The sequence below is a fragment of the Colwellia sp. MB3u-55 genome, from assembly GCF_014076785.1.
In the GTDB taxonomy this organism is placed as follows: Bacteria; Pseudomonadota; Gammaproteobacteria; order Enterobacterales; family Alteromonadaceae; genus Colwellia_A.
The window spans coordinates 57672-115342 of sequence record NZ_JACGUS010000103.1 but is presented as its reverse complement, the minus strand read 5'-3'; the positions used below and the strand labels follow the sequence as shown (position 1 = coordinate 115342).

Here is a 57671-nt window from a genome sequence, read left to right as displayed (position 1 = left end):
CCGAGCGCTTAAGCATTAATTATTAAGAAAACTGAGGAAAACATATGAGTTTATCTGTAAATGACATCAAAGCTTTAGTCAGCGCTTGCCATAAGACACCTTACGAAGTTTTAGGGTTAAATGCTGACCAAAACACTTGTTATTTACGGATCACTTGCTACTTTCCTCACCTTAACGATATTGACGCTGTTGAGATAATGGCCATAGCCCCTAATAAAAAATCAGCGCAACTTAATAGTAATGCACAGATAAAATCATTAGGTAAGTTGGTGAAAATTCATCACAGTGGACTTTACTCACTGAAGCTACGTCGTAAAAAATTATTCACTTATAAACTTAAGCTAACCTATGCAAACGCATCATGGTTAATTGACGATCCCTATCAGTTTTCAGCTACCTTAGGGGAGCTTGATATTTACCTGCTGCAACAAGGTAATCATCAAAAACCTTACGAGAAATTAGGCGCTCATCAGCAAAATAAAACCCTTAATGGCCAAAAAATTCAGGGTGTTTCGTTTGCTGTTTGGGCACCTAATGCCAGTCATGTTTCTTTGCTTGGTGACTTTAATCACTGGGATGAACGTAGCCATGCCATGCAAAATATCACCTTGGGCGATGTCGCTAGTGGCTATTGGAATATATTTATCCCACAAGCGTCAGTTGGGCAACAATATAAGTATGCGATTAAAGACAAAAACGGCAACATGTTACCATTTAAAGCCGACCCTTATGGCAACCAAGCCCAATACCGTCCTGACACAGCATCAATTATCAGTGCAAAAGATAATTACCTTTGGCAAGACCAAGATTGGTTAGCTAAACGTGAAAAACATAACAGTAGAAACGCTGCAATTTCAATTTACGAAGTCCATTTAGGCTCTTGGCGCCGAGATAAAAATAACGAATTTTTAAATTACCGTCAGATAGCTGACCAGCTTATTCCTTACACTTTATCAATGGGCTTTACCCATATTCAGCTGATGCCAGTCAGTGAATTTCCATTTGATGGTTCATGGGGATATCAACCCGTTGGCTTGTTTGCACCAACAGCTCGGTTTGGTAATGAAGCTGACTTTCAGTATTTTGTTGATACCTGTCATCAAGCCAATTTAGGCTTATTGATTGATTGGGTACCGGGACATTTTCCAAGTGATAATCACGGTTTAGCGACCTTCGATGGTACTCATCTTTTTGAGCATGAAGACCCCAGACAGGGATATCACCCCGACTGGAATACCCTTATTTATAATTACGAGCGTGTTGAAGTTGCCAATTTTTTGCGAGCAAATGCCCTGCATTGGTTAGATAAATACCATGTTGACGGTATTCGCGTTGACGCAGTTGCCTCAATGCTTTATCTCGACTACAGCCGCAAAGAAAATGAATGGATCCCTAACATCCACGGAGGCAGAGAAAACTTAGCCGCTGTCGACTTTTTAAAACGCTTTAACGAAGAACTCTATCAACAATATCCTGGTACATTTTCTGTTGCAGAAGAGTCTACGTCATGGCCGGGTGTTTCTCGCGCGACCCATGATGGCGGTTTAGGCTTTGGTTATAAATGGAATATGGGCTGGATGAACGACAGTTTACAATACATGCAGCGTGAATCTGTGCATCGTTGCCATCACCATAACGAACTTAGCTTTAGCCTAGTTTATGCCTTTGATGAAAACTTTATTCTACCACTTAGTCATGACGAAGTTGTTCATGGTAAAGGCTCTATTTTACAAAAGATGCCTGGCGATGATGCTTGGCAACAGTTTGCCAATATACGCGCTTATTACAGTTTTATGTGGGCACATCCCGGTAAAAAACTCCTCTTTATGGGCTGTGAATTTGCCCAAGGTAAAGAATGGGATCATGACCACGAACTTGATTGGCATCAACTTGACGTTCACTGGCACAGTGGCGTACAGCGACTGATTAAAGCGTTAAATAAGGTTTATTGCAACACGCCAGCACTCTATGAAAAAGATTGCCAAAGCGAGGGTTTTCGTTGGTTAGATCATCAAAACAGCGAACAATCAATTTACAGCTTTATTCGTTTTGGCAATGACGCCCAAGAGAATGCGGTTGTCGTGGTATGTAACTTTACCTCACAAACCCATCATAACGTTAAGTTAGGGGTACCAAAATCGGGAGAGTACGTCGAATTACTTAACTCGGACGCTGAAATTTATGGCGGCAGTAACACCTTGAACCTAGGTATTTTACCGAGTGTTGAATTGGCCTGGCAAGGTCAGCAACACTATATAGACATTACTGTACCGCCGTTAGCGACAGCGATGTTTATCCTCAAAGATGTACGTTTACCACTTGAGGGTAAATAATGACAACTTGCGCAATTAACACTGCATACAAAGTAACTTCGGGGCGTTCGTATCCGATGGGTGCTTCACTGGCTAAAAATGGTCTGGGCTGTAACTTTGCCCTATTTTCTGCACATGCAACAAAAGTAGAACTTTGTCTATTTTCAGGTGACGGTAAATATGAACTACAGCGTATTGAATTACCTGAGTTTACCGATGATGTTTGGCATGGTTTCGTTGAAGGGATCGCAGAAGGTTGTTTATATGGCTACCGCGTACATGGTCCTTTTGAACCTCATAATGGCCATCGTTTTAATGCTAATAAATTATTGTTAGACCCCTATGCTAAAAAATTGCACGGTAGCTTTATCCGCAGCGACCTTAATTTTAGTTATGATCTAAAAAGCACCCAAAAAGATTTAACCGTTGATAATCGTGATAATTCGGCGACTATGCCAAAGTGTGTGGTTGTTTCACCATTACTGTTTAGTCAAACGCATCCACAAGTTCGTCGCCGTGACACCATTCTTTATGAATTACATGTTAAAGGCTTTACCCAACAAAATCCCGATGTACCCATTGAGCTACGCGGAACATTCGCGGGTCTTGCTAATAAAAAGGTTTGCCAGTATTTAAAGTCTTTAGGGGTAACCAGTATTGAACTGCTGCCCGTGCAACAGTTTATTAATGAGGACTTTGTCCAAGACAAAGGGTTAACTAATTACTGGGGCTATAACACCATTTCATTTTTTGTTCCGCACGCCGCTTACTGCCATTCAGGTGAGGTTGGCGAGTTTCGTTCTATGGTTGAAACTTACCATGAAGCAGGTATCGAAGTTATTCTTGATGTGGTTTATAACCATACGGCAGAAGGTGATGAACTTGGTCAAACGCTGAGCTTTAAAGGCATAGACAATGCTAGTTATTATCGTTTACACCCCGCAGACAAACGCTATTATGAGAATTTTTCAGGGTGCGGCAATACCATTAATGTGCAGCACCCTCGTGTTATTCAACTGATCACTGACAGTTTGCGCTACTGGGTTGAAATCATGGGCGTTGACGGTTTTCGTTTCGACTTAGCGCCAGTACTAGGGCGCGATGCACCTGATTTTAAAGCCAACAATCACTTTTTTACCAGTATAAGACAAGATCCTATCTTATCAAGAGTTAAACTTATTGCCGAACCTTGGGATGTCGGTCATGGCGGCTATCAACTAGGCCGTTTTCCCAATAGCTGGTTAGAGCTAAACGATCGTTTTCGTGACTCTTGTCGACGCTTCTGGCGAGGTGAACAAGGCTTAGTTGCAGAGTTTGCTAAACGTTTGCACGGCTCAAGTGACATTTTTGAACAGCCCAGTCGTCGACCTAGTGCCAGTGTAAATTTTATTACTTCACATGATGGTTTTACCTTAACCGATTTAGTGAGCTTCAATAACAAGCAAAACAAGGCGAACGGCGAACAAAACCATGACGGCCATAACAGTAACTTTAGTCATAATTTAGGGACTGAAGGGCCAACCGACAATTGTAGAATTAGTCTGTTACGCCGCCAGCAAAAACGCAATTTACTGACCACCCTCTTTATTGCTCAAGGCACGCCGATGTTACTCAGTGGCGATGAACTCAATAATAGCCAGCGCGGTAACAATAATGCTTACTGCCAAGATAATGAAATATCGTGGCTAGATTGGCAAAGCCCACAAGCACAGCAAGAATCAGATTTTGTTAAAAAATTAATTGCACTGCGAAAAGCACATCCGCTATTAAACAGAACACATTATCAACACGGTGTAAAAGTAAGTGAACATACCGGTTTAGCTGATATCAGTTGGTTAAATTGTCACGGTAAAGCGATGACTAAAGACAATTGGCATGATCAATCCATCAAGTGCTTTGCAATGATGTTAGCCAATACCGAGCGCTCATCTACTCCTGAACATCAGCAAGACGATGCCCTACTGATTATTTTTAATGCTCATCAGCGCAGTATCAACTTCTTATTGCCAGTACTTAACGGTTACTGGCAAGTGCTCATTGATACCGCTGTTGATAATCAAGAATACAGTTACGCTGACAAAAAATCGCAAAAAAACATTAGACACCCCGCTATTACCATTGCTGAACATAGCTGTGTGGTATTGCGGTATTTACATAGCCCAAAAGACAAATAGCAATACGGTTCTGCGTTAAGTAGTTGAATCGTAGATAACAAAATCACCACAAGCATTGGCAAAAGTATTCCTTTAGCCACTCAAAAAGAATAGAGTATTAAACTTATGAATTTGATAGAAAAACTTGCCGACCTAGTTGGCTTTCACAGAAGTTACACTGATAGTTATGGGCACCAAGTTCCGGCAAACGAAAGTGCTAGGCATAGCCTACTTTGTGCTATGGGTTATGACCTGTCTAATAACCATACTATCAATAACAGTATTACCGCCTTACAAGAAGATAGCTGGCGTAAAATGTTGCCTGGCGTCCATATTGCTAAGCTTGAAGAACACAGTCACACTATTATTATTAGCCTACCGGTAGATGAAAGTTTAAAAGTTACTTGGCAGATAACTACTGAGCAAAGCGAAATCTTAACGGGTGAAGTGTTGGTTAGCGAGTTAATTTTCCAAGAAAAAAATCAGCTTGCCGATAAAGAATATCGAAAGCTTGCCTTAACACTCCCTTTGTTATCGCAAGGTTATCATAAGCTTAAGCTGAGTTATGGCCAACAAACAGCAAGTTGTCATTTGATTTTTGCGCCTAAAACTTGTTATAGCCCACAGGAAGCCTCACCAGAAAAAATGTGGGGATATGCTGCGCAGTTATATTCACTCAAAAGTGAAAGTAATTGGGGAATGGGCGATTTTGGTGATTTAAAAACACTGGTTAAAAATTCTGCCGAGCAAGGCGCTGCCGCCATAGGTTTAAATCCGTTGCATCCCTTGTATCAAAATAATCCCGCACATCGCAGCCCTTATTCCCCGACCAGCCGTTGTTTTCTCAATAGTTTGTATATTGATGTTACCCAGGTACCTAACTTTTCCAGCTGCAAGGCCGCTCAACTTCGCTTTAACAGTGATGAATTTCAAGCAAAAGTTAACTTCGTCCGTAACACTGAACTTATCGATTACCCTGGCGTTGCTGATGTTAAATTTGAAATTATTGAATTACTCTTTGAAGACTTCATTCAAGCGAATAATGACCAGAATGTAAGCGCGACCTACCAAGAGTTCAGCGACTTTAAAGCCGAGCAAGGCGATGATTTATTACTGTTAACCACCTTTGACGCCTTATATGAGTATTTTAGAATGATTGATTCTAATGCTTATGGTTGGAAAATGTGGCCGAGTGAGTTTCAATCACCACATTCAGCACAAGTCGCTGCTTTTCAACAACAGCATGCTAAACGTCTTGATTACTTTGCTTTTTTGCAATGGCTAGCTCATCGCCAGTTAACTGATGTTGCCGCATTAACAGAACAAGCTGGCATGCCGATTGGTTTATATCTAGACCTTGCGGTTGGTTGTGACGGCTCGGGCGTTGATGTTTGGTCTGATAAAGATGTTTATGTGTCTGGTGCAGCGGTTGGTGCTCCACCCGATGCTATGAATACCTTAGGGCAAGATTGGGGGCTAACGCCGATTAACCCCGTAGCACTGCAGCAACAAGGATATTTACCCTTAATAAAGGCACTGCGCAGTAATATGCAATATGCAGGTGCTTTACGTATTGATCATATTTTAGGTTTAATGCGTCAATATTGGGTAGCGCCGGGCATGAAAGCCGATCAAGGTGTTTATATTACCTTTCCATTTAAAGATATATTGCGCATTATTGCCCTTGAATCTCGTCGTAATGACTGTGTGGTTATCGGCGAAGACTTAGGCACGGTGCCCGATGGCTTTAGTGAAATAATGGCCGCCGCAGGTTTACTATCATACAAGGTGCTATTTTTTGAGCGTTGGGAGTCGGGTTTATTTAAACGCCCGGAGTTGTATCCAGCCCAATCTATGGTAACCGTGTCAACACACGATTTACCTACCCTTACCGGTTGGTGGACTGGACGTGATTTACATTGGCGACAAGCATTGAATCTATATCCATCAGACGAAATGGGCCAACAAGAACGCCAAGCTCGTATACAAGACCGTAGCTTGTTAGTTGCAGCCTTAGCAGACTTAGACGTTATCGATGTAACAAAAGCGCCGCAACAAAGTCCGGCAATAATCAATACTGAATTATCAATTGCCGTCCAGAAATATATGGCGAAAGCACACAGCCATATCCAACTTATTCCATTAGAAGACACCTTAGAGATTGTTGAACAAGTTAACATTCCCGGCACTATCGATGAACACCCTAACTGGCGTCAAAAATTACCGGTAACTATGACTGAGTTTTGGCAAAAAGATTCTGTTAAATTGCTTGCACAAGCGATGCAAAAAGCCAGACCAAAAAGCTAATATTAGTCATAATGTCGATTTTAATGAACACCATAATGGATGAGAATATAATGATAATAACAAATAGTACATTCACATTAAAAAAATCAAAGATTGCGCTACTTATCTTAAGTGGCCTATTTCTTAGCGCTTGTAATGAAACTAAGCCAATTCACATAGAAAAATCAGCCAGCTTAAGTGAGGCAAAAGCCTTACCACTTAAAAATGCTGACGATTTAGCTCCTTATTTAAATAGAAATATACAAGATGAAGTTTTTTACTTTGTTATGCCCGACCGTTTTTATAATGGCAACACCGATAATGACCAAGGTTCTAAGACCGACATAATATCTGCTGGTGGTTTTGATAAAGCCGACAAAGGCATGTATCACGGCGGTGACATTCAAGGTTTGCAGGCTAAACTGCCTTATTTGAAAGGTATGGGGATTAGCGCTATTTGGTTAACACCTATTATGCGTAATCAGGCCATGCAAGGTGATTCTTCGGGTTATCATGGTTACTGGATCTTAGACTTTAATGAAATTGACCCACATTTGGGCAGTAATGAAGATTTAAAACGTTTCATTAACGCTGCACATAAAGAGAATATAAAAGTATTTTTTGACATTATTACTAACCACACCGCTGACGTTATTAAGTATGTTGAATGTCACGGCGAAGATGGCTTACAGTATTTGATGAAAGAAAATGATGGCTGTTTATATAAAACACTTGCTCAAGTGGCAGCGGGTGATACTTATCAAGCCGTTATTCCTAAAGGCCAAGAAAACCTTAAATCACCCGCTTGGTTAAATGATAAAAAATATTATCACAACCAAGGAGATACAACCTATGAAGGCGAAAACTCGATATATGGCGACTTTAGTGGCTTAGATGATATTGATACTAATTCACCTGAAGTGGTTACAGGCATGACCGAAATATTCAAAAATGTCATCAGTGAATTTAAACCTGATGGTTTTAGAATTGATACCGTAAAGCACGTCAATATAGAGTTTTGGGCAGATTTTGCCCCTGCGCTTGTTGACCACGCAAAAGCGATAGGTATTCCAGAATTTTTTATGTTTGGTGAAGTATATAGTGGCGATGTTAAAGAATTAAGTGCTTATACCACAGTAGGTAAAATGCAGTCTGTACTTGATTTTTCCTTACAGTTTGCTTTACAAGACACCCTTATTAAACAGCAAGGAACACATAAACTCGTTGAGGTGTTCGAGAATGATGCTTACTATAATGACAGTGACAGTAATGCCAATCAGTTGCTTAACTTTACCGGTAACCATGACATGGGACGTTTTTCTGGCATGTTGAAAAGTAGTGATTTCAACTATAGCGAAGCAGAAATTATTCAACGCACCTTGCTAGCCCATGCGATGGTTTACTTTCTGCGTGGCGTGCCAATTGTCTATTATGGCGACGAGCAAGGTTTTGTTGGTGATGGCGGAGATAAAGACTCTCGCCAAGACATGATGCCTTCCTTGGTAGACAGCTACAACGATGATGATTTACTCGCAAATATTAAAACGACCGCTGATGACAACTTTGATGAAAATCATCTATTTTATAAGACATTTGCTGAGTATGCAGATATCTATTATCAATACCCAGCACTTAGGTTTGGCGAACAAAAATTCATAAATGCTGATAATAAGCCGGGGGTTTTTGCGGTATCTCGTACATTAAAAGACGAAGAAGAAATCATTATTGTCTTTAATACAGCAAAAACAGAAAAGTCTGTCGCGTTAGGCTTTACCCTCAAAAATGGCAAAAAAATATACCCAGCCTTTAAAAGTGATGAGTTTGTCGATGGAACATTAACCGTTCCCCCGTTAAGCTTTGCAATTTATCAGGTCAGGTAGCTGAAGGTTTAGTATTTTTTGCACAGATAAAGAAAAACCAAGGCGCTATGGGAGTGTCCTTGGTTTTTAATTTATTCTTTAATTAGTAAACTATTTCATTATTTGCTGTTTCACCTCCTTATCTTATTTAAATAAATGATTGAACACACCTTTACCTTCACTTATACCAACACTTAATAATTATTAGCCACTTGCTCGGTGTTACTGTGCAGCTTTATTACCACACGTCGGTCATAAAAACTGACTTCTTGTTGAGTGTTAGCCACTACCGGCGCTTGCTCACCAAAAGCAAACAGTTTAATGCGTTCTGCTTTAACGCCTTGGTCAATTAAGGCATTTTTAACGGTGTTAACACGAGCAATAGACAGCGCTTGGTTTGATTTTTTATTACCTTGTTTATCGGTATAACCCGATAAATCGATAAAGAGTTTTGGCGATTGTTGTAACATTTCTGCCAAAGCAACGATTTGACTTTTATAGTGCGGCTGTAAGTCACTAGAGCCAGTTGAAAATTGTAAACTCATCAGTAAATTTTCAGCTTGTAGTTGACTGGCATTTTGGTGTTTTTTATCAAAGTTTTGTTCTAAAACCGATAATTCTAATTGATGATTTTGTTCAGAGCGTTGTAAATTGCGGCGGAACTCGTTTGCAGCCTGCAAATAATCATGCTCTTGCTTTTTCAATGACGCCTGTAGTTCACTCAAATTTTCTTTATCGTTTTGTGTTTTCGCAATAAGTGTACCGGTCGCTCCCACTAAAATAGCGCCAATAGGACCACCAAATATCGCGCCAATGATCATGCCGCTACCTAAGCCAATACTTTCTTTATCTCTGTCACTCAGTTCAACCGAATCGCTTGCTGTTAAGTTTGACTTTTCAAAGGCGTATGCGGAATGACTTAATGTCGGTGCAGCAATAAGCGCTGTGATTAAGAAAAGTTTCGCTGGGTTTAATTTACTGTTAATTTTTTTCATGTTAATTCCTAAATGATTAAGGTGTTTTTTGTTGACGAGGTAATTAAAACAAGAAAAATAGGCTTTGAAACGACACAAAAAAGGCAAAGTAATGAGCAAATGTGGCAACAATGTGGCAATTACAACAATTGCGCGCATTTATAAAAAAACTCTTATATAGTGCCTTAAAATAAGTTAACCAATAGAGTCGTATAGAGTGTTAAAACGAATTGCCATAGTCGAAGATGAAGCCGCTATAAGAGAAAACTATGCGGATGTGCTGCGCGTTCAAGGTTATCAAGTGCAGACCTTTGCTAATAGAGAAAACGCCTGTAAGGCCTTTGCAATAAGTTTGCCTCACCTTGTGATATTAGATATTGGCTTAGAGCAAGAATATGACGGCGGTTTTACCCTATGCCAATGGCTTAGGAATATATCAACGACCTTGCCTATTATTTTTTTAACTGCGCGTGATAATGATGTTGATACGGTGTCAGGATTACGTATTGGCGCTGACGATTATTTAACTAAAGATATTAGCCTGCCACATTTATCAGCGCGCATTGCAGCCCTCTTTCGTCGCCAAGAAGCACTAAAACAGCCAACTGCTGAAAGTAGTTTACTCACATTAGGGCCGCTAACTATCGACAATCAACGAATGAGCATTATTTGGCAGCAACAAAGTGTTGATTTAACGATCACCGAATTTTGGATGGTCTTTGCCTTAGCTAAAAACCCCGGACATGTTAAGAACCGTCAACAACTGATGAAAGACTCCAACATCTATGTCGACGACAGTACCATTACTTCCCATGTAAAACGCATTCGTAAAAAATTTAACCAAATAGATAAAGACTTTAACTGCATAGAAACAGTTTATGGCATGGGCTATCGTTGGAACAAAGATGAAAAATAAGCTCAATTTTCGTTTCGGCTTACGAACTAAGCTTCTACTCCTGTCTAGTTTTCTCTTTGCCATTCCCTGGTTTGGTTATCAATACGTATGGGAAATGGAAAAGTATTTACGCTTTGGTCAAGAACAAACAATCATAGGAACAGCAAGAGCCCTCGCGACTTCGTTGCATGAACGCCCTAACCTTTTTAATAACCAAGCCAGTTTTTTACCCGATGTTGAAAAAGGTAAAGACCTTTACGGTTATCAATTATCTCAAGCGATAAATCTCGACGGTTTACCCAACGACTGGCCAAGTTTTCAAGAAAAGTCCCACTACTATGGGGTTAATAACCAGCTTGGTCAGCAATTAAGCGTTGATAAGCTCACTAATCATTTCAGTGCCGCTGTTGGAAAATATGATAAATACTTATACTTTTTTATTCAGGTGATCGACGATACGGTTATTTATCGTGATGAAAATGCTCGAGCCATCAACAAAAATGATCATCTGGAATTATCATTCAACGATATTAATGGCAATTTCCAACGTTTTATCGTCAGTAATAAAAATCAGGGGTGGCTTGCTGCCTATCGCATTAATGACCTTGAAAGTAATGAACGGCTTCAATTTCCAAGACCCGTTAGCTTCATTCAGGGCCAATGGCGCGATACCGAGCAAGGTTATAATATTGAACTTCGCATCCCTTTAACTAAAATCAGTGACCGCTTAGCCTTTGCCATTCATGATGTTGATACGCCATTGAGTGCAGCCACAACAATAATAGGCAGTGCAGATCCAAGTAGCGCAGCAACCTTAGGCACCATTTTGGTGCCGTCACCTGAAATTGAACGCATAGTAAAGGGCATGAGTTACACACAGTCACGTATTTGGGTGGTTGATCAACATCATCGCGTACTAGCAAAAAGTGGCGACATAAAAAAAGCCAGTGGCTTATGGCAAAAAAACATCAATAACTCTGATAACGATGGCTCTTGGTATGCTTGGACACAAAAATACTTACAACCGTTATTTCAACATTTGCTCAACAAACCTCAAGATGATTTTATTGACCGTCTTTACGACACGCAAAACCTAACGGGTGAACATATTGAAGCCGCACTTGCGGGTATGCCAAAATCTCAATGGCGATTAACCACAGATAAAAAAGCGGTAATCATATCAGCTGCATACCCTATTTATATCAGTGATAAGGTCAACGGTGCGGTCATTGTTGAAGAAACAACCAATGGCATTCTCAGTGTACGAAATAAAGCCTTAGAGAAATTGTTTACGTCAATTTTAGCGATTATGTTATTGGGTGCTTTCGCTTTTTTCTTTTTTGCGTCACGTATTTCAAATCGCATTCGCCAACTGCGTAATCAGGCAGAAATTGCTATTGATGAACACGGTCGAATCAATAACGAGATAGCCGAGAGTATGCAAGTATCAACAGCCAATGATGAAATTGGCGACCTCTCTCGCAGTTTTTCTACGGCAGTAAATCGTTTAAGCCAGTACAATCATTACTTAGAAAATATGTCGTCACGACTCTCACATGAACTCCGCACCCCGATAGCGATTGTTAGAACATCCTTAGAAAATTTGTCTTTACAAGCCTTACCTGAGAAAAGTTCCGCTTACATTGACCGTGCCCAAAGTGGTATTAATCGCTTAAACAATATATTAACCAATATGAGTGAAGCGACTCGTCTTGAACAAATGCTCAATCAAACTGACAAGGTCAGTTTTAATCTCTTTGATGTGCTTAATGGTTGTGTACAAGGATATCAGCAGATATACCCTAACTTTACTATTGAGTATTTGGCCTCAGATAAAAAAGTAATGTTGGCGGGATCGCCTGAGCATATAGCGCAATTATTAGATAAGGTTGTCACTAATGCCGTAGAGTTTAGTGATGATAATAAACTTTTCATAACGACAGCGTTGAAAAACAAAGACATCACCATTCACGTTAGCAATAACGGCACGTTATTACCCGACACGATGGAAGAGCGACTTTTTGATGCTATGGTTTCAATGCGTGAAACACCGCAAATGAAAGAAGATAAGACTCCTCATTTGGGCTTAGGCTTATATATTGCCCGCTTGATTTGTGAATTTCATCAGGGGCATATCGTGGCAAGTAATCATCATAATCCGCAAGGTGTCACGGTGTCGATTACCTTGCCATTGCAGGTAAAGTAATTATTTACTCTATACCTAAATATTTATGTACTTGAACGGATAAACGCCAATTATTTTCAATACAGCTTTTTATTGCTAACGCTGTTGCCCGTTCTTTTTGGCTGATCGGTTGCAAATAAACTTGGGTGTTAACAATATTATGTTCGGCTAATAACGCTTTTAAGTCGTCTATATGCTGCTCAGTCGCCACTGGATGTTTAATTTCATTGGCACGTAACATCGCTGAGTTTAATATTTTGTAGCCACCCTTCATGTTTACTTTGGGTGAAACAGTCACCCAGCACTTATCCGTCACCTGTATTTCAAAAGTACCCGATGTTTCTAATTGACAACTAAAACCATTGGTTTCAAGTGCTTGGCACAGAGGGAGTAAATCAACCATCGCTGGCTCACCGCCTGTGATAACAATGTGTTTGGCTTGATAACCTTCTGCCGTTATCATCGCTAAAATATCTTTAACCGTAAGCGCTGACCACGTTTGAGATTCAGCTTCTTTTGTTAACATAGCATTCGGTGTTACTTCATCTTCAAGGTTTATTGCCCAAGTATGCTTAGTATCACACCACGAGCAAGCAACGGGGCAACCTTGTAAACGGATAAAAATTGAAGGTTGACCGGTAAAAGCGCCCTCTCCTTGAATAGTTTCAAATAATTCATTAATTTTGTATTTTACGGTCATCGGGGTTTTTGCCTGTTTATTGCTGGTGTAAATTGAAGTAAAATGCGCGATATTAATTATACCCTAAGAGACTTTAGAAATGACAAACAAAGTTGTTGTTATTTATTCTGGTGGCATGGACTCATTCACTGTTCTTAATCGCGCCTTGCATGATGGCAAAGAAGTGTTCGCATTAACCTTTGATTACGGACAGCGTCATGTCAAAGAAATTGAATTTGCCAGTACGGTTTGTCAATCACTTGATGTAAACCATAAAATTATCGATATATCATCTATTAATCAATTGCTTGCTGGTTCTTCATTAACCGACAATATTGATATTCCTGAAGGTCATTACGAAGCTGAAAGTATGAAATCAACGGTTGTACCTAACCGTAACATGATTTTGTTATCACTTGCGGTCGGTTATGCCGTTTCAGTGGGGGCTAGCCAAGTTTATTACGGCGCACATTCAGGAGACCATGCAATATATCCTGATTGTCGTCCCGAATTTGTAATGAAAATGAATGAGGTGTGTAAAATAGCTAACTACGAGTCAGTAGAAATATTTAGCCCTTATTTAACGGTTACTAAAAGTGATATTTTAACCGATGGATTAAAAATGGGCTTAAGCTATGATAATACTTGGACGTGTTATAACGGCCGTGAAAAAGCCTGTGGAAAATGTGGTGCCTGCCAAGAGCGTTTAGAAGCTTTCAGTGATAATAATGTTACCGATCCGTTAAGTTACGAATCTTGATAAATAAAAGATAAAACACGGCAAGGTGTTTTATCTTTTTTCTGTACTGACCAAAGAAATATTACGCTTAAAGCTTATGAAAATAAGGCATTGTGTAGCTTTTCAACGGTTTCATTTGCTTGTTTCTCGTCGACTAAGAAACATAAGTTATGTTCACTGGCGCCATGACAAATCATCCGCACGTTTATCCCTGATATAGTTTCAAAAATACTGGTACCAACGCCATTACTGCGATGCATTTTATTTCCTATAACCGCTATTAACGATAAACCGTGCTCTACGGTGACTTCACAAAGCTGTTCTAATTCTTCAACAACGGTTGAATTTAAAAGCGCTTGCGTCGACCCCGTTGGATTATCAAAGGTTAGCGCAATACTGATTTCACTGGTGGTAATTAAATCAACACTCAGTTCATGTTTGGCTAAAATACCAAAGACTTGTGCAAGAAAACCACTAGCATGTAGCATAGCAGGACTCTTTACCGTTACTAATGTTTGCTCTCTACGTAAGGCTATTGAGCGGTATATTGGGCTCGATTCAACAAACTGTTGAATGCGTGTGCCGCCCTTCTCTGGTTCCTTACTTGAACCAACAAAAACCGGAATATTCTTTCTCATCGCAGGAATGAGTGTTGCCGGATGAAGAATTTTTGCGCCAAAGGTCGCCATTTCAGCCGCTTCGCCAAAACTGATTTCTTTAATAGCACGGGCATGCTCGGTAATACGTGGGTCTGTGGTAAAAATACCGACAACATCAGTCCAAATAGAAAGATTATCGGCATGTAACGCTTCGGCTAAAAGTGCCGCACTGTAATCAGATCCACCACGGCCTAGGGTTGTCGTATGACCGTCCTCGTCTTGACCAATGAAACCTTGGGTAACGATAACTTTATCAACCAGCAAAGGCATAAGAAATTGCTGTGCGTTATTAGCGAGCATCTCAAGGTTAACAACGGCTTTACCGTATAATGCGTTGGTTTTCATGACTTGGCGAACATCAAACATTTCGCCATTAACACCAACAGATTTAAGGACTTGTGCAAAGATACATGAACTCATTTGTTCACCAAATGACAAAATTGCATCGGCTATGCGTGGGCAATAATTAAGTGATTGCGCGTTAGAGAACTCGCTTAACTCATTTAGCAGTTGATCAATTTGAAAGTTTAGCTGTGTTTCTTCAGCTAAATGTTGGGTAATATTAAATTGGATAGCGCGAATACTGCTAATGATTGTTAATTGTTCATGCTGAGATACATCTTTTTGACTTAAACGAACCAGTAAATTAGTAACGCCTGAACTTGCAGATACGACAACAACTTTGTTACTTGCATCGTTTTTAATGATCTGAGCGCATCGTAACATCGCTTGATGATCAGCTAGACTTGTGCCGCCAAATTTTGCAACAGTAAAAGGTAATAATGACATCTAAGGTCTCCCTAATTAAGCCCCCAGTAATAATTATAGGGTAACTTTATAAACTTCAAGGAAGAGCATGGCTGAATTAAGAAGTGTTCTTGGTAAGATAAACTAAACTTTTCAGCCAGAAGCTCTCCACCATAATCTAATTAGCACTTAACATACTAACTAGAGGTGACAATCCTAGGGATTCAGCCCTAGTAACCGAATAAATAACGCCACTCGCTAATTACTCTCGGCAATAGTCTCCCTCAATAACAGTCAAAAGAATGGTGGTTCTTCGTGTTATCTACCTAGCTACTGCTCCTCTTCTGGTTGATTATTAAAAACATACAATTTGAGTATTTATTCTAATAACCGACATGTGGATTAAATCCTATCTGTAATAATAAATCAACAGGCTAAGTCGATCTTTTTTAGAAATAATAGCTTAATAGTATTACCCATAGTTCAACTAAAGCATGGCTAGCCTTTTATATAAAAATTAACGGTTGCTGCAGCGCATTAATTTTATACCACCGACATCCGTTGAAAAACCAAGATTTTTATAAAAGCTCTCCAGTTCAGGTAAGCAATATAATTCAAAATGTTTTACTTTGATTAATTTATCATGGTTTTTAACCAGGCTCATCAATTGCTGACCGATACCATTACCGCGATGAGAGGCGCTTACAATCACATCAAAGATTATTGCTTTATAGATAAAGTCGCTTAGAATTCGCGTAAAACCAATGAGCTCATTGTCTACATCGAGAATACCAATACAAATTTGAGAACCACGAATACAATTTTGAGTGTCTTCGAGTGAGCGTTCTTTACCCCACCATACACTTCTATAAAGCTGGTGAACTTGCTTTATATGGTCGTCAGAAAATCTATAAATTATGGTCATCTTTAATTTTTAAACTCAATATTCACTGACCTATTAACAGACAGTAATTAGCCAGCAACATTATTTAATAAGGGTAACACCCGCAACTTCTACCACTGTTTTTGCATCAGCACGTTCAATAACTTTTAATAGTGTTGTTTGAATAGTTTCATCTTTTCTCGCATCACCTTTACTGGTAAATTTTTGCTCTTGTGGAGCATCACCTTCAGCGGCAATAAAACCAACCACAACTTCAGTAGCACAATCAGCTGACTGACCAAAATAAGCTAATGAAATTTGTGGGTAGCCTTGAAATCCTTTCTTAACTCTTTTATCAATACGTTTAGTCGATTTGTCTAAGTTCATAATAATTATCCAAAAAATAACGCAATATTAGCGCGAATAAAACAATAGTTATCTAAAATCATAAATGATTTATCAATATAAGCTAAACCCTACAACATATGCTGAACCAATAAGATGAACATTAATACTACATGAGGAAATGCAACAGTAGGTCTTATTGATTGACAGGCATATTCTTTAATTAAGGCAAGACCTGATAAGCTAACTTTATGATATTCACAGTTAAATTGACATACATTTTCACTACTGTCGGCTAAAATATATATTTCTAACTATAAAAGCCGTGTCTCAATACGTGATTGAAATGTCTTCCAAACAGCATCTTAAAGCCATAAAACAACTAAGATTAAAAAGATAGGAATCATGATTACATTCGATATAATGGCTAATAGTAAAACGATAACGGCAATAATTTTTATATAAAGCGAATGTTTTTCATAGCTGTCAAACTGATTCAGGAGTAAGGACCATTCTGAGCTGAATTTATTTTTTTCAATTTTTTCCTCTTATAATTAGAATAAATTTTTACAACACGTAGCACGATACAATAAGTTTTTAATTAAAAATGTAAATAATAAAAACTAAAATCGATTTGTATACGTATAATTAATAATAACCAACTTAATGGTAAATAAAATGTTTGGAATATTTAAAAAAGACCCGATAAAAAAATTAAACAAACTCTATGAAGCTAAGCTTGAGCAAGCGATGTTTTCGCAAAGAAATGGAGATATAAAATCATATTCGATGATCACTGCTGAAGCTGAAAAAATAGCCGTGCAAATTAAAGATTTAGAAGATTCAAAAAAGAACTAACGCGGTAATAGCGAACATATCCCGCCAATTCATTTAAGGTGATGGCGGGATTTTATTGCTTGCCTTTTTAAATCAATGTTTATCTGCTTGCAGTCCTCAGTAAACTCAATTGATTAATAATTCGTAATGATCAGCCTTTTTGGTAAAGCCAACCCTTCTCAAGTAAAGTTCATGTGCATCATCTGATGGTTCAACGATTAAATGTTTAATACCTTCTTGTCTTAGTTGATTTTGTTCAGCTGAGAACATAAATTTTGCTGCTTTAAAATCTCGGTCTTCGGGGATGATATAGTCGAGTAGCACTTCAACCTTACCGTCCTCATCTAACTCCCGATAAGCAAATAATCCTACGGGCTTCATGTTCCTAAACAATAACAATACCACGGCATCATCAAGTTGCTGCCACTGAAAGTTTTTACATAAGCCAATGATATCTTTACCGTAACGTTCCTTTAACAAGTTGAAAAAAGATGATTCCACCGATTTTAGTTTAATTAAATCAAATTGATCTTTCTCTTGATAGATACGGATTAAATAGTAGACATCAACCAAAGCAATCCAGCCGTTTAAAATAAAAACAGGGTAGGCATCAATAAAGTACCCATAAACACTAAAGGCAGCAGCACCAAATAGATTGATCCAACGCAATCGCTTGATATTAGACATCATTAACGATAAGGCGATTAGCACACTTGCGACATAACCAAAGGCTTCTAACAGGGACATGACAATACTCTTTTTAGTAAAACAACAGGGATAGTATAATAATCTGACCAAATGGTCAGAAAAACACGATTAGATCTTGACACATGAGTCAGGAAAACACAATATATGGCTAATAAATGTATTTAACAGCTAGTTATGACTCAACTATAATACTAAATAAAAGCAATACATAGCTATGCTATTAGCAACCAATTAACAAACTTAAAAGTATGGACGTTTACATAATTGTTACCTAATGCTTTTCAACTCAATTATTATCTAAAGGGATCACTATGCACTTACCTCAAAATATCATTCGTCAAAAACGTAATAAACAAGCTTTAACTGTAGATGAAATTCAATGCTTTGTTGATGGTCTTAAAACAGGTGATTTCACCGATGCACAAGTTGGCTCAATGGCTATGGCAATTTGGCTTAATGGCATGACAACTGATGAAGTTGTTAATCTAACCATGGCTATGCGTGATTCGGGTACCGTTGTTGATTGGCATAATAAATTAGACAAACCCATCGTAGATAAACATTCAACCGGTGGTGTTGGTGATAAAGTAAGCTTAATGCTAGCCCCAATAGTGGCAGCATGTGGGGCTAATGTGCCAATGATTGCAGGGCAAGGTTTAGGTCATACTGGTGGTACGGTTGATAAATTAGAGGCCATCCCAGGTTTTAATGTTCGCCCTAGCCTTGCAGAGTTCCAAGCAACAGTTAAGGAGCAAGGCACAGCAATTATTTCACAAACCAAAGATTTAGCACCAGCCGACAAACGCCTTTATTCAATTCGTGACGTAACGAGCACAGTAGAATCCATCCCATTGATCACCGCTTCTATTTTATCAAAAAAATTAGCGGCTGGCCTCGAGTCATTAGTCATGGATGTAAAAGTAGGCAATGGTGCGATGATGGCCGATATTGAATCAGCTCAAGCATTAGCTCATTCAATTGTCTCAGTCGCCAATGGCGCAGGAACACCGACACAAGCATTAATCACTGATATGAATCAGCCGCTAGGTACCACAGTGGGTAATGCACTTGAAATACAAGAAACTATTGACTATTTGACTGGAAAATATCGTGAGCCAAGGTTGCATGAAGTCACCATAGCCCTCGCTGCTAGAATGTTATTAACCAGTAAAATAGCCAGTGATATTGAACAAGCGACAACGTTAGCCGAAGAGGCATTAACATCAGGTAAAGCCGCTGAAATATTTGGCAAAATGATCACCGCGATGGGTGGCCCAGCTGATTTATTAACCCACAGTGAAAGTTTACTACCTAAAGCTAATATGACTAAAAACATCGTCGCCTCAAAAGCTGGTTACATTGGCATTATGGATACTCGTGCTATAGGTATGGCATTAGTAGAAATGGGTGGTGGTCGTGTCGACCATAATCAAAGCTTAGATTACAGTGTCGGCTTTAGTGATATTAAACCAAAAGGCACGAAAGTCGCTGAAGGCGACATCATTGCTATTGTTCATGCCAAAGATGACGCACAAGCAACTCAAGCGATTAAACAATACTTAAATGCGGTTGAGATTTCAGTAGCGCCAGTTATTGTTGAACCTGTAATACATCAACTCATTACCTAATTATTGATGCTCAACTGAGATGAATCCATTATTAAGGCGACTGTAAGGTCGCCTTAAGTTTTTATCCCCTTCTTTTAAATAAATTTATAAAATGAGAACAATTATGTCGAGAGCAATTATTTTGGTCATTGACGGTTTTGGGTTAGGTCATGCCCCTGATGCAGAAGCTTTTGGTGATGTTAATGCCAACACCTTTGCAAATTTAGCCGAAAAATTTCAAGAAATTAAAGGACGCCCTTTAAAGCTTCCTCATTTAAGTAAGCTGGGTTTAGTTAAGGCTTGCCAACAAGCGTCAGGTCGCACACTTTGTGTTGAGCCCGTTGAGCCAACTAAAGGGGCTTATGGTTACGCTGCTGAAATAAGTACCGGTAAGGATACCCCCAGTGGCCACTGGGAAATGGCAGGAGTTCCGGTGTTATTTGATTGGACTTACTTTACTGATAAGAAAAATAGCTTTTCAGCAGAACTGATGGCACAAATAAACCAAGCCACAGGTTATGCTGATATGTTAGGAAATTGCCATGCCTCTGGCACCGATATTATCGCTAATTTAGGTGAACAACATATAAAAACAGGTTTACCTATTTGTTACACCTCAGGCGACAGTGTTTTCCAAGTAGCCGCTCATGAACAACACTTTGGCTTAGATAACCTTTATAAATATTGTCAACAAGTGCGGGTCATACTCGATCCGTTAAATATAGGACGTGTGATCGCTCGCCCTTTTATTGGTGAAATTCCTGCCGATTTTGAGCGAACCGGTAATCGCAGAGATTATTCAGTATTACCTCCAGCGACCACCGTATTAGAAAAATTAACCCAAGCCGATGGTACGGTAATAAGTGTCGGTAAAATTGCTGATATTTTTGCGCATCAGGGTATTAGCATCAAAACTAAAGCAACCGGACTACCTGCGTTATTAGATGGAACGCTCGCACATATGAAAACCGCAGCAGATAAGAGTATTATTTTTACCAATTTAGTTAATTTTGATCAAGACTTTGGTCATCGACGAGACCCTGTCGGGTTTGGCGAAGCGTTAGAATATTTCGATGAGCGTTTAGCAGAGTTTTTAGATCAAATAGCTGATGATGACTTACTGCTATTAACCGCTGATCACGGTTGTGATCCTACTTGGCCGGGCAATGATCATACGCGTGAATTCGTGCCAGTTATCGCTTATCACAATCATATCGATTCGATAAACTTAGGCCAGCGCAATAGTTTTGCCGATTTGGGACAAACTTTAGCCAGTTTATTTACCTTAGACGCAATGGATTATGGTCAGTCTTTTTTAGACGAACTAAAATTTTAAACATTGAAGTCTTAACTCAAGGACCTTAAATGGTCCCTTGATAAACGTATTTACTAACAATAAATTGGCTTGTCAATTTGCCAACAGATTTAACAACACGGCCTGATATCGACAGATTAAATAAAAAAACCGAGTAAACTATTATTGATACATAGTCTTACTCGGTTATTGATTTTTATTGAGTATTTAAAGAAGGCCTGATGTTACATCAATGATTTATTAGCATCTCGGTATTGCGCAAGAAGTAATTCTGTCGAACTGTCTGAAAGTTCAGTATTATTAGGCTGTCCAATGCGAGATAAGATATCATCACCCAATATTTTCCCAAGCTCAACACCCCATTGGTCGAAGGAATTTAAGTTCCAAATAACCCCTTGAACAAAAACTTTATGCTCATATAAAGCAATTAGCGTCCCGAGTTGGTAAGGTGTTAATCGGTCAAAGGTTAACGTATTCGATGGTCGATTCCCTGGCATTTCTTTATGTTTAGCAATCACTTTGGCTAATGCCTCTTCCATACCTGAAGCGACAAGTTCATCATAGGCTTGTTGATGAGTTTTACCTTGCATTAGCGTTTTACTTTGTGCAAAACAATTGGCGACAAGCATATCTTGATGACCGTTCATATTATGTTCAGCAACTAATGGCTGAATAAAATCAACCGGTACTACTGACGTACCTTGATGTAATAACTGATGAAAAGCATGTTGACCATTCGTGCCTTCTGCGCCCCAAATAACCGGACCGGTAGTACTGCTGACAATTTCATTATTAAGCTGGCAGCTTTTACCGTTAGACTCCATGTCCATCTGTTGTACATACGCAGGAAAACCACGTAAATAATGACTGTATGGTAATAAAGCATGGGTTTGACAACCAAAAAAGTTATGGTTCCACACGCCTAACATCCCCATGAGTACCGGTAAATTTTGCTCAAGCGGCGCCTCTTTAAAATGCTTATCAAGATCGGCTGCACCTTTTAGTAATTCAGTAAATCCTTGATTACCTATTGCCATCGCAATAGGCATGCCAATAGCTGACCATAATGAATATCGTCCCCCAACCCAATCCCACATCGGAAAAACATTGTCACTATTAATGCCAAATTCGACCGCTTTAGTTACATTTGATGATATGGCAATAAAGTGTCGGTTGAGCTGCTCAAACGTAACACCATAGTCATAAAACCATTGGCGAGTAGACTCGGCATTCGTCAGAGTTTCCTGAGTATTAAAAGACTTTGAAGCAATCAACACTAAGGTTGTTTCAGGGTTTAAATGAGTTAAAACATCATGTAGATGATTTCCATCGATATTGGCCACAAAATGCTGTTTAGGCCCACCTTCAACATAAGGCTTTAATGCGGTGGTCACTATTTTAGGTCCTAAGAAAGAGCCACCAATACCTAGATTTAAGACATCAGTAATAGATTGACCACTATAACCTAACCATTTCTTGTCACGCACTTGGTTAACGACTGCTTCTACCTTAAGACGCACCGCTTTGATTTGAGGTATAATATCAACTCTGTCAACAAGTACGGGTGTACTGTCTTGTTGTCGCAAAGCTGTGTGTAATACCGATCTGTTCTCAGTATTATTAATCGGCGCACCAGCGAACATCGCCTCTCTTTTTTCAGCTAATTGCGCTGATTCGGCTAACTCGATTAACAAAGCGCGCGTTTTCTCAGTAATGCGATTTTTTGAATAATCTAAATTTAAGCGACAAGCACTCACCGATAAATTTTCTGCTCGTAGTGGATCACTGGCAAACAAGTCACGTAAATGGCTACTTTTTATCTCAAGCAAGTGTTGTTGAAGTTCTCGCCACTTATCGTTAAAAGTATCCATTAACATGAGTGTTGTCCTAAAGTGTCGTTAAAAGTATCCATTAGCATGAAGGGTTTCCTAAAGTTATCTTAAAATAATTGGCTTAGTTGTACTTCGAGCTTGCACTGGTCAATGGCAAAGTTACGAATACCTTCTGCTAGTTTCTCTGTTGCCATCGCATCTTGATTCATTTCCCAGCGAAACTCAGCTTCGGTTAATGCTACGGGTTTATCTTGAACACGAGTTGCTGGCATTAATTGCTGTGTTATACCTTGATAATTATCGGATAACTCACTCATTAATGGTGGACTAATCGTTAATCTATCACAGCCAGCAAGGGCAATAACTTCATCGATATTACGAAAGCTTGCGCCCATCACTACAGTATTGTAGTCATGCTGTTTGTAATAATTAAAAATTTCTGTAACAGAAATCACCCCAGGATCTTCATTGGCTAAGTAGCTATCACGACCGGTATCTTTTTTGTGCCAATCAAGAATTCGACCAACGAAGGGTGAAATTAAATACACTTGTGCTTCAGCACAAGCTTTTGCTTGAGCAAAGCTAAATAACAAGGTTAAATTACATTGAATTCCCTCTTGCTCAAGTTGTTTAGCCGCTTGAATACCTTCCCAAGTTGACGCCATTTTTATCAGAATACGTTCTTTACCAATACCGGCTTCTTGATACATAGCGATAAGTTGACGGGCCTTAACAATACTTGCTTCTTTATCAAAAGATAAACGTGCATCGACTTCAGTAGAAATACGACCGGGTACAATCGCTAAAATTTCTAAGCCAATTAATACTGATAATTTATCAGCCGCAAGACTGACTTCAATGGCTTTGTCTTTAGTCTGACTTTTTGCCCATTTAACAGCTTCTGTCAGTAATTTTTGATAAGCAGGTATAGCAGCAGCTTTTAATAATAATGAAGGATTAGTCGTCGCATCCATTGGTGAAAATTTTGCTATGGCTTCAATATCCCCCGTATCAGCAACGACTGTTGTCATGGTTTTTAATTGTTCGAGTTGAGATAGTTGTGCTTGCATAATAATTCCTGTTAAAAAGTTTCTGTTTATTTATTTGTTTAAATTAATGAGGTAAATTAGATAAAAATTCCCGCAATAGTTGCGCTCATCAGGTTAGCCATAGCCCCAGCAAGAACCGCTTTCATGCCAAGCTTAGCAATATCGGGGCGACGAGAAGGTGCCATGTTACCCATGCCGCCTAATAAAATAGCCACGGAAGATAAGTTGGCAAAGCCACAAAGCGCAAAGGTAATAATGGCTTGGGTTCTGGCACTTAATTGATCAGCAACAGTAATAAAATCTAGATAGGCAACAAATTCATTGATGATAATTTTTTGACCAAGGAAACTCCCAGCCATGTTTGCTTCATGCCAAGGGATCCCAATAAGATAAGCGACTGGTTGAAAAACATAACCTAAAATCAGTTGTAAGCTTAAATTTTGTAGGCCAAACCATTCTCCAAAGCCACCTAGCAAACCGTTTACCATCGCCAGTAGAGCAACAAATGCTAATAACATGGCTCCAACATTTAGCGCGAGCATCATGCCATTTGATGCTCCGGTGGCCGCTGCATCAATAACATTAACGGCCTCTTTAGCATCGCTTTTCATATCGTCTAAGTTGTCGTTCGGCTGTTCAGTTTCAGGCACTAACATTTTTGCCATCAGCAAGCCGCCAGGAGCAGCCATAAAGCTAGCAGCGATGAGGTATTTTAAATCAATACCAATACCAGCGTAACCGGCGACTACCGAGCCTGCTACCGATGCTAAGCCACCAACCATTACCGCAAAAAGTTCAGAGCGGGTCATCTTAGGCAAAAATGGTTTTATCACTAAAGGCGCTTCTGTTTGACCAACAAAAATATTTGCGGTCGCTGACATAGATTCAGCTTGACTGGTTTTAAGAAGTTTTTGCAAACCACCACCAATAAACTTAATGACCAACTCCATTACACCAATATAATAAAGCACGGCAATCAACGCCGAGAAAAAGACGATGACGGGTAAAACATGGAAAGCAAACATAAAGCCCAAGCTTTTTTCACCTATTTGTTCACCAAATATAAAGCTAATACCGTCATTGGCATAGCCAATAACACTAGATACGCCGCTAGCAACACTCAACAAAATATCTTTACCTGCGGGGATATATAACACAAAAGCACCCAGAGATATTTGTAACACTAGTGCACCAATAATCGTTCGCCAATTAATGTTCTTTCTATCTGACGAGGCGAAATAGGCAATAGCTAAAAGGACAAAAATCCCCAAAATGCTGCGTAGTATATTCGTATCCATGTTATTCCCTGTTATTTTGATTTTCTTATTATTTTTATGACAATGGAGACTAAGACCAAATACAGCATTTTATTTATTTTGAGTATTGATATTAAAAACCTGACTATATAGTCAGGTTTTTAATCTAAACTAAGATTCTACTTAGGTCAATAGGATATTATCGAATAACCACCAATTACTCGGATACTACAACAGCAATATTTATCGATAATATTAATGATGATGCCACTAGCAATTTAGCTGATAAATTGAACCTATAGACAGGCCATAACAACGAGGTTAAAACTTTGTTGTATTGCTGTTATTTATCAAAAAAATGAATTTTTATGGTGCTATTGACGGCAATCAAGATAACTTAAATCACTATATCAACTACTTATGATTGTTAGTCAGACTGCTGCACTATCTGCGCTAAGTCATACCTAATTGGTCAAAGTTAGATTACTAAAGGCTTTAGCACAGCCAACTCCAACAAATAAACTCTGTATGATTAGCGTTTATGTTATGACACTTATCAACCCCTTTTCATTGCTGTCTGTCTTAAGCCTCGCTTTTCATGGTCAGATAAGAAAGCCATTTTTAACGCGTTATCTTGCAATGTACGACACTGCGCGTGACTTAGCCCCGCTTCAAGTGCCGCCTGCTGATATTCATATTTTATGTCACACCCCTGCACAGCAGGATCGTCACTGTTGAGGCAAACAAGTAAACCTCTATCAAGAAATGTTTTAACGGGATGCTGACTAATATTTTTTACTGTCCCTGTTTGATAATTTGACGTTAAACATGATTCAATGGCGATATTGTGCTGATACATATAATCCATTAATTTTTCATCGCCAACAGCATGAGTACCATGGCCAATGCGGGTTGCATGTAATTCATTGATAGCCTGATAGATGCTCGATGCTCCATCCGCTTCACCAGCATGAATAGTCACCTGTAAACCGGCTTTATCAACCAAAGCAAAGTGTTCAACAAAGAGTTGACCTGGCTTGCCTAACTCATCTCCAGCCAAATCGACCGCGACAAGATCATTTTTGTGCGCAAGTAAGGCATGTAACTCCTCAAAACAGGCATTAACACCAAAGGTACGACTTAAAATACCAATAAGGTTAATTTGGACAGGGAAATCTTTTTGCGCTAACTTTACGCCGTCGACCACCGCAGCAACCACGTCGGTGACATTGAGCTTATGTTCCATAGCCATATAATAAGGAGAGAATCTTAATTCAGCATAATCAAGCCCTTGCAAAAAAGCATCTTCAACGTTTTCATAAGCGATACGTTTACATGCCTCTAAATTAGCTAACACGCTAACGCCATAATCAAGTTTTTGTAAAAAAGAGACTAAGTCACTTTCTTTACCTTGAATTTGTACATGCTGTAGTAAATCAGTCAAATTATCAGCAGGTAATTCGATACCATGCTGTTGTCCTAATGCCAGAATTGTTTTTGCTCTTATATTGCCATCTAAATGGCGGTGTAAATCAATAAAGGGAATATCGCTAAACATTCTACTATTCCTTAACATTTTATCTGTTTATACTCATGGACAAAGAAAACTTGACCATATGGTTAATTTATTTTACATTCTAAACACAACCTGACACAAGTGACAAGTTATGTTTGATTGATGACTTATTCACCTACTAATATAAGTACATGAAATTGTGATAAATATATGAAATTCAAAATACAATTACTGACTAAAATTAAACATAAAAAGACCCATAAACCACTTAAAATTAATTTTATTCAACTAGCGTTACCGCTTTTATTAGCTGTTTTTGTCACACAAGCATCCGTTATTCAACCTGCAATAGACCAACAACCTGACATTAGAGTAGCAACATTTAATGTCAGCATGGACGCAACTAATTACCTACCTAATAATAAAATAGGGTCAGGTGTTGAACTTATCGCTGCTCTTAAAGACGATCGTCAACAAATTAAGAATATTGCTGAAATTATTCAACGTAACCGCCCAGATATTATTCTCCTTAATGAATTTGACTATATTGCCGACCCAAAACAAGGCGTTGAAATATTTTTAAAGCAATATTTAGGTAAATCACAACAGGGAATAGCTGCCATTGATTACCCCTATTATTATTTTGCTCCGGTAAATACTGGTGTAAGCACGCCTTTTGATTTGGACAATAACGGTAAAAAAACTAATAATCTTGGCGACGCTCAAGGTTATGGCCACTTCCCTGGTCATTTTGGTATGTTAGTGCTATCTAAATATCCAATTGATGAGGATAATATTAGAACTTTCCAACATTTCCTTTGGAAAGATATGCCCAATGCCATAGTGCCAATCAATCCAAGTACGAAAGAGCATTGGTATAATGAACAAGAATGGCAAATGCTGCGTTTATCGTCTAAATCGCACTGGGATATTCCGATTAATGTCCAAGGTAAACTTGTTCATATACTAGCAAGCCACCCTACACCACCGGTGTTCGACGGTGAAGAAGACCGTAATGGTGCTAGAAACCATGACGAAATACGCTTTTGGCAAGACTATATTACCCCCAACAAAGGCAATTATATTTACGATGACCAAGGGGGTAAAGGTGGGTTAACATTAGATAGCCGCTTTGTTATTTTGGGTGATCAAAACGCCTCTAAAGATGAAGGTGCTGCCCGCAAAGAAGGCATTAGTAACCTCTTGGCTAGTCCTTTTATTAATAATGATATGACGCCTGCTAGCGTCGCTGCAATAAAAAATAGTAACAGCCCTTTTGCTGCTAATCATACCGCTGGCTGGGGTATGCAAGCAGACTATGTGTTACCTTCTCGCCTTGGTATTAACCTAAAAAATAATGGTGTTTTTTGGCCAAAGAAAGACAGCCCACTTTATCGCTTAATTGAAACGCGCTCCGCTTCATCTGATCATCGTTTGGTTTGGGCGGATTTAATTTTAACAGCCAAAGATAAGCTAGCTAAAAATATTATCATGGTTATTGGCGACGGAATGGGACCCGCCTACACCACGGGTTATCGTTATTATATGGATAATATAAATACGCCACAGGTAGAGACAACTATTTTTGATAAACTGCTAACAGGCATGGTCAGTACTTATCCGGTTAATAGCCAAGGTTACGTTACCGACTCTGCCGCAGCCGCTACTGCATTATCTACCGGTTATAAGACCTATAATGGGGCGATTGGTGTTGATGTAAATAAAAAACCGTTATTAACGCTAATGGAGCGAGCAAAACAATTAGGCAAGAAAACCGGCTTAGTGGTTACCTCCCAAATTAACCACGCAACTCCTGCCGCCTATTTTTCTCACAATGAAAGTCGTAAAAATTATAATGAAATCGCCGACAGTTACTTTGACGACAAAATTAACGGTCACTTTAAGGCTAATTTAATGCTCGGCGGCGGTAGCAAATATTTTATTCGCCCTGACAGAAACTTAGTCAGCGAATTCAAGCAAGCAGACTTTCAATATATTGATGATTTATCAAAACTTACTTCGCTTAATAAACAACAACCGGTATTGGGTTTATTTGCTGAAGTCGGACTGCCGTGGACACTTGACAATAAAAATGAAAACCATTTACTGGCAATGGCTAAAGCTGGCGTACGACATTTAGAAAATAATGAAGGTTACGTACTACTTGTTGAAGCAAGTCAAATAGACTGGGCGGGTCATAGTAATGATATTGCTGCTGCTATGGCTGAAATGCAAGATTTAGCCGAAACACTTACTTGGTTGAAGAACTATGTGGAAAATCGTGATGACACCTTATTAGTTGCCACGGCAGATCATAGTACAGGTGGCTTAACCCTGGGTGCTAACGGCGATTATCGCTGGCAACCTGAATTTTTGAAAAACTTAACCGCATCACCTAAAAGTATTGCAACAAAATTAGCGCATCAAAACACAGCTATTTCTGCCCAGCAATTAACAGACGCTCTCGGCTTTATTATTACCGACCAAGAAGCTAATTTGTTTATTGGGCGCAGCGATGAAAAATCTATCTATGAGCAAATTAAATTATTAATTGATTCAAGAACTAATACCGGTTGGACTTCTGGTGGCCATACCGGTATTGACGTACAAGTTTTTGCCACTGGTAATGGCGCTAAAGCCTTTAACCGTCATCAAACGAATACCGACATAGCTAAGCAGCTATTTTTGGTGCTTGAAGGCAATTAACTAAGATTCACTAATGGTCATTAATGACTGAATAATACTAACGAAGAGACTCAATACCATTGAGCAAACAACCTAAAGGAAAATTATGAAAATACAAATGTTAACAGCGGTACTCGGCCTTAGCGTGCTTTCTAGTCATGCTAATGTTGTGATCACTGAATATGTTGAAGGTGGAGGTAGTAATAAAGCTATTGAAATTTCTAATCTTGGCAGCGTAAATGTCGACTTAGCCGCGGAAGGTTATAAACTCGACCTTTATTCTAATGGTAAAACAGAAACAACTAACGGTATATCATTGCAAGGCTTATTAGTGCCAGGCTCGAGCATTGTTGTTTATAACAAGGATGCCACTGCCGAATTTAAATTTGATGCTCCTCAAGGCCTTGAAGATTCAAGTGCCACTTACTTTAATGGTGATGATGCCCTATTACTTTCAAACGCTAATGGCGTTGTTGACAGTTTTGGACAATTAGGAACAGACCCAGGCAGCAACTGGGGTGAAGGTGATTTTTCTACTAAAGATCATACTTTACGCCGCTTAACATCAGTCACTGAAGGTGATACCACTTCTGACGATGCTTTTGACCCCGCGACCCAATGGGCGACCTTTCCAAAAGACACCTCTGACGGTTTAGGATGTACTGGTATAGCGGCCTGTGATGGCAATCAACCCTTACCGACTGAAGGCGGGGCATCAACTGGCCAAGGCATTGTTCTTATCACTGAGTATGTTGAAGGCGGTGGCAGTAATAAAGCCATTGAAATATCTAACTTAGGTACTGCAGATGTAGATCTAGCGGTAGATGGTTATAAACTAGAGCTTTATGCAAATGGCAAGACAGATTCACCAAATGAGCTATTATTGCAAGGTTTACTTGTACCTGGCTCTAGTATTGTTGTTTATAATCAGGGGGCAACTGAACTATTTACATTTGATGCTCCTCAAGGTATTGAAGACACAAGCGTAACTTACTTTAATGGTGATGATGCTATTTTACTTATTAACAATGCCGGTATTGTTGATAGCTTTGGCCAATTTGGTGTTGACCCAGGTAGCAATTGGGGTACGGGTGATTTTTCAACAAAAGATCATACCTTACGTCGCCTAAACTCGGTTACCGAAGGTGATACCACAGCTGATGATGCTTTTGACCCAGCAACACAATGGGCTACTTTTGCTAAAGATACTGCTGATGGTTTAGGCTGTAGTGGCGAAGTAACTTGTGATGGTTCACAAGCTTTACCTACTGCTGGTACGCCTACTGGTGATGGATCAACACCGGCTACAGGAATTTGTACAAACTGCCCTGACTTAGCAAAAATAGCTGACCGAACGACTTATGTCGAAGCCACTTATTATAGCCAAGCAAACGCTGCAGAAGCCGCCGGTTTACGTGCAGCAATTACAGCGGACATCAGTGTTAATCATAAACAACTAACCTACTCTGAAGTATGGACCGCGCTAACCAGTACCGATGAAGATGCTACAAATGCTGACAACATAATTTTACTCTATTCAGGACGTTCAATTGCCAAAGCAGATAACGGTAGTGGTTCTGCTTCAAGTAATCAAAATTTTTGGAATCGAGAGCATACATGGGCTAAATCACATGGTTTTCCAGAGACTAACCAATTAGGTTATACCGATATTCATCATTTGCGCCCTACTGATATATCGATGAATAGTGACCGTGGTAATCGTGATTTTGATATTGGTGGTACCGCTAATACTGAAGCGCCTGAAAACAGAAGCACAGCAGATACTTGGGAACCAAGAGATGACGTTAAAGGTGATGTTGCCCGTATGATGTTTTATATGGATGTACGTTACGATGCAGGTACAGAAAGTACTATGCCTGATTTAATCTTAGTTGATACTGTTGGAACAGCAACGAGCAAATTGAGTGATGGTACTGGCAAACTAGGTAAATTGTGTACCTTGTTTGACTGGCATTCACAAGACCCCATAGATACCTTTGAAATAAACCGTAACCACACTATTTATGAGTTTCAAGGCAACCGTAATCCTTTTATCGATCACCCAGAGTGGGTTGATGGTCTTTATGCTTCAGCTTGTGGTGCTGCTAGTGATGGTGGTGATGCTAATGCAGCACCAACCGTTTCAGCAGGTGACGAACAATCAGTTGCTTCTGCTGCTAACGTAACACTAACGGCAACAGCTGCAGATAGTGATGGCAGTATTGCTAGCTATGTTTGGACACAAACTAGCGGTAAAGTTGCTGACCTTACTGTTTATGACACAGCTACCATTACTTTTGTTGCACCAAAAGTTGGTAAAGATGAAAGCCTCATATTTAACGTGACTGTTATGGATGATCAAGGTAAAACAAGCTCAGCCACTGTTACTATTAATGTTGCCGCTGAAGTAATAGCAAAGGAAGACACCAGTGGTGGTACTGTTTACTTTTTACTTGCAGGACTTGCCCTACTATCGTTAAGAAGATTTAATAAGTAGGTTACAACTCAGCTTCTTGTTAGCAGAACGAGTTGCATTAATGATAAATTAATGCAACTCGCATCTCTGCAACTACCAGCAAAACCTCCCCAAGTAATAAAGTTCTTTACTGCTCTATTAAGCTTAATCATACTTAGATATAAAATAGTTTACTGCAGATAAGAAAACACTAAAACAAGGATTATGTAGATGATAAATAAAAGTTTGATGGCTGTTATGGTCATTACACTCGCACACCTGCCGATTAAATCAGCATTCGCACTTGGCCCTAATGGGCATCGTATGGTTGCCAAAATAGCCGAGGATAACTTAGAGCCTTCGGCCAAAAAGGCGCTAATGCAGCTAACCGATGGCGCACCATTAGCTCAAATGGCTAATTGGTCTGATAACATACGTTCAGATAAAAAATGGGATTATGCTAAGCCTTGGCACTATATTTCTATTGATGATGACGAAGTATTTGATGGGCTAAAAAGAAATGAAGATGGCGACATATTAAAAGCTTTAGCTGATTTTGAAAAAAAACTTCGCGATAAAAAAATCACCAAAGAAGAGAAATGGCAAGCACTAGCTTTCTATATTCACTTTGTTGGCGATATTCACCAACCGCTTCATGTTGGACGCAGAGATGACCTTGGCGGTAATAAAATAACCGTTAAATGGTTTGGAAAACCAACAAAACTTCATGCTGTGTGGGATTCGTCAATTATTGAGCATCAAAAGCTTTCTTATACCGAATATGCTAACTTTTTAAATAATCAAACGCCAGACACCATTAACTTATGGCAAGATACCGTTTATCTTGATTGGGCGAAAGAATCTAAATCTAACAGAGAAACAGTCTATGACTTCCCTGAAGATAAAGAATTAAGTTACCAGTATGCGTATAAAAACACCCCGATATTAAATGAACAAATAGCCAAAGCAGGCTTCCGTCTTGCTGGAATGCTAAACGATATTTTTAAAGAATAAATAATCGTTATTCACATAAGAGCCTAGTAAATATCTGGGCTCTTTCAGTTTAGTAAAACGCCGCAACTAAACAAGTAAAATCATTACCTAGGCTAATTAAGCCATTATTTATTAATGGTTTTACCTCAAAATTTCTAATGGATTCAATCGCTACTATTTTGCTAACGCAAACAACTTTACTTTATTAGATATTTCATTGCCGTCTGCGCAAACTGCTGTAAATTTATTGGAATAATAACAAAGAGCGCTATCCCTTGATCAAAGTCAGGGTTGAGCTGACAATAATATTGAATTTCTGCTTTGTCGCTACAGCGCAACATTTCCAATTCATGCTGGCTATAATTACTGCTTCGATTGACTGAAACTAAACAACGCAACTGATTTTCATTACTGTTTTTTCCGTTTGGATTAAAACGCGTAAACAATTCCTTGGGTGCAGATTGCCCAAAATGTGGCCAAACAATGGCGGTATTCTTGGCAATTGCTCGATACATAGCAGGGCTGAGCATAGTATCGGCATAATAGTGTTTGCGCCAGGGTCTTTGTAACCAGCTTTTAAAGCTCTCTTTAATTGAAAATAAAAAAGTATTACTCCCCTTTCGATATTGTGGAAGAAATGCAGCAGAAGCCTTAATTACCGTATAATTTGCACTGTCTGTGAAGGTGAGTAAGCAGTAGCCTATGATTTGCTCATTATTGACGTAAAGTCTCAACTTCCTCTGATTGGGCTCAGGGCTATCAAAATATTTTAGTAGATAATCTTCTGCATCTATATCAGCAAAACTAACCTTGATAATATCGCTAAGTGCGTTTCTTTGCCAAGCTGACAACCATTGTTTAGACTGTATCAAGTCTAAGGAGCTGAGTTCACTAATAACAAATCTCTCTAATAATATAAGTTAGGGTAATAGATTAATTTGAAAAGCTTATAAGTGCAAACCATCAAATAAGCTACTGGGCCAATTAGAAGTGTTATCTATAGAGTATTTTTAAGGGCTAGCCAGAGTATTTTGTAAGGTAGGCGCTAAAAATGGAAAATAAGGGGGTTGCGGCAACCACCCGTTATTTTCCGTTTAATTAACTTATTATGATTCTTTAGTCGCTCTTAACATCCACGCTGTTTTCTCGTGTATACGCATACGATCAGACACTAACGAAGCGGTTGACTCATCATCAGCAGCTTGTGCAATTTTTAAAACTTCACGCGATGTTTTAATAACTTGTTCATGCCCTTTGGTAAGTAACTCAACCATCTGCGCAGAACTTGGTACACCGTCAATCTCTTTAATAGAGCTTAATTTTGAAAACTCTTTATAGGTTCCTGGTGCAGGTACATCTAGGGTTCTAATGCGTTCAGCGATGTCATCAACAGCAATTGCTAATTCGGTATAATGCTCTTCAAACATCAAGTGTAATTCACGAAATTGTAAACCAGTTACATTCCAATGAAAGTTATGTGTTTGCAAATATAGCGTATAAGAGTCGGCTAAAAGTCGTTTTAAACCGTCTGATATTTCCGTTCTATTTTCTTTATTTATGCCAATATCTATATCAGTCATGTAATTTCCTAATTTTTAGAATTTGATAAATGTATAACGCCTTATCGAACGAGCGATAAATTGTTGACTAAAATTGAAAACTTCAAACGCCAGTCAACTGCTTACGTTCTTTTGAGCAATTTAGATTCTTACTCTACTTTGATTTCTAAAGCAATTCGTATCATAACACAAATCACCCTTGCCTATAAACCAGCATAATAATAGTAAAAATATAGAGTACCGTTTAAAGCGTTCATAACAACAATAATCTTTCCTCTTTATTTTAACTGTTTTTGCCGATACATCATGCGGTCAGCGTGATCAATTAAGTCTTTTAGTGATTCGCCATATATTTTCCATACAGCGAGATCATAAGAAATTGAAGCAGGTGTGTTTTTCGCCAGACTATACTCATCAACCCCTTTAGCTAATCGTTCTGGAAGTTTAGTCACATGATTTTCAGAAAATATATTAGTCAAGACAATGATAAACGACTCCCCCCGAAACTTAATTCATATGAGCAATAGCCTCCTCAACTGGCCATGCATTTTTATATGACCGCTCAGACAATATCTAAATCCAATGTCATCTTCAATTAGAGACCCTCGACAAAATGTTATATTATTGTGGTAAATATTGCTGGATTTTAAAGTGACGACTTAAGTATCGATGAGTTTTATTATCTATTGTGTTATTATTTTAAGAAAGTTCAGACAATTTCTTGGGGGTGTTAACTTAAACACGTTTAGCCCATTTTCATTAACTACTGTTGTACTATAGCTACTTCATCTTCTCATTTAAGTGTTATCGACATGGATCTATTTTCATCTTTATTTGAACAGCCGATTAATCTTTTACCATATGATGGTGATGTCGATTATTTTGGTGAGATTATCTCTTTAGACGATAGCGACTATTACTTTAATCGCTTACTTAACGGTATTGATTGGCGTTGTGACCAAGCGGTTATTTTTGGTAAAACTATTGAAACAAAAAGAAAAGTGGCTTGGCATGCTACTGAATGTTTTAGCTATACCTACTCAAATATTACTAAAACAGCGTTGCCTTTTACCGATGATTTGCTTTCATTAAAAGCACTTGTCGAGCGCCATAGTGGTGAAACTTATAATTCATGCTTACTTAACCTTTATCACAGTGGAGAAGAAGGCATGGCTTGGCACAGCGACGGTGAAAAAGATTTAAAGGACCAAGGTGCGATTGCATCGTTAAGTTTTGGTGCTGAAAGAAAATTTGCTTTTAAGCACAAGATATCAAAAGAAGTCATTACCTTACCCCTTAAAGCAGGCAGTTTGTTAGTCATGAAAGGACCAACACAACAGCATTGGCTCCATCGTTTACCGCCAACTAAACTCATTAAAGACGCAAGGATTAACCTTACGTTTAGAACGATTGTCAACACATAACGTATTATCGTTAACAAGAGTAATTTTCGTCACTTTGTATAAGCAAGGTGATGAATATACCGCCATTAACCGTCAAACTATGCTTTATTGTCAACGTCTTTAGGTCCTAGTCAGCCGCTAATCAACGGGCTTACTCGACACTATCTGTTGACAATGCCTTATATAAGATTGAAATAATATCAATATGCCCTATTCATTTTCATAAGTTTTTCGATAGATTTTAGTCAGTTTTTTAAGTCGTAGTTGGTCAAAAATCAGTGAAAATAATGGTGATGAGTTTAATTTTGGGGCTTTACCTTTGCCAATACGTTGTAACTGACGTTTGGTAATAGCCATCGTTGCAAGTGCGGCTAAAGTTTTATCTTGCCATTTCACTTGAGGTAAAATGGCTACTGCGTCTGGTGATGTTTTCCAGCGTTGAGGAAGATTTGGACTAAAGGCCAGCGCTCTGCCAATGCCGACCATATCTACGCCTTCATTTACTACTTTTTGTGCAGTCGCTAAACGGACAATCCCTCCTGTTGTCATAATTGGCATAGGAGCGTGTTTGGCAATTTCTTTCGCAAACTCAAGAAAATAAGCTTCTCTATTTAGGGGCTGTCCATCAGCTGTATTACCTTGCATTGCTGGACTTTCATAGCTACCACCTGACAATTCAACTAAATCTACTTTTAAATGGCCAAGTTCTCTTACCACGACTAAGGCATCTTGTGCATCAAAACCTCCACGTTGGAAATCTGCGGAGTTTAACTTAACTGCTACCGCTATATTTTCAGGTATAACTTGCTTGACCGCCTTAACAATTTCATAAAGGAGGCGAGCACGGTTTTCAAGGCTGCCACCCCAATTATCATTTCTCTTATTGGTCAGCGGCGACAAAAATTGTGATAACAGGTAGCCATGAGCTGCGTGGATCTCAATACCATGAAACCCAGCTTCAACAGCACGTAATGCTGTGACAACAAATCGCTGAATTAATGCTTGAATTTCAAGCTCGGTCATCGGACTTGGTTTACTAAATAACTGACTATGCTTCCCCATATCCAATGCAATATCTGAGGGAGAAAACACCTGCCCTCCCATAGCAGCATAGACTTGTCGGCCAGGATGGTTTATTTGCATCCATATTTTCGTGCCATTTTTACTTGCTATTTCAGCCCACTTTTCAAAGGGCTCTAAGGGGGTATCTTCCTCTAAAGCAATACCTCCTGGGCCGGTCATTGCACGGTGATCTACCATGACATTACCCGTAATAAGCAGACCCGTGCCTCCCGCTGCCCATGTTTTATATAGTTGAAAAATGTCATCGCCAGGTAAATGGCCCGTGACAGCCATATTTTCTTCCATGGCGGCTTTTGCTAAACGATTTGGCAGAATTGCGCCATTAGGAAGAGTTATCGGTGTAAATACAGAGTGACTCAAGTAGAACTCCTGTTAATAAGTTTAACGAGCTGGATTTTGGACAAGTATAAGCTTAAAGTTGACTTTAATGTCAACAGTTTACATACATATAAAGTGACTACCCGATGAAAATTAGTTTGTTAGCAAAAATAAGTGGTGTACCAGCCTCTACTATACGGTTTTATGAAGCCGAAGGATTACTCCCTAAAATACAAAGAAATATAAAGGGTATCGACATTATTCGCAAGATAGTGTGCAGCGTTTAGCAACGATTGAATGTGCAAAGCGGCTAGGTTTCAGATTGGCAGATATCTTAAATGTTTTAGCAGATAGTGGCGTAACCGAAGGACTTGATCACAACAAAATAGTCGAGCAACTTGATATACGCTTGCTTGAGGCAGAGAGTTTAATTAAGAAATTATTAGCACAACGAGACGAAATAGTATTATTTAAACAACGCTTACAAGAGAGCTGGCAACAAGGTAACCTTGCATTAATTCAATACCAAAATCACGTAAACAGCGGTATTCTTCTTTAGTCTCTATTCCCTCAGCGAGCGGAGTAATGTTTAGGTCATTAAAAATATTTAAACAATTTTTTACTATTGACTGACGCACCTTATCTTCATTAATGTTACGGATTAATCCCATATCAATTTTTACGATGTTAGTTTGAAAATCAGCTAATAAACCCAAACCAGCATACCCTGCGCCAAAGTCATCTATTGCAGTTTTAAAGCCTATTTTCTTATAAGACTCAACAATATTCTTAATAAAAGCGGTGTCATCAATTTGTTCAACTTCGGTAAATTCAAACATTATTTTTTCAGTCGGAAAGCCATACTTTTTGGCTGCCTCTAATGTTGTGCGAATGCAACGCTCAGGTTTATATAGCGTTGGGGAGGAAATTAATACTGAGCATAGATTGAAGTTTTAACTTAGAGGCAAGAGCTATCGCTTTAACTCGGCAAAGCTGATCAAATAAATAACGGTTATCGTCGTTTACCTGCGATATTATTGAATAAGCGGATTCGTTATTTAATCCACGTACTAATGCCTCATAGCCATAAATTTTCTGGCTAGTACAGTTAATGATTGGCTGAAAAGCCATGGTAAAATCAAAATCAAGGCTACCTTTATCTGCGCAATTAGCACATGAAAATCTGTCATAGATTATAGGTTGTTCTTTCATTTTATTACTCTCATTAGATAACACCTAATTTCTAGCTAATAATTTATAATTATATGTAAAAAAATCAACTTTCATCCGATATTGTAGCTGTATATCAGTAATTAACACTCTATTATTTATATTAATGACCTTAAATATGATCACCTGAACAACAGATAGGCTGTTTGTTGAGTAATGATATTGATTCTCTATTTAGATATTGTTTAATGAAGAATGAAATATTGTTTTGTCGTACCGGTAATTAGTATGGTTGACACCAATAACGCGCCAACCTCAGTAACACCAATCACTAAAAGTAAAAACCGTAAAATTAACTTTAGCTATTTGGTAATATAAGATTCTATATTTTTTCTAGCTATTACTTATCTTATTAAAAGCACTAATCGCAATTAACCTCAGCTAATTCACCTTGTATATAAGTGGCTTTAACCGCACGGTCATCCCCTAATATAGTGAAAGAAAAAAGTTTCTCTGCCAATGATTGACACTGCTCTAGCCGTAATTTCATTAATGGTGTTGCATGATAATCTAAGACTATAAAGTCAGCCTCACAACCCACTTGAAAATTACCTACTGTACCTTCTAAGTCTAGCGCCCTTGCGCCACCTAAAGTTGCCAAATAGAAAGATTGTAATGAATCTAATTTTTTGCCTCTTAACTGCTGCGTTTTATAGGCATCTTTTAAGGTTTCTAATAGTGAGAAACTGGTTCCTGCGCCTATATCTGTACCTAGACCGACTTTAATATTGTGTTGCTGGGCAACATCAAGTTTAAACAGACCACTCCCTAAAAATAGATTTGAACTTGGACAAAATGACAAGGCTGAATTAGATTGAGATAAGTCACTATATTCAGCATCACATAAATGTATGCCATGAGCAAAAACACTACGACTCCCAAGTAATTGATGCTTTTTATAAACATCTAAATAGTTTTCGCAATCAGGATTAAGCGATTTAACCCATTCAATTTCCTTTAAATTTTCAGACAAATGGGTTTGCATATAAACACCTGGGTGCTCTTTTAATAGTTTCCCCGCCAAGCTTAACTGCTCATCACTACTGGTCGGCGCAAACCTTGGGGTAATAGCATATTGCAAACGCCCTTTGCCATGCCAATCCTTGATAAGTTGCTTAGACTGCTGATAACTACTTTGCGCGGTATCGAGTAAATAGTCAGGAGCATTCCTATCCATCATCACTTTGCCAGCAATCATGCGGAGATTTTTAGCTAAAGCCACTTCAAAAAAGACATTAACCGACTCAGCATGGACAGTGCCAAAAACTAATGCGGTTGTTGTGCCGTTAGCAAGCAATTGATTGAGGAAAAACTCACTGATTTTAGTGGCGTAGGCTTTATCAGCAAACTTTTTTTCGGTCGGAAAAGTATAATCTTCTAACCATTGTAATAATTGTTCACCATAACTCCCTATCATCTCAGTTTGAGGATAATGGATATGAGTATCAATAAAGCCAGGGACAATCAGGCCATTTTCAATATGTTGGATCTCTAGGGAATGTTCTAAATCAGCCAACATAGCTTTAGCTGTACCCAACTGTTTAATCTTGCCATTTTCTATCAGCAAAATACCATCTTCAAAATACTGGTAGCTGCTTTGCTCTGCTTGCTCTTTATCTTGGCAAGGCGTCGAAGCTGGGTCTTCGACAAAATGTAAAATCTCACCGCGAAATGCTTTTACTGACATCGACTTAATCGCTCCGGTTATCTAAATTAAAATGTATGGTAATTTTATTTTCTAAAGCGATTTCATCGCAGTTTTTGCCGACACCTTTTCGGTCAACAACTAAGAAATCAGCGGTTTCACTTAAAGCTAAACTATAATGATGCCAAGTACCTTTGTGGTAATTAACACCTTGGTTGCCTGTAGCAAGAAATACGGCTAATTTAGTCACATCAAATTCGCCCGCAGGTCCAACAACTACCAAATAAGCGTTAGCAGACAAAGGATAAAAAGCCTGGCTTGATAAAGGATGACGTTCCATACAGTCAATGGTTATTTGACCTATACCGGCGTTGATCTGACAGCATTCTTTAGGCGACGAGCGAAAAACACTGATAATACCTTGCCCTGCTTCCTCACTAACATCTAGCGTCGCTAATGCATGATATCTTTGTGTAAGCCCATAATTTATTGTTATTTTTTCTACTTGTTCATTGACTTCAATCACATCACCAAAAGCTTGAAAGGCTTTTTGGCTTAGTGGTTTAGCATGTAAAATCATCTTAGCTGCCACGATAAGTTGAGTAACCAAAAGCGGTCAGTAATAATGGAATATGGTAGTGTTCACCATCTCCACTGATATCAAACACAATATCAACATAAGGATAAAATGCTTGCTCATTCAGCGCGTTAAAATAATCACTGACCGCAAAATGAACGCGATAACTCCCCGCAGGTAATATTCGCTCTTTCTCAAGTAAGGCCGGTACTCGCCCATCACTGTTTGTTTGGCCTTGTGCCAAAAGTGACCACTGTGCTTGGATATTACTGTCACCATCATTTGAACCCTTAAGTTCAAAGAGGGAAATAGTGATACCAGCGGCAGGTTTACCGCGACTGGTGTCTAATATATGTGAAGTTATTTGACTCATAAACTTAGGTCTCTTTTACGTTTGAAGCAGCAGTGGCAATCATTTTTACGATTCGTAACTGTAATATTTTTCGTTGCTCTTCTGCTGCATTAATGATTTCTTCCGCGCGATTATTCGCGTAACGTTTTACCAATATATCTAACATCTGCGTGGCTGTTTTACCTGTGGCACAAACAATAAAAATGAAACCAAATTTTTCTTGATAGTCATCATTTAATTGCTTTAACTCACTTAATGCTTGTTCTGTCGCTGTATTAACACCCGATTGTTCTCCGGCGGCAATTTTCTCTGTCGAGCGGTATTTTTCTCTTAGGCTAGACACATCGCCAATTTTAGGATGCCCTTCAAAAGCCTGCAAATAATCGGCTTCTGTTAGGTTTTTCCAGCTGATATCAGCATGGGCAGATAACGCCGCTAAATTGTTATATGGCATAGCAGCCACCATGCGGCTCACCCAAGTATTGGCTGTACAGCACTGCATAAAGGCCAAGTGGGCCGTCTGAGGTTGCAAAGCATTTAACACGATAATCGACATAACTTTTCCTTATTCAAGGTAACCAATAATGCACCTTGTCTTAAGGACATTATTAGGGTAAATATATAATTTGATCTCATTATTATGCGGTTTTTAACCTGTCGCTGTTAATAATAAGTGTTGCAGCTTTCCTACCTTCGGCGCTAATAACGCCTGTTGAACCTAAGGTAAAGTTATTCATTAATCTTATCTGTAATCGGTTTGCTATCAGTTACTTTATTTTTGCTTCGACCGGTAATATGGAGATTAGTCGCGCTATTAAGTAACGGCGTTAACGCTTTAAAACTAATACCTTGCGCGGTAGTTGACTGATGACCCGCATTGTCGTCTTTTTGATATAAACCAATAATTTCAGCCGCAATTGATACCGCAACTTCCATAGGACGTTTACCCGGCACGGCGCTTAAACCAATAGGACAAGTGAGCTGTTCAATGGCTTGCTTACTAAATTCTCGATGTTTTAAGCGATGCTGAAAGCGTTTCCATTTTGTCTCAGAACCAATTAAACCGGCATACGCAAAATCACCACGCTTTAACAGCGCCTGGCATAATTCAAAATCTAATTGATGATTATGGGTCATAATGATAAAAAAACTGCCTACAGGCATGCTAGCTATTTCATCTACCGGGTTGTCACTGACAATACACTCAATATTAGCTGGCGCATTTGCCAACATCTCAACAGGAAACTGTTCTCGGCGATTATCAACCCATTTTAGCTGGCAAGGTAATTCAGCAAGGATGGTCGTTAACGCTTTACCAACATGGCCGGCGCCAAAAAGCATTATTTGAGTTTTACAAGCTGCAAAGCTTTCAAATAATACGCTACAATCTCCGCCGCAACATTGCCCTAAGGAAGCACCTAAAGAAAAGTGCTCGATATGTTGATTTTTATCTTCGTCTGCTAATAATTGTTGCGCTATCGCGATAGACTTAAACTCTAAGTGACCACCACCAATAGTGTCATAAGTGCTATTGGTACTCACCACCATCTTAGTACCAGAATTTCTAGGCGCTGAGCCATACACACCAATAATTGTTAGCAAGACAAAGGCCTCTCCTTTGAACTTTAATGAACTAACCGCTTCAGACCAACTTTGTCGGTTATTCATCGGCTGCTATCCCTTGCTGGGCGGTTATTAATTGTACAGCCTTTAAAACTCGCTCTGGTGTAGCAGGAGTATCAAGCGACGGAATAACACCTTTGGCTCTATTTTTTGCAGCAACAGAGTTAGCAATAGCGGCGCGCAGCGCTGACCAGACAGAAATAGCCAACATAAACGGTGGTTCGCCTACCGCTTTAGAATGGTAAATGGTCGCTTCACGATTAGGTGAATCTTTTAACAACTCAACGTTAAAGACTTTTGGTGCATCGCTAATAGCAGGAATTTTATAGGTGGCTGGCCCAGTCGTTAACAAACGTCCCTTATCATTCCAATGTAATTCTTCAGTGGTTAACCAACCGACGCCTTGAATATAGCCACCTTCAATTTGGCCTATATCTATCGCAGGGTTTAAAGAGTCACCAACATCATGAAGGATATCGGTTTGTAATAACTTGTATTCACCGGTCAGCGTATCGATTAATACTTCAGATACTGAAGCACCCATTGCAAAATAGAAAAACGGTCGACCTTGGGCATTTTCTCTATCGTAATAAATTTTTGGCGTTCGATAAAAGCCGGTCGACGATAAAGATACCCGAGCAAAATACGCTTTTTGGACTAACTCGACAAAACTGAGTTTATGTTCACCAGCATCGATTAAATCGTCACTAAAAGTTATCTTGTCACTCTCAACAGCAAAGTGCTCGACAGCAAAATCAATTAACCTTTGTTTAATTGTTTGTGCAGCGTTTTGAGCGGCTTTACCATTGAGATCGGTACCTGAAGAAGCCGCTGTTGGTGAAGCATTAGGGACTTTGTCGGTCCGCGTTGCTGATACTTTTACCTTATCAACGGTGATACCAAAAACTTGTGCAACGATTTGGGCAATTTTAGTATGCAAGCCTTGGCCCATTTCAGTGCCGCCATGTGTAACATCAACACTACCGTCGGTATAAATGTTAATCAGCGCCCCCGCTTGATTAAGATGCTGTGCGGTAAACGAAATACCAAATTTAACCGGTGTTAGTGAAATACCTTTTTTAAGAAATTTACTGCCAGCATTAAATTCATCAATTTCTTGGCAACGTTCGGCATAACGAGAACTATGCTCAAGTTTGGTTATCATCTCGGCTAAATTATTGTGCTCTACTTGCTGATGGTACGGGGTAATATTGCGCGTATCTGTACCGTAAAGGTTAGCTTTTCGCACAGCAAGTGGGTCTAATCCTAGAGAGTAAGCAATATCATCCATGACACACTCAATAATCATCATACCTTGCGGACCACCAAAACCTCGAAAAGCGGTATTGGAGGCGATATTCGTCTTACAACGATTACCGATAATACTGACATGGTCCAAGTAATAACCATTATCAGCATGAAACATGGCTCTGTCGACGATGGCATCTGATAAATCAGGTGAGTAACCACAATTACCATTGACCGTTATATCTATGCCTTCAATAACACCTTGATCATTAAACCCCACTTGATAATGATTTTCAAAAGGATGACGTTTACCAGTCATCATCATATCGTCGCTACGATTTAAACGCAGTTTTACCGCTTTTTGGGTTTTATCGGCAAGTACCGCCGCTAAACAAGACCAACCAGCCGCTTGTGTTTCTTTGCCGCCAAAACCACCACCCATACGTTTCATATCGACAACGACGCGGTTAAAAGGAATACCTAACACTTCTGCCACAAGTTTTTGAACTTCAGCAGGATGTTGGCTAGATGAATAAACGGTCATTCCGCCATCTTCGGTGGGAATAACACTGGCTATTTGACCTTCCAAATAAAAATGTTCTTGGCCACCAATAGCAATTTCACCGCTCAGCTGATGCTTAGCTTGCTCAATAGCAGTGGCACTATCACCCCGTTTCATACTGTGCGGTGGACGAACAAAGCTCTTAGCTTCTAACGCTTGCTTAATAGTCAGTACTGGCGTTTTTTCTTTATAGTCAACTTTTGCCAACGCTACCGCTTGTTTTGCTAACTCATGGCTCGTCGCAGCGACCGCAAAGATAGCTTGACCATAAAATTCAACGATATCTTTGGTGAGTATTGGATCGCCCGGAAAAACAGGACCAATATCAGTATGGCCAACAATATCATCTAAGGTAATAACAGCAACCACACCCTTGGCGGCGCGTACTGCCGATAAGTCTATCGCGGTAATATTACCACTGGCAATCGTTGCCATACCCACAGCAGCATGCAATTGCCCTAACGACTCTAATTTGTCATCGGTATAAACGGCTTTGCCGGTAACATGCATTTCAGCACTTTCATGCTTGGTCGATTGCCCAACCGCACCAGAACTTTTTTTACCTTCGAGACTTTTTTCAATTTCACTTAATTTACGCATGAGTCACTCCTTTCACTTCGAAGGTATCGACTTCAAAGGTTTCGATTCGGGTTGCTGCATGCCTTTGCTCTATTTCATAAAAACATTTTTTCACTAAATTTTTGGCCACTTGTAAGCGATATTCACTGCTCGCGCGCACATCTGACATCGGAGAGAAGTCTTTTGCTAATGCTGTCATCGCTAAAGCAATATTTTGTTCGCTAGGCTCTTTGCCCATTAAAGCTTGTTCACAGGAAAAAGCGCGTTTTGGTATGCCTGCCATACCGCCGAAAGCAATGGTAATGTTAGCCACTTTTTTATTGGCAAATTTAATATAGAAACAGGCAAGCACCGTCGATATGTCATCATCTAATCGTTTTGATATTTTAAAGACTTTGAGATGTTTATTACTGTTAGCTTTTGGAATTTCAATACGTTCGATGAACTCACCACTTTCGAGTTGTGTCACTTTGTAATCAACAAAATAATCTTCAACAGATATTTGACGAGTACGCTCGCCTTTGCGAAGTACTAGCTTAGCACCTAAGGCGATTAACACGGGCGGCGTGTCTCCAATCGGAGAAGCATTACCGACATTTCCCCCTAACGTGCCCGAATTTCTCACCTGAGTTGAACCAAGGCGATAAAGCATTTGACCAAATTCTGGATAATGCTGGCTTAATAACTGATGGCTTTGCTCATAGCTCACCATAGCGCCAATAGACAAAGTTTCTGCTGATTCATTAATTTGTGCAAGCTCGCGCACATTACTCATCGAAATCATGGTTTGTATTTGCGCCATACCTTGGGTAACGCTTAACGCTAAATCGGTACCACCGGCTAACAATTTAGCTTTCGGGTATTGTTCAACCAATTGTGCTAATTTATCTAAGGTATTAGGAAGATAAAGGCTCTTGCCATTATTGTGCAATTCAACAGTTTCTTCTTGCTGAACTATGAGTTTTAATTGCTTAATAGTCGCCGCTTGCTCGTGCTCAAACTGATCAACGTCATTGTTATCACAAGCTTGTTTTGCCGCTTCAGTGATAGAGCGATAGCCAGTACAGCGGCACAAGTTACCCGCTAAGCCATGCTCGATGTCTTTGTCTAAATCAATAGCAGGAGAATTATCTGTCGCATCAGTCAACTTGGCTTGCGCTAAATTTTTCTTTAATGAAAAAAGTGACATAACAAAACCAGGAGTACAAAAGCCACATTGTGAGCCATGGCAATCGACCATAGCTTGTTGAACACTATGTAATTTATTTCCTTGCTGTAAATCTTCTACTGTCACAAGCTGTTTGCCATGAAGTGCTGATAAAAATGTAATACAGGTATTAATCGATTGATAGCTAAGATGTTCTGTTGTTGTTTGACTTTTTGCTGATTGAACCACTTCAGCAAGCACTGCTGTACAGGCACCACAGTCTCCTGAAGCACAACCTTCTTTCGTCCCTTTTCGACTCAACTCTTCTCTTAAATAGTTGAGTACCGTCATATTAGGATCACAATTTTCGATAACTTTACGTTCGTTATTTAACAAAAATTGAATTTTATTGTCTGACATATGGTTAATTACCTATACAAATATGCGTGCTAAAACTAAAGAATACTTTCTAGAGTAACTTCAATCATTTCGCCAAATTTTAACTGACGATCTTCTGCTGACATTTTTTCGCCTGTTTTAATATGATCACTTACTGTTAGCAGGCATAGCGCTTTTTTACCTAATTCAGCAGCAACGCCATAAAGACCAGCCGCTTCCATTTCTACCGCAAGAATGCCATGTTTTTCTAACTTCGCGAATACTTCAAATTCTGGTACATAAAACAAATCAGCTGAAAAAACATTGCCGACTTTCGGCGTTTTGCCTAACCGCTTCGCGGTGCTAACCACTTTTTCTAGTAGCTCATAGTTAGCTATAGCCGCAAAATCATAATTATTCAATCGTTGGCGATTAACATTAGAGTCGGTGCTGGCACCCATAGCTATAACGATATCTTCTAGTTGTATATCGTCACGAATTGAACCACAGCTACCAACACGAATAATATTTTCGACGCCATAATCTCGGTAAAGCTCAGTTGCATAAATAGACATAGATGGGATCCCCATACCTGAGCCCATCAACGAAATACGTTTACCTTTGTATTCACCCGTATAGCCAAACATATTTCTAACTTCGGTGACCTGTTTAACATTAGTTAGGTAGTTGTCTGCGATGAATTTTGCACGTAAGGGATCACCCGGCATGATAACCGTTTCGGCAAAATCTCCGACATTAGCTGAGATATGTGGTGTTGGCATAATAAATTTTCCTAATAGTTCAGAGATGTTTTAATTATTTTATACTTACTTATTATCACATAATAGAAATAACCTGACACCAGTGTCAAGTAAAATCATAATTCTGCTGAAATTAAACCCTAAATTGACTATTAACTTTATTGTTGAAATAGCTTATATTTGCCACCCTGCTAATAAATCCTGTAAAGATGATTGATTAATATGCCAATAATAAAGAATCAACAACCAAACACGTCATCAACTGGGCGGGTCAGAAAAAAGAATCAATTGATCATTTTAAAAGCTGCCGAGCAAGATTTCTTAGAGCATGGTTTTAAAGGGGCATCAATAAAAGGCATTGCTGAACGCGCCGGTATCCCACGGGCAAATGTTCATTATTATTATAAAAATAAAGAAGCTATTTACTCTGATATATTATTAGAAATTCTTAGCTTATGGGATTCATCCATTATTACCTCGACTGAAGAACCTGCTAAAGTTTTAGGTGATTATATTCTTGCTAAGGTGATGTATTCAAAGACTAATCCTGAAGCATCACGGATATTTGCCGGTGAATTTATACACGGTGCTCCTCGCTTGCAGGAATACTTAAAAACCAGTTTTAAAACTTGGATAGATGAGGTTAAAGCGACTATTGAAGGCTGGATTAAGCAAGGTAAAATGGACCCCATTGACCCACTTTATTTACTCTTTACTATTTGGGGAGCCACGCAACATTATGCTGATTTTGCCCCACAAGTTACCGCAGCCATGGGTAAAGGTAAGTTAAGTAATGAAGACTTTGAACAAGTGGCTAAAACCCTTACGCAGATAATTCTTAAAGGTTGTGGTATCAGTAAATAAAAAAATTACACTGATAAAGATAAACCTAGACGTGCAATATTATGCACTAATGCCTTGAAAGACAGGATGTCTGAGAGAGGCCATCCTGAACATCGTTTCTCTTTCACATCCATGTGACCGTGACATACCGTTCATCCTGAACATAAAAAAGGCACTTCACCTTTGAAAATGAAATGCCTTAACGTTACTTTGTTAACTAAGTTTCCTAATGCTTTAAAAGCAATGAATAAGAGAATTTCCCTTAATTAGTTCCCCCAGATACTGTCAACATATTCAGGATGGTCAACAAAAGGATTACGATTACCTTGATGACCAAGTGCCGCTTCATTTCGATCTATTTCTTTTTGACTGACCGGGTCATTAGTATGCCAACGCAATAACATTTCTAATTGCCATAATTCAAAAACTTGATTACTACTACCATCTAAAATAGCATCACCATACACTGAATTATTCTGCCAGCTGCCAATCAAGTTTTCATAACGTGTGGCCATGTAAAATTGTGCACGGGCTAAATCACCTTTAAATTCATCAATGGGTTCAAACACAGTACCGCTATAACCTAAAGTCGTGGTTGCTGAGCCTAATTTACTGTTATTAGTTGAAGTAAAAGATGCTGTGGCAACTTCACCGTAAGGGAAACCACCGCGTTTCGAGTTAACAAAACCGTCGGTAGCATAGATATGATGAACATCAGAGTTCATTGGCTCTACTTTGCCGCCAAACCAGCTTTTTGGGAAAGTATGTTCTCGATTATAACAACCGCCTTCACCGCTATAATTACCACATTGATTGGTGACTTTGATAAAATTATAATTGTCACTCGTCAGCGGATTTTCAGAATAGATATCTAAAATAGAGCCATCATTTTCAAAATAAACATCCAAAGAATGGTTTTCATAGAAGGTCCACAGTGCTGAATAGCCTTGATTTGCATGATCTTTGATTAAATTATAAAGCTCTGTTTTTAACGGGTAACCTGATGTCGAGCTAATGCCGTCATAATAGGTACCAGAATAAGTGCCTGAGCCACTGCCTCCTCCACCTGGAATTCCGCCTGTGTTACCTAAAGTAAAGGTTTTGGTTTCACTGCTGTTGAAGTCACCACCGTTAATTAATGCAGTTCCACCAAGAGAAAATTCATAAGAGCCATTGCCGTATGTACAGCAAATACCATCACCATAAGTATCATTAATAGTAAAAGTATAATCATCATCCGCTAAACAATAACTTTCATTATAGCTGGTCGAACTTTCGTAATTATTACCACTAGCAACTTCTTGATTACTCGTGTTGGTTAATGTCCAACTGGTTTCGTAACCGTAATTATCTGTGGTTAAACTAAAAGTCACATTGTTGGTACTGCAACTGCCGGTCACACCGCCCGATGCTTGAGTAGGTTGAAAATAGTCAACATAGACAATTTCAGAACCATCAAAACCGGCAATGTCGTAAAAACGTAAGCCAACAGCAATATCTGATGTTGAGCTGGCGGTATAACTATGGGTAACTTGTTGCCATTGATTAACTAGACTTTCATTCGAGTAGCCCTGATAGCCATCGATATATAAACGCGCTTTGATACTTCCTTCTGTATGGTAAACCCAAACAGAAAATTCGTAAGTTTGTCCTGCGACAACACTAACCAGTTGTTGAATGTCGGTAGAACCTTGCGTACCGGTATTAACGGTAATTTCAGCTGAACTCAAACCTTCTTGAAAAATAGTGGTATTTTTATTCACGCTAATACCAGAATCAATCGTCGTCCAACCCGAGGGGGAGCCTGCTAACCATGTTTCAAAACTTCCATTATTAACATCTGCAACAGCATAATGGCTGGTAGCACAGAGTAATAAAGCAGCAATATTATTTTTATAGTTCATTTATATACCTTATGTTTTTATTAGATAATGGTAACACTCCCTATATTTTCCATAATGCTTGCAGCTCCGTAATAATACCCGAATAAAACTTGCACAAATGCCGTGCAAATTTGACACGACACCAAGATAAATAATCTTAACCAAGTAGTCAACAAATAACAAAAAGTAATAATGCAGATTGTATATTAATACCACAGCATAAATTCTTATCTAACGGCTGTGGCATTACTGTTAAACTATCATTGCAAAGCTTTAACCGTTTTAACAACCTCATCAACAGTAAAATTAAAGTACTCCATTAACACTTTGCCCGGTGCTGACTCTCCAAAACAACTAAGGCCAACAACGCCGCCACTTAAACCGACATACTTTCTCCAAAAATCGCTATGGGCGGCTTCAATAGCAACACGCTTAGTCACAGCAGCTGGCAATACTTCTTCTTTATAATCGCTACTTTGCGCATCAAATATAGTGGTTGATGGCATAGAAACAACTTGTACTTTTTGTCCTTGCGCGGTCAGTACTTTGCCAGCATCTAAAGCAAGTTCTACTTCAGAGCCCGTCGCAATTAAGATAACCTCAGGTGTCCCTTGACAAGTGGCTAGTACGTAAGCACCTTTTTCAATATTTGCTAACTGTGATTCATTGCGAGGTATGGCTGATAAATTTTGACGTGAAAAAATTAATGCACTCGGTGCTTTTTGATTTTTAACCGCCATTTTCCAAGCAACAGCAGATTCAGTGGCATCACAAGGACGCCAAGTTGTTAGGTTAGGTGTGGTACGTAAATTGGTTAGCTGTTCTATCGGTTGATGCGTTGGGCCATCTTCTCCTTGTCCAATGGAATCATGGGTGTAAACAAAAATATTTTGAATACCCATTAGCGCTGACATACGAACTGCATTTCGAGCGTACTCCATAAACATCATAAAAGTAGCACCGTAATTAATAAACCCGCCATGTAAAGAAAGACCATTCATTATGCCGCTCATACCAAATTCACGAACACCATAATAAATATAATTACCTGCGACATCACTTTCTATACCTTTAGCGTCTGGCCATAATGTTAAATTAGACCCCGCGAGATCAGCGGAACCACCCAATATTTCGGGTAACATGGCCGCAAACTCCGTAATGGTATTTTGTGAAGCTTTACGAGTTGCAATATTTTCGGCTTTGCTTTGACATAACTGAATATAATCATTCGCTTTTTGTTCAAATGCTACCGGCAAGGCTTTATCAATCACTCGGCGTTGAAATTCGTTCGCAAGTGTCGGGTGTTCTGCTTTGTAAGCTGTAAATTTTGCTGACCAAGTATCGCTATTGTGCTGACCTTTTATTTTATGATCCCAGTCAGCATAAATATCGTCAGAGATAGCAAAAGGTGTTTCATCAGACCAGTTTAAAAATTTACGAGTAGCGGCAACTTCATCATCTCCTAAAGGTGCACCATGGCAATCGTGAGAGCCAGACTTATTAGGAGAGCCAAAACGAATAACGGTTTTACAACAAATCATGGTTGGCCTGTCAGTGACTGCTTTTGCTTGCTCAATTGCACTTGCTATGGCCGTTGCATCATGGCCATCAACAGAAATAACATGCCAGCCATAAGCAGAAAAACGCTCAGGTGTATTGTCGGTGAACCATCCTTTAACTTCGCCATCGATAGAGATACCGTTGTCGTCCCAAAAGGTAATTAACTTGCCTAATTTAAGGGTACCCGCTAACGAACACACTTCATGCGAAATTCCTTCCATTAAACAGCCATCACCTAAAAAGCAATAAGTAAAATGATCAACAATTTGATGCCCTCTTCGGTTAAATTGACCGGCAAGCGTTTTCTCTGCTATTGCCATGCCAACTGCATTAGAAATGCCCGCACCTAATGGTCCTGTTGTTGTTTCGACACCTGGAGTGTAGCCATACTCTGGATGACCCGGAGTTTTGGAATGCAACTGTCTGAAGTTTTTTAGATCATCTATCGATAAGTCGTACCCTGACAGATGTAATAGTGAATAAATCAACATAGAGCCATGACCATTAGAAAGTACAAAACGGTCACGGTCACACCAATGCGGATTATTGGGATCATGCTTAAGAAAGTCCCGCCACAACACCTCGCCTATATCAGCCATGCCCATTGGTGCACCTGGGTGACCCGACTTTGCTTTTTGAATGGCATCCATTGTTAATATTCTAATGGCATTAGCTAATTTTTTACGTGGCAACATGATTACTCCTACTTTTGGTTTCATTGTTTATGATACTATTATTTAAAATAGTATTTTCTTGTCCAATTGGTCAAGAAAAACTTGACACATATGACAAGATAGTATTATTTTAGTGATGACTCTATAGAAGAAAAATGCTGCTCGATATTGAAAAATATTGCTAAATAAAGCTTAAGAGTAAAAATAATTATTTGAAACGTTGATTATTTTATAGAGATTATTTGAACTAACGGATCACTGATATTTCAATGAAAATGTTACAGAATAACGTTGGTTCTTTTTAAAAACTTAGGGAACAAATATAAAATGAACAAACTAAGACTGTCAAAAATAGCCAGTGCAATTGTAATCGCTGTTGGTTTATCGACTTCTGCAATGGCTGCAGATACCTCGTCTTCAATGCGAGGTAAAATCCTAAGCCCTACGGGCGAAGCCGCTAGTAATGTTAAAATCACCGTTATTCATGAGCCTTCAAAAACCAGCCGTGAGTTTATGACAAATGCCACAGGTACCTTTACCGCTAAAGGTTTACGTGTTGGTGGTCCTTATACTGTTATTATTGATTCTGACACTTACAGTGATACCACTTTAGATAATATTTTTCTTAATCTTGGTGATACCCATCGTATTAGCCAACAGCTACAAGCAGATAATATTGAACGTATTCAGGTAACAGGCTCAAGTTTTCTTCAAAAATCAGGTGGTTCAAGCAGTATTTTTGGGGCAGAGCTTATTCAGAATACGCCAAGTTTTAACCGCGATATTAAAGACATTGCCCGTTTAAACCCATTAGCAAGTATTAACGGTAACGGCGAGTTAATTATTGCTGGTGGTAACCCACGTTCAAACAGTTTAACCGTTGATGGTATTGGCCAGAATGATGACTTTGGACTTAACTATGGTGGCTACCCAACAGAGCAACCACCAATATCGTTAGATGCTATTGCGCAAATATCAGTCGATGTGTCACCATTTTCAGCACAAAAAGGTAACTTTGGTGGTGGTACCATTAATGCAGTTACTAAATCGGGATCTAATGAATTTAAATTTTCAGGCTTTGCAGAAACTTCAACACCGGACATGGCTGGTGATGTTCAAACAATAGATATAGCAACTGAAGTTTATTATACTGATTCAGACGTCGATAAAAAGAACCCCAGAGTACGCAATATATTAGATGATGATGACCATCAAACATTTGTTACGAAAACGGTTGCCCCTATCAAAACACAATCACGTTTTGGTTTTAACGTTGGCGGCCCTATTATAGAAGATAAACTATTTTTCTTTGTTAACTATAGTAATTGGTCGAGTGAGTTGGCCATGGATTATGGCTTCCAAGGGAGCGGCGCTACCCATGAATACGATATTTCTCAAGAGCAATTTGATGACTTCAATATAATTTTAGGTGATGTTTATGGTCGCACTGATTCTTTAGGTGGCGATCAAGAAGACACCAATGAAACGTTATTAGCTAAATTAAGCTGGAACATCAATGATGATCACCGACTTGATTTCACCTACCAATGGCAAGATGATCAAGATGAGCGTAATGCCGGTACCGGTGGTACAACCGTTAGCATGGCATCAAACCGCTATACTTATGCAACTACATTTAATAACTTCGCCACTAAAATTTATTCAGATTGGACTAATGACTTCAGTACTGAAATGGGCATAAGCTACAAAGATGTTGCAACAGATAGCAATACTAATAGTGATATTGGTGAAATAACCGCTATTACAGAATATCGTGGTCCACAGTTTGTTTTTGGACAAGACCAGTTCCGTCATGCCAATGAATCAGCCACTCAAAACCTGACATTGTCGTTAGATGCGACTTACTTGATGGATGACCATGAAATTAATTTTGGTCTCCAATATGAAGATTTAAACTTATACAACTTATTTGGGGCTAATTCACTAGGGTCTTGGGAGTTTGCAAGCTTTAAAGATTTTGCCGCACGTGATTTAGCTAGATATGGCGAATTTACTTATCAAAATTCCTATACCGGCGATACTCAAGACCTTGCTTACGATGTTTCACGTAGCCAACTATCCTTTTATATTGAAGACAACTTCGACCTAACAGACGATATCAATGTTACTGCAGGTGTTCGTTATGAACGATTATCATCAAGCGACAAACCAACACTTAATAGCAAATTTCAAGAAACTTACGGTTACACTAACCAGGAAAATCTTGACGGTTTAGATATTATCTTACCACGGGTTAATATTGAATGGAGATTCTCTGAAAAACTAACACTTTCTGCGGGTATTGGTCGTTTTCAAGGTGGTATCCCAAATGTTTGGTATAACAACCCATTTCAAAATGACGGTATTACGCTGGTTGCTGCATCAAGTAAAGCGGTTGAAGATTATTATAAAGATAGACTTGTTGAGATTGACTTCAATGTTCCTAGCGAAATAATCAGCTCACTTGAAAAAGGCGCTGGTAGTACAAACTATACTGACCCGAATTTCAAACTCCCTTCAAGTTGGCGTAGCCGCATTGCCGCAGATTACACTTTTGACATTGATGGCTTAGGCGAAAACTTTAACTGGTCAACAGAGTTGATGTACCATGTTAAAGAAAATGAAGCTGTTTGGAAAAATACCGCATTACTTTATCCTATTACCGCTGCTGATGGTGAGCGTCTAATCTATGAAAGCCGTTACACCGGTGATGTAAAGGATAACTTTGATATTCAAATGACTAACGCGCAAGGCAATGGTCGCTCTATTATCTTCTCAACAGCGCTAGCAAAGCGTTGGGACAACGGCTTAAGTATGACCATGTCTTACGCTCATCAAGATATCGAAGAAAATCACGCAGGCTCATCATCACGCGCACAAAGTAACTACAAAAATAATGTTGTTAAAAGCCGTAATATTGATTTCGTTGCTCGTGGTAATTATGAAGTTGAGCATAACCTAAAAATTAACTTAGGCTATGAAACTGAGTTTTTTGCTGGTTATAAAACTAATATCAATTTATTCTTTGAACGTCGTTCAGGCCGCCCATTTAGCTGGGTAACCGGTAACTATCAAGATGAAGACTTAGGTGATACTCGCGACTTTTATTCAAACTCGGCTTACTTAGCGTACATTCCAACAGGTGCTGAAGATCCAAATGTAAATTGGACCGATTCGGGAATGAAATGGAACGAGTTAGAAGCACTCTTAGACCGAGCAGGTATTAGTGAACGAGGTGAAATTCTTGACCGTAATACTGGCACACAACCTTGGGTAACAACGATGGATCTCAGCATTAAGCAACAGATCCCAGGTTTTGCAGAAGGTCATAAAGGTGAAGTATTCTTGATGGTCAACAATTTTGCTAACATGTTAAATGATGACTGGGGTGTTGAAAAGCGAATGGGCTATCCACAACAAGCTATTTATGATTTTGCTGGTTTAGATGGTGATGGTAAATATAAAATAGATAAAGTTTATAATGGCTCTGATACTCGCAGTTACGATCAAACGGTATTAGGCTCATCTGGTTGGCAGATGAAGGTAGGCATTAACTACAAATTCTAATACCAATCGGTAAAACTGCTTAATAACAGTTTTGTATAAAAATCGAACGGCTTTGATTTAATTCAAAGCCGTTTTTTTATTTTACGGCTAACTTTTAACTGATAAGAATGCTCACAAATATCATTACCTGCTGGGGTTTATCTAGCGACCCCCAAAAGAATAAGCTTATGTTTTAATTAATTTATATTTTAAGTAATACAGAGGGCTGCAACCATACCAACGTTTAAATGCGCGATTAAAAGAACTTTGATCGTTAAAACCAAGTTTTAAGGCGATAGTACCTAAGGGATATTTACCCATATAGCCTTGTAACCGCCTTTTGCGTTCGCTTTCAAGTAAATAAGCAAACGAGGTCTGTTGTTGTTTTAACTGACGTTGCACCGTTCGAACTGTCATGTTTAAAGCACTTGCTGTGCGTATTAAATTGCAATCGTCCAAATCATTTTTAGCCATCAAGAGATGGCTTATTTTCTCGGCTAAGCGCTGTTGGCTTTTAAAACCTGACAATTGCTGCGCCGATACTTGTTTAAGTGCTAAATTAATAGCGGCGTTATCAGTTTTAAAAGGCAGTGCTAAATAGCTACTAGGAAAGATAATTTGATTATATTGTGCATTAGTTTTAATCGGGCAGTTAAACCAGTCAGCGAGTCTCTTTATTTCAATATCAGGCCAAGACTCAGTAAAAAAAATATAACTAGGTGAAAGCTGGGAGTTAAGCAATTGGCGAATAACACTAACCCAAGCCGTCATATTACGTAAAATAGCCTGCGCGCTGCAGCTTGCGTTTGGCAACCAACGAATAATAGCGATATCTTCTTGTTGTTCAAATTCAGCCTTGCCGATATCGGCGACCAAACGGTCATAAATTAACAGCGATGAAATTGCGCTTGCTAAATTATTACTCGATTCGATGAGATAACCCAACACACCAAAATCCGCGGCTCTGATTTGCTGACCTAATTTAAATCCAAAAATTGGCTCATTTAAAGTCTGTTGCGCATAATTAAGCAGTGCATTATAACTGCTTAAACTAATGCGAGGCGCTAACTGTTGCGCTTGCTTATTAGCGTATTCATCAAAGTTTATCGCCGATAAAACACTTTGACTCTCTAAACCAAGCGTTTCAAGGTAATCAAGACAACTTGTATAGTAATGATCGGCCAACGTGGTCATTTGTCACCTAAAGCTAAAAAATGGTCATCAATAAGCAAGTCTGCCACGGAAGTTTTTTTTATACTAGTGGTAATTATCAAGAGTGGTGGTGGTAACTATGATATCAATAACCTTAAAACAGCATATTAATGCAACACCGCAACAAATTTGCGAGACCTTGCTAGAGCACCAGCAATTAAGTCGTTTTTTTGATGCAACTTTTAGCCTGATTAAACCACAAAATAAAGATGAACTAAAAGGTGGCAAAGGTGCTATTAGGCAAATAAAAATCAGTGGCATTCAATTTGCCGAGCGTATTATTAGCGCTGACCATCACCATATAAGTTATCAAATAATAGGTAATAAACCCGTTGCAGAGCATCGCGGCGACATTTATTTTAATGAAAATGATTTTGCTAAAGATAGTCGCATTCCCGCAACCACTGAAGTTACCTACCATATTAGCTGCAAAGCCCCCTGGTGGTTACCGAGCTTTATACTGGCTTTTTTTATTAGAAAAGATTTAGTGCAAGCACTTAAAAAATTAGCGTTACACTT

The 57671-nt window shown here is 39.0% G+C and carries 44 protein-coding genes, 3 pseudogenes and 1 riboswitch (2 of these 48 cut by a window edge); of the genes and pseudogenes, 21 read left to right on the top strand and 26 right to left on the bottom strand.

Annotated elements, in window-relative coordinates; translation table 11 throughout:
• From H4J66_RS07025 to H4J66_RS07005, 5 genes are all read left to right on the top strand, one after another.
• Nucleotides 1-12: the 3' end of a glycogen/starch/alpha-glucan phosphorylase gene (locus H4J66_RS07025; RefSeq protein WP_182172375.1), read on the top strand. It extends 2493 nt beyond the left edge of the window; only the last 12 of its 2505 coding nucleotides appear in the window; its start codon lies off the left edge, out of view; its stop codon occupies nucleotides 10-12.
• Between the two features lie 32 nt (nucleotides 13-44).
• Entirely contained in the window at nucleotides 45-2333 is a 2289-nt protein-coding gene (glgB, locus tag H4J66_RS07020) for a 1,4-alpha-glucan branching protein GlgB (RefSeq protein ID WP_182172373.1), read from the top strand.
• Nucleotides 2333-4486 (top strand): glycogen debranching protein GlgX, encoded by a 2154-nt coding sequence (gene glgX, locus H4J66_RS07015; RefSeq protein WP_220463229.1) that lies wholly within the window; start codon nucleotides 2333-2335, stop codon nucleotides 4484-4486. Before glgB ends, glgX begins: the two co-directional genes overlap by 1 nt.
• A 105-nt stretch (nucleotides 4487-4591) precedes the next feature.
• A complete protein-coding gene (gene malQ, locus H4J66_RS07010; RefSeq protein ID WP_182172370.1) occupies nucleotides 4592-6772 on the top strand; it encodes a 4-alpha-glucanotransferase in 2181 nt (726 codons plus the stop codon).
• Nucleotides 6773-6822: 50 nt separating this feature from the next.
• Nucleotides 6823-8631 carry an alpha-amylase family glycosyl hydrolase gene (locus H4J66_RS07005; RefSeq protein WP_182172366.1) on the top strand — a complete coding sequence of 603 codons (1809 nt, stop codon included), beginning with the start codon at nucleotides 6823-6825 and terminating at the stop codon, nucleotides 8629-8631.
• A gap of 173 nt (nucleotides 8632-8804) precedes the next feature.
• Here H4J66_RS07005 and pdsO read toward each other — a convergent pair whose 3' ends face one another.
• Entirely contained in the window at nucleotides 8805-9605 is an 801-nt protein-coding gene (gene pdsO, locus H4J66_RS07000; protein ID WP_182172364.1) for a sortase-associated OmpA-like protein PdsO, read from the bottom strand.
• 196 nt (nucleotides 9606-9801) lie between these two features.
• Here pdsO and pdsR point away from each other — a divergent pair, with 196 nt between their 5' ends.
• Entirely contained in the window at nucleotides 9802-10500 is a 699-nt protein-coding gene (pdsR, locus tag H4J66_RS06995) for a proteobacterial dedicated sortase system response regulator (RefSeq protein WP_182172361.1), read from the top strand.
• On the top strand, nucleotides 10490-12685 hold the full coding sequence (pdsS, locus tag H4J66_RS06990) for a proteobacterial dedicated sortase system histidine kinase (RefSeq protein WP_182172358.1): 2196 nt from the start codon (nucleotides 10490-10492) through the stop codon (nucleotides 12683-12685). Before pdsR ends, pdsS begins: the two co-directional genes overlap by 11 nt.
• Nucleotides 12686-12689: 4 nt before the next feature.
• Here pdsS and queE read toward each other — a convergent pair whose 3' ends face one another.
• Nucleotides 12690-13364, bottom strand: a complete 675-nt coding sequence (gene queE / locus H4J66_RS06985; RefSeq protein WP_182172356.1) for a 7-carboxy-7-deazaguanine synthase QueE — start codon at nucleotides 13362-13364, stop codon at nucleotides 12690-12692.
• Between the two features lie 79 nt (nucleotides 13365-13443).
• On the opposite strand from queE, the gene queC reads away from it, so the two are divergent.
• Nucleotides 13444-14103 carry a 7-cyano-7-deazaguanine synthase QueC gene (gene queC / locus H4J66_RS06980; RefSeq protein ID WP_070376829.1) on the top strand — a complete coding sequence of 220 codons (660 nt, stop codon included), beginning with the start codon at nucleotides 13444-13446 and terminating at the stop codon, nucleotides 14101-14103.
• 74 nt (nucleotides 14104-14177) lie between these two features.
• Here the strand turns inward: queC and lysC are convergent, their stop codons facing one another.
• The 3 genes from lysC to H4J66_RS06965 form a co-directional block, all read right to left on the bottom strand.
• Nucleotides 14178-15530, bottom strand: coding sequence for a lysine-sensitive aspartokinase 3 (gene lysC, locus H4J66_RS06975; RefSeq protein ID WP_182172353.1), 1353 nt, complete (start codon nucleotides 15528-15530; stop codon nucleotides 14178-14180).
• 111 nt (nucleotides 15531-15641) lie between these two features.
• Nucleotides 15642-15840, bottom strand: a riboswitch (Lysine riboswitch).
• A gap of 165 nt (nucleotides 15841-16005) precedes the next feature.
• Nucleotides 16006-16413, bottom strand: a complete 408-nt coding sequence (locus H4J66_RS06970) for a GNAT family N-acetyltransferase (protein ID WP_182172350.1) — start codon at nucleotides 16411-16413, stop codon at nucleotides 16006-16008.
• A gap of 60 nt (nucleotides 16414-16473) precedes the next feature.
• Entirely contained in the window at nucleotides 16474-16758 is a 285-nt protein-coding gene (locus tag H4J66_RS06965; RefSeq protein ID WP_070376826.1) for a hypothetical protein, read from the bottom strand.
• A 636-nt stretch (nucleotides 16759-17394) separates the two neighbouring features.
• Here H4J66_RS06965 and H4J66_RS06960 point away from each other — a divergent pair.
• Nucleotides 17395-17574, top strand: coding sequence for a DUF6435 family protein (locus H4J66_RS06960; RefSeq protein WP_182172347.1), 180 nt, complete (start codon nucleotides 17395-17397; stop codon nucleotides 17572-17574).
• Nucleotides 17575-17679: 105 nt separating this feature from the next.
• Here the strand turns inward: H4J66_RS06960 and H4J66_RS06955 are convergent, their stop codons facing one another.
• Complete coding sequence (locus H4J66_RS06955; RefSeq protein WP_070376823.1) at nucleotides 17680-18300, bottom strand: hypothetical protein; 621 nt, start codon at nucleotides 18298-18300, stop codon at nucleotides 17680-17682.
• 272 nt (nucleotides 18301-18572) lie between these two features.
• Between H4J66_RS06955 and deoA the strand changes: the two genes are divergently transcribed.
• Both deoA and H4J66_RS06945 read left to right on the top strand, forming a co-directional pair.
• Nucleotides 18573-19889: a thymidine phosphorylase gene (gene deoA / locus H4J66_RS06950; RefSeq protein WP_182172344.1), complete on the top strand. Its 1317-nt coding sequence runs from the start codon at nucleotides 18573-18575 to the stop codon at nucleotides 19887-19889.
• 103 nt (nucleotides 19890-19992) lie between these two features.
• Nucleotides 19993-21204 (top strand): phosphopentomutase, encoded by a 1212-nt coding sequence (locus H4J66_RS06945; RefSeq protein ID WP_182172341.1) that lies wholly within the window; start codon nucleotides 19993-19995, stop codon nucleotides 21202-21204.
• 203 nt (nucleotides 21205-21407) lie between these two features.
• Here H4J66_RS06945 and pgi read toward each other — a convergent pair whose 3' ends face one another.
• From pgi to add, 4 genes are all read right to left on the bottom strand, one after another.
• Entirely contained in the window at nucleotides 21408-23060 is a 1653-nt protein-coding gene (pgi, locus tag H4J66_RS06940; RefSeq protein WP_182172338.1) for a glucose-6-phosphate isomerase, read from the bottom strand.
• 62 nt (nucleotides 23061-23122) lie between these two features.
• Nucleotides 23123-24085, bottom strand: a complete 963-nt coding sequence (tal, locus tag H4J66_RS06935) for a transaldolase (protein ID WP_182172335.1) — start codon at nucleotides 24083-24085, stop codon at nucleotides 23123-23125.
• A 56-nt stretch (nucleotides 24086-24141) separates the two neighbouring features.
• Nucleotides 24142-25362: a NupC/NupG family nucleoside CNT transporter gene (locus tag H4J66_RS06930; RefSeq protein ID WP_182172333.1), complete on the bottom strand. Its 1221-nt coding sequence runs from the start codon at nucleotides 25360-25362 to the stop codon at nucleotides 24142-24144.
• Between the two features lie 514 nt (nucleotides 25363-25876).
• Nucleotides 25877-26878, bottom strand: a complete 1002-nt coding sequence (gene add, locus H4J66_RS06925; RefSeq protein ID WP_182172330.1) for an adenosine deaminase — start codon at nucleotides 26876-26878, stop codon at nucleotides 25877-25879.
• A 168-nt stretch (nucleotides 26879-27046) separates the two neighbouring features.
• Here add and H4J66_RS20230 point away from each other — a divergent pair.
• From H4J66_RS20230 to H4J66_RS06910, 4 genes and pseudogenes are all read left to right on the top strand, one after another.
• Nucleotides 27047-28294 (top strand): annotated as a pseudogene (locus tag H4J66_RS20230) (endonuclease/exonuclease/phosphatase family protein); the annotation flags it as partial.
• Nucleotides 28271-29542, top strand: coding sequence for an alkaline phosphatase (locus H4J66_RS20225; RefSeq protein ID WP_259369075.1), 1272 nt, complete (start codon nucleotides 28271-28273; stop codon nucleotides 29540-29542). The pseudogene H4J66_RS20230 and the gene H4J66_RS20225, both read left to right, overlap by 24 nt.
• Before the next feature lie 85 nt (nucleotides 29543-29627).
• Nucleotides 29628-32018 carry an endonuclease gene (locus H4J66_RS06915; protein ID WP_182172324.1) on the top strand — a complete coding sequence of 797 codons (2391 nt, stop codon included), beginning with the start codon at nucleotides 29628-29630 and terminating at the stop codon, nucleotides 32016-32018.
• 189 nt (nucleotides 32019-32207) lie between these two features.
• On the top strand, nucleotides 32208-32990 hold the full coding sequence (locus H4J66_RS06910; RefSeq protein ID WP_083278102.1) for a S1/P1 nuclease: 783 nt from the start codon (nucleotides 32208-32210) through the stop codon (nucleotides 32988-32990).
• Nucleotides 32991-33166: 176 nt separating this feature from the next.
• Here H4J66_RS06910 and H4J66_RS06905 read toward each other — a convergent pair whose 3' ends face one another.
• The 3 genes from H4J66_RS06905 to H4J66_RS06895 form a co-directional block, all read right to left on the bottom strand.
• A complete protein-coding gene (locus H4J66_RS06905; RefSeq protein WP_182172321.1) occupies nucleotides 33167-33841 on the bottom strand; it encodes a hypothetical protein in 675 nt (224 codons plus the stop codon).
• A gap of 234 nt (nucleotides 33842-34075) precedes the next feature.
• Nucleotides 34076-34549: a Dps family protein gene (locus tag H4J66_RS06900; protein ID WP_182172318.1), complete on the bottom strand. Its 474-nt coding sequence runs from the start codon at nucleotides 34547-34549 to the stop codon at nucleotides 34076-34078.
• Between the two features lie 257 nt (nucleotides 34550-34806).
• Nucleotides 34807-35040: a diguanylate cyclase domain-containing protein gene (locus H4J66_RS06895; RefSeq protein ID WP_310650633.1), complete on the bottom strand. Its 234-nt coding sequence runs from the start codon at nucleotides 35038-35040 to the stop codon at nucleotides 34807-34809.
• 300 nt (nucleotides 35041-35340) lie between these two features.
• On the opposite strand from H4J66_RS06895, the gene H4J66_RS06890 reads away from it, so the two are divergent.
• On the top strand, nucleotides 35341-35952 hold the full coding sequence (locus H4J66_RS06890) for an alpha-ketoglutarate-dependent dioxygenase AlkB (RefSeq protein WP_182172312.1): 612 nt from the start codon (nucleotides 35341-35343) through the stop codon (nucleotides 35950-35952).
• A gap of 189 nt (nucleotides 35953-36141) precedes the next feature.
• Here the strand turns inward: H4J66_RS06890 and H4J66_RS06885 are convergent, their stop codons facing one another.
• A complete protein-coding gene (locus tag H4J66_RS06885; protein WP_182172309.1) occupies nucleotides 36142-37374 on the bottom strand; it encodes an NADH:flavin oxidoreductase/NADH oxidase family protein in 1233 nt (410 codons plus the stop codon).
• 104 nt (nucleotides 37375-37478) lie between these two features.
• On the opposite strand from H4J66_RS06885, the gene H4J66_RS20220 reads away from it, so the two are divergent.
• Complete coding sequence (locus H4J66_RS20220) at nucleotides 37479-37619, top strand: MerR family DNA-binding transcriptional regulator (RefSeq protein ID WP_182172306.1); 141 nt, start codon at nucleotides 37479-37481, stop codon at nucleotides 37617-37619.
• Nucleotides 37589-37891 (top strand): annotated as a pseudogene (locus tag H4J66_RS20750) (hypothetical protein); the annotation flags it as partial. The gene H4J66_RS20220 and the pseudogene H4J66_RS20750, both read left to right, overlap by 31 nt.
• Here H4J66_RS20750 and H4J66_RS06870 read toward each other — a convergent pair.
• The 9 genes and pseudogenes from H4J66_RS06870 to deoD form a co-directional block, all read right to left on the bottom strand.
• A pseudogene (locus H4J66_RS06870) lies at nucleotides 37803-38544 on the bottom strand (EAL domain-containing protein). The pseudogenes H4J66_RS20750 and H4J66_RS06870 sit on opposite strands and share 89 nt — an antisense overlap.
• A 379-nt stretch (nucleotides 38545-38923) precedes the next feature.
• Nucleotides 38924-40249 (bottom strand): guanine deaminase, encoded by a 1326-nt coding sequence (gene guaD, locus H4J66_RS06865; RefSeq protein WP_182172300.1) that lies wholly within the window; start codon nucleotides 40247-40249, stop codon nucleotides 38924-38926.
• Between the two features lie 4 nt (nucleotides 40250-40253).
• A complete protein-coding gene (locus H4J66_RS06860; RefSeq protein ID WP_182172297.1) occupies nucleotides 40254-40787 on the bottom strand; it encodes an ureidoglycolate lyase in 534 nt (177 codons plus the stop codon).
• 1 nt (nucleotide 40788) lies between these two features.
• A complete protein-coding gene (gene uraH / locus H4J66_RS06855; RefSeq protein ID WP_182172294.1) occupies nucleotides 40789-41157 on the bottom strand; it encodes a hydroxyisourate hydrolase in 369 nt (122 codons plus the stop codon).
• Nucleotides 41158-41161: 4 nt separating this feature from the next.
• Nucleotides 41162-41692 carry a 2-oxo-4-hydroxy-4-carboxy-5-ureidoimidazoline decarboxylase gene (gene uraD, locus H4J66_RS06850; RefSeq protein ID WP_182172291.1) on the bottom strand — a complete coding sequence of 177 codons (531 nt, stop codon included), beginning with the start codon at nucleotides 41690-41692 and terminating at the stop codon, nucleotides 41162-41164.
• 173 nt (nucleotides 41693-41865) lie between these two features.
• Nucleotides 41866-42804 carry a xanthine dehydrogenase accessory protein XdhC gene (gene xdhC / locus H4J66_RS06845; protein WP_182172288.1) on the bottom strand — a complete coding sequence of 313 codons (939 nt, stop codon included), beginning with the start codon at nucleotides 42802-42804 and terminating at the stop codon, nucleotides 41866-41868.
• Nucleotides 42797-45169 (bottom strand): xanthine dehydrogenase molybdopterin binding subunit, encoded by a 2373-nt coding sequence (gene xdhB, locus H4J66_RS06840; protein WP_182172285.1) that lies wholly within the window; start codon nucleotides 45167-45169, stop codon nucleotides 42797-42799. The genes xdhC and xdhB overlap by 8 nt, the downstream gene beginning before the upstream one ends.
• The gene (xdhA, locus tag H4J66_RS06835; protein WP_182172282.1) at nucleotides 45162-46715 is read right to left on the bottom strand and encodes a xanthine dehydrogenase small subunit; all 1554 of its coding nucleotides are present in this window, start codon (nucleotides 46713-46715) and stop codon (nucleotides 45162-45164) included. Before xdhA ends, xdhB begins: the two co-directional genes overlap by 8 nt.
• 35 nt (nucleotides 46716-46750) lie before the next feature.
• Nucleotides 46751-47455 (bottom strand): purine-nucleoside phosphorylase, encoded by a 705-nt coding sequence (deoD, locus tag H4J66_RS06830; RefSeq protein ID WP_182172279.1) that lies wholly within the window; start codon nucleotides 47453-47455, stop codon nucleotides 46751-46753.
• A 267-nt stretch (nucleotides 47456-47722) separates the two neighbouring features.
• Between deoD and H4J66_RS06825 the strand changes: the two genes are divergently transcribed.
• Complete coding sequence (locus H4J66_RS06825; protein ID WP_259368581.1) at nucleotides 47723-48298, top strand: TetR/AcrR family transcriptional regulator; 576 nt, start codon at nucleotides 47723-47725, stop codon at nucleotides 48296-48298.
• 245 nt (nucleotides 48299-48543) lie between these two features.
• Here the strand turns inward: H4J66_RS06825 and H4J66_RS06820 are convergent, their stop codons facing one another.
• Complete coding sequence (locus tag H4J66_RS06820) at nucleotides 48544-50181, bottom strand: endonuclease (protein WP_182172273.1); 1638 nt, start codon at nucleotides 50179-50181, stop codon at nucleotides 48544-48546.
• Nucleotides 50182-50420: 239 nt separating this feature from the next.
• On the bottom strand, nucleotides 50421-52415 hold the full coding sequence (gene tkt / locus H4J66_RS06815; protein ID WP_182172270.1) for a transketolase: 1995 nt from the start codon (nucleotides 52413-52415) through the stop codon (nucleotides 50421-50423).
• A gap of 306 nt (nucleotides 52416-52721) precedes the next feature.
• Between tkt and H4J66_RS06810 the strand changes: the two genes are divergently transcribed.
• A complete protein-coding gene (locus tag H4J66_RS06810; RefSeq protein WP_182172267.1) occupies nucleotides 52722-55961 on the top strand; it encodes a TonB-dependent receptor in 3240 nt (1079 codons plus the stop codon).
• A 165-nt stretch (nucleotides 55962-56126) separates the two neighbouring features.
• Here the strand turns inward: H4J66_RS06810 and H4J66_RS06805 are convergent, their stop codons facing one another.
• Complete coding sequence (locus H4J66_RS06805; protein ID WP_182172264.1) at nucleotides 56127-57134, bottom strand: AraC family transcriptional regulator; 1008 nt, start codon at nucleotides 57132-57134, stop codon at nucleotides 56127-56129.
• A gap of 97 nt (nucleotides 57135-57231) precedes the next feature.
• Between H4J66_RS06805 and H4J66_RS06800 the strand changes: the two genes are divergently transcribed.
• Nucleotides 57232-57671: the 5' portion of an SRPBCC family protein gene (locus tag H4J66_RS06800; RefSeq protein WP_182172261.1), read on the top strand. The gene runs 25 nt beyond the window's last position; the window shows 440 of its 465 coding nt (coding positions 1-440); the start codon lies at nucleotides 57232-57234; the stop codon falls past the right edge of the window.

What these genes read in the sequence shown, in the direction of transcription:
- tal (WP_182172335.1), bottom strand. Translation starts at nt 24,085, where the DNA reads ATGCAAGCACAACTATCTCAACTCGAACAATTAAAAACCATGACAACA.
- H4J66_RS06965 (WP_070376826.1), bottom strand. Translation starts at nt 16,758, where the DNA reads ATGAACTTAGACAAATCGACTAAACGTATTGATAAAAGAGTTAAGAAA.
- H4J66_RS06970 (WP_182172350.1), bottom strand. Translation starts at nt 16,413, where the DNA reads ATGACCATAATTTATAGATTTTCTGACGACCATATAAAGCAAGTTCAC.
- deoA (WP_182172344.1), top strand. Translation starts at nt 18,573, where the DNA reads ATGCACTTACCTCAAAATATCATTCGTCAAAAACGTAATAAACAAGCT.
- malQ (WP_182172370.1), top strand. Translation starts at nt 4,592, where the DNA reads ATGAATTTGATAGAAAAACTTGCCGACCTAGTTGGCTTTCACAGAAGT.
- pgi (WP_182172338.1), bottom strand. Translation starts at nt 23,060, where the DNA reads ATGTTAATGGATACTTTTAACGATAAGTGGCGAGAACTTCAACAACAC.
- uraH (WP_182172294.1), bottom strand. Translation starts at nt 41,157, where the DNA reads ATGAGTCAAATAACTTCACATATATTAGACACCAGTCGCGGTAAACCT.
- pdsO (WP_182172364.1), bottom strand. Translation starts at nt 9,605, where the DNA reads ATGAAAAAAATTAACAGTAAATTAAACCCAGCGAAACTTTTCTTAATC.
- glgB (WP_182172373.1), top strand. Translation starts at nt 45, where the DNA reads ATGAGTTTATCTGTAAATGACATCAAAGCTTTAGTCAGCGCTTGCCAT.
- H4J66_RS06860 (WP_182172297.1), bottom strand. Translation starts at nt 40,787, where the DNA reads ATGATTTTACATGCTAAACCACTAAGCCAAAAAGCCTTTCAAGCTTTT.
- H4J66_RS06960 (WP_182172347.1), top strand. Translation starts at nt 17,395, where the DNA reads ATGTTTGGAATATTTAAAAAAGACCCGATAAAAAAATTAAACAAACTC.
- deoD (WP_182172279.1), bottom strand. Translation starts at nt 47,455, where the DNA reads ATGCCAACACCACATATCTCAGCTAATGTCGGAGATTTTGCCGAAACG.
- H4J66_RS06890 (WP_182172312.1), top strand. Translation starts at nt 35,341, where the DNA reads ATGGATCTATTTTCATCTTTATTTGAACAGCCGATTAATCTTTTACCA.
- H4J66_RS20220 (WP_182172306.1), top strand. Translation starts at nt 37,479, where the DNA reads ATGAAAATTAGTTTGTTAGCAAAAATAAGTGGTGTACCAGCCTCTACT.
- pdsS (WP_182172358.1), top strand. Translation starts at nt 10,490, where the DNA reads ATGAAAAATAAGCTCAATTTTCGTTTCGGCTTACGAACTAAGCTTCTA.
- lysC (WP_182172353.1), bottom strand. Translation starts at nt 15,530, where the DNA reads ATGTCATTATTACCTTTTACTGTTGCAAAATTTGGCGGCACAAGTCTA.
- tkt (WP_182172270.1), bottom strand. Translation starts at nt 52,415, where the DNA reads ATGTTGCCACGTAAAAAATTAGCTAATGCCATTAGAATATTAACAATG.
- H4J66_RS06930 (WP_182172333.1), bottom strand. Translation starts at nt 25,362, where the DNA reads ATGGATACGAATATACTACGCAGCATTTTGGGGATTTTTGTCCTTTTA.
- queC (WP_070376829.1), top strand. Translation starts at nt 13,444, where the DNA reads ATGACAAACAAAGTTGTTGTTATTTATTCTGGTGGCATGGACTCATTC.
- H4J66_RS06805 (WP_182172264.1), bottom strand. Translation starts at nt 57,134, where the DNA reads ATGACCACGTTGGCCGATCATTACTATACAAGTTGTCTTGATTACCTT.
- H4J66_RS06915 (WP_182172324.1), top strand. Translation starts at nt 29,628, where the DNA reads ATGAAAATACAAATGTTAACAGCGGTACTCGGCCTTAGCGTGCTTTCT.
- H4J66_RS06910 (WP_083278102.1), top strand. Translation starts at nt 32,208, where the DNA reads ATGATAAATAAAAGTTTGATGGCTGTTATGGTCATTACACTCGCACAC.
- H4J66_RS06945 (WP_182172341.1), top strand. Translation starts at nt 19,993, where the DNA reads ATGTCGAGAGCAATTATTTTGGTCATTGACGGTTTTGGGTTAGGTCAT.
- H4J66_RS06820 (WP_182172273.1), bottom strand. Translation starts at nt 50,181, where the DNA reads ATGAACTATAAAAATAATATTGCTGCTTTATTACTCTGTGCTACCAGC.
- H4J66_RS06810 (WP_182172267.1), top strand. Translation starts at nt 52,722, where the DNA reads ATGAACAAACTAAGACTGTCAAAAATAGCCAGTGCAATTGTAATCGCT.
- guaD (WP_182172300.1), bottom strand. Translation starts at nt 40,249, where the DNA reads ATGTCAGTAAAAGCATTTCGCGGTGAGATTTTACATTTTGTCGAAGAC.
- H4J66_RS07005 (WP_182172366.1), top strand. Translation starts at nt 6,823, where the DNA reads ATGATAATAACAAATAGTACATTCACATTAAAAAAATCAAAGATTGCG.
- xdhB (WP_182172285.1), bottom strand. Translation starts at nt 45,169, where the DNA reads ATGCGTAAATTAAGTGAAATTGAAAAAAGTCTCGAAGGTAAAAAAAGT.
- H4J66_RS06955 (WP_070376823.1), bottom strand. Translation starts at nt 18,300, where the DNA reads ATGTCCCTGTTAGAAGCCTTTGGTTATGTCGCAAGTGTGCTAATCGCC.
- queE (WP_182172356.1), bottom strand. Translation starts at nt 13,364, where the DNA reads ATGACCGTAAAATACAAAATTAATGAATTATTTGAAACTATTCAAGGA.
- uraD (WP_182172291.1), bottom strand. Translation starts at nt 41,692, where the DNA reads ATGTCGATTATCGTGTTAAATGCTTTGCAACCTCAGACGGCCCACTTG.
- xdhC (WP_182172288.1), bottom strand. Translation starts at nt 42,804, where the DNA reads ATGAATAACCGACAAAGTTGGTCTGAAGCGGTTAGTTCATTAAAGTTC.
- H4J66_RS06900 (WP_182172318.1), bottom strand. Translation starts at nt 34,549, where the DNA reads ATGACTGATATAGATATTGGCATAAATAAAGAAAATAGAACGGAAATA.
- add (WP_182172330.1), bottom strand. Translation starts at nt 26,878, where the DNA reads ATGTTTAGCGATATTCCCTTTATTGATTTACACCGCCATTTAGATGGC.
- xdhA (WP_182172282.1), bottom strand. Translation starts at nt 46,715, where the DNA reads ATGTCAGACAATAAAATTCAATTTTTGTTAAATAACGAACGTAAAGTT.
- glgX (WP_220463229.1), top strand. Translation starts at nt 2,333, where the DNA reads ATGACAACTTGCGCAATTAACACTGCATACAAAGTAACTTCGGGGCGT.